We start from the raw sequence: 57671 nt of genomic DNA on the forward strand, positions 1-57671 counted from the left end.
TTTGGGGATAACGTAATCACCACGGCGATCCTCGACCGATTAGTGCATCATAGTGAACTCTTCTCTCTTTCGGGGGATAGTTATCGGATGACACATCGCAAAACCTTCCTGACTGATTAAAATCCCCCCGAAGCAATCTTTAGATATATCTACAAAGCTTCATTGCCTTAAACAAACATCCGTGGTTGTTCAGGCATCCCTGGGCCAAGGCGCCTAAATTATTGCGTTACCTTGACGAACGGGGTGCCCGAACAACCTCATCTCCCAACCAAAGAGATCGCATTTACCTCACAAAAAAACGGCCATGCGTAGTGGCCAAAAAAAGTCCAAAATTAATGTCCTTTTTTCGACCAAAACTATTGACCGATCACACAGTACGTGGAGGCAGCGAGTAACCGGCTCAATGAAGCGGCTTAATTATAGTTGTTCAATGTTTGACTAAGGCAAGAATCCCTGGACTAGAACAAGAACGTGTGTTCCAATAATGAGGGAAACGTGCTATTCTATTTCCAGGAGGTGTTGATGATGTTCCTAAAACCAAAAGACGCTCAGGTGGTTAATGATCTGCGGGAAATTACCGAGTATCAACTAGAGGAAATGAATGAAATCGTCAGTTCTGCCATACAAGAAAAGTCACAGTTAATGTTTCAACTGCGAAATGGGAAACAGATCTTGTGTGTGCCGCTAAAAGGCAGAATGGGGAAATTATCAGTATCTACCGAGCGTGGTGAGCGTGAAATTCTCTTCACCGATATCGTCGATGTACAGAAAATCTCGTGATTGCCACAGCCATGCCTGTCTCGCCATGTGTGCCGACGGAATCCCTTGGTAATATAATTCCATTCAGATAATACCAGCGAGCCACACGTGGCCACACAGCCCGCGACGTTGCCAACCCAGCCGTGCGGAAGCTGGGTGAGTGATTGGCGGGGCTGAGGTTGATGGCGTGTTTCATCCACGGATAATCTGACTTTAATAATGAGGCTATCGTCAGACTGTTTCCCGTATGTCCGTTTTAACAACTGGCCCATATGTCCAAACGGACAATGTAACTAGAACAACAACATAGCTATAGAGATTACTGTGGTTCCTAACGGTAACTGTACTAGACACTGTAGTTAACTGCTCTACCCACTGAACAGGTCCCCACAGCACCTTACAGCAATCATATCGTTTTTACCGTTAACATTAAATAGAGGGATGCTGGCGGCAATTCCTGTAAGTCACTTGTCACAACTGCGATCTTTTGGGTAACAAGAAACAGTCTGGACCGCATAGGCCCAGGCTGTTATTATTTTGACTATGTCTTTGAATAGGGGGGGCAGCGTTGTTCGTTAATTACACCTATAACGCCACGGTCACAAGAGTTATAGACGGCGACACGTTCGAAGCAGATGTTGACCTCGGCTTCAACGTCATTAATAAAGGAAAGGTTCCGCTTATATGGCCTAAATGCGCCAGAGATTTATGGCGAGGAAAAGGCTAGGGGAGAACAGGCTAAACAATGGTTAGCGTCTCAGATCGAGGGCAAGTTCGTTACCGTCAATTCCGTTCGGAAAGAGAAGTATGGGCGGTGGCTAGCAGTCGTCAACGCGGAGGGGAAGAACGTGAATGATGAGATGATTGTCGAAGGGCTAGCCGTTCCATTTATGAAATAAGACATCCGACGGAATGTAGACCAGTAAAAATAAACCTGCTACGATGGTTATATCGTTAGGAGGTGTCGAAGTGAATTATAATCAAGCGAAAAGTCGTTTAGCTCCATGCGGACTTGACTGTTCACGATGTGCTGATTATGAGTCTGGAGAAATAAAACAAGTTAGTTCTCGCCTAACCGAATTGCTTGGAAATTACAGACGCCTAGCCACTATTAAGGCAAACACATTCCCTGTCTTTCAGAACTATCAGGAGTTTGAGGACGTACTCTCGTATTTTAGCCAAGCATCATGCAGTGGATGTCGAGGAGAAAACGTAAAATGCCCGATTAATTGCCCGGCACAAACTTGTCATAAGGAAAAAGGCGTTGATTTTTGTTTTCAATGTGATGAATATCCTTGTGATAAACCCTTTCCAGACGCGATTAAGAACCGATGGAGAACATTAAATGACCGAATGAAAGAAATCGGCGTTGAAAGATTTTGTATCGAACAAGATAAAAAACCTAGGTATTAAAATGGCGATACCCGGTAAGCACGAGGGATGATTTTCATTTGACCATCAGTTGAACTGACTCACAAAATTCAAAGAGCTTCGCAATAAACGATGTTGTCGCGGTGACCGATTTGATAATCAAACCGGTTGGCATGAGTAAAATCCCGGTTGATCGTTTGAACAATCGTACAGTTGTCCGTTTGGACATGCGTATAGTTGTCCATTTGAACAACTGTATAGTTGTCCAAACATGCGATGTAACAAGAACCAACGAACAAGAACCAATAAACAAGAAGAAACAGGCAGAGCAGCCAGTAGTGGTTAAATTACCGTGGATAAAAACAAACAACGCCTGGGATGACCGTTTGACAAATAGTGAGAAGACGCTTTGCTGACGAAAGTTGGCAGGGCGTTTTTTATTTCCCCACTGTAGTAGTAGGAATTAAAGGGAGTGCGGAAAGGAGGTGATCACCTTGTCGAAAGTATACCGGCTGTCTGCCCAGCAGTTGAGAGCTGCTGAAATCTTTGCCACCAACGATATCCACAAGATGACCATGGCTCAGATCGCTGAAGAAGTTGGCGTAACCGATCGGTCCCTATACCGTTGGAAACAAGACCCCGACTTCATCGCTTACCAGAATGATGTGGCCGAACGGGTAATGAACGACTTCCTGGCAGAAACCTACGGCATCCTCCGTGGCATTGTCCGTACCAGCGGAAGCGACGGTAATAAGCTGAAGGCCATTGAACTTGTGCTGAAGAACCAGGGCCGATTGACCGACGTCCAGAAGATTGAGGCAAAGGTTGAGGATACACGTTCCAACGAAGCAATCGAGGCCGAGATTGATAATCTGAAGAAGATGTTGGCTGAGATGTAACCAACGACCTAAGTTCAACTTAGCCCGTTAAAACTCATCCTCTATCATTGCAATATAAGACGAAAATGGTGAAGAACAAGTCAACAAGCCCAGAAAAAAGTTCGTTTACCTCCCAAAAAACTCATCTTATATGTAAACCCGAATACTCGGAATCTCTTTAGTCTGGCCTGTAGCTCTTACAGATTAGGGATTAAAAGTTTATTTTCCATTCAAACTCCTTCTGTCCAAACGATAATTATGGAGAGAACCCTCCAATGAAAAAGTAGGACTTCTGAACTGAAGCGAAGGCTTGTCAAGAATAAGTATGTGATTTATAATACAATCAACTGCATAACCGTTCCAGGTGCCCTCAAAAGGGAGAATAGGGAACCGGGTGCAAATCCCGGACGGACCCACCACTGTAACGAGGAGCTTTGCACAATCGGCCACTGGGATACCGGGAAGGCGTGCACGGCGATGAATCGGAGTCAGGAGACCTGCCTGTAACGCTGGGTGAATCATGAATCACGGTAAAGTTCATGGTCAATTTGTTGTTGTAATCGCGCAACGGCAGAATGACTATGGGCTTTTTTGTTTACCTTGCGCTAGGGACTGTTCGGTAGCAGGAAAGAATTCTATCAAGAAGGGGGTGTACATATGGGTTACCATGGGCGTGATGTAGAGGTTGTCTTTTTATCGGTCGATCAGTGCCTGGTAGCAGCTTGTGATTCCTGCGGCGCTATCGGGGACAAGGAATTTGATGTAGTCTCAGTGCCGCAATACATCGTCGGGCGTTTTACAACCCGTGTCGCTTTGCTGGAGGTTCTCGCTGTCGGTGCGGCTCCAGCGGTGGTGACCGTGGCGATCTCCAATGAGCCGAGTCCCACCGGGGAAAAAATCCTCGCCGGGGTTCGAGATGAACTAAAGGAAATCGGAAAAGCCGAGCTGCCGGTGGTCATCAGTACGGAAAAAAACATTCCCACCAAACAGACTGGTGTCGGCGTCACGGTAGTGGGTGCCGTCGAACGACGAGGTCTTCGAATCGGCACGACTCAGCCCGGTGACCGGATGTACTGTTTGGGCCTACCAAAAGTAGGACCGGAAGTGCAGCGCGCCGACGACGAGAAAATTGCCCAGGCTGGGCACATCCTGAAGCTTTTTCAAATCGAAGGCGTCCATGATGTGCTCCCTGTCGGATCACGGGGGATTCGTGCGGAAGCGATTACGCTCGCCAATGCGGTGGGCTGCCGCTTTTCTGAGTGGCCGATCTCAAGTCTCGATCTGGAAAAATCGGCAGGACCCTCAACCTGTGTACTCTTTACAGCTAACCGGGAAATTCGTCTCGACGAATTCGCAGATACTCCCGTGCAGGTTATCGGAGAGGTCCTCTCATCGTCAAGCCATTTCAGTATGGCGCCCGATGAGTAAGGTTCTGGGGTTACCTCAAAGGAAGAATAAGAAGCAGAAACGAAGGGGGATTCACGAATGAGTCACATGGAAATGGAAACCGGAGATTTACAACCCTCCATATGGTCAGCGAAGCGGGTGGCGGTGATCGCGATCTTCATCGCCTTAAGCGCTGTCGGTTCTCTGATTAAGATCCCGAGCCCCGTTGGAACGATTGGTCTAGATTCTGCCCCGGGCTTCTTCGTCGCGATTGCCTTTGGCGCCATGGAAGGGATGGCGGTGATCGGTATCGGCCATCTGTTAACCGCTGCCGTCGTCGGCTTTCCGCTGAGCATTCCGATTCACCTGTTTATCGCGGTTCAAATGGCCCTCTGGGCACTGGCTTTTCACTGGATTGAGAAAAAGATGGGTATTGTGGCAGCAACTATCGCAGGAATTTTCTTAAACGGCGTCGTCTCTTCCCTTACGATGATCTTCATGGGCGGTTGGGGTGCAGTGTTAGGGGTCATGCCCTTTTTAGTCATCGGATCAGCCATCAACGTTGTTCTCTCGGCCATCGCGTTCAAAGCGGTAAAAGCATCAAACTTGTTGAGGTAAGCCGTGGCCAATGCTATTGAGATTCAAAATCTAACCTATCGTTATCCCCATGCCGAAAGACCGAGCCTCGTAAACCTAAACCTGACCGTCGAATCAGGAAAATTCATTGCCATCATGGGACCCACTGGTGCGGGAAAGTCAACCTTATGCCTTTGCCTCAACGGATTGATTCCCCAACTGATGCAGGGAGATCTAATCGGCAAAGTCCTTCTGGCCGGAAAGGACACACAAAAATTCCGGGTCCAGACGCTAGCCCGCCAGATCGGGCTGGTCCTGCAGGAGCCGGAGACACAAATCTTCGGGCAGACCGTGTTTGAAGACGGGGCCATTGGCCCCTGTAATTTCTCTTTGCCCGCGTCTGAAGTGCAAGAGAGGGTTCGAGAAGCGCTAACTCGTGTCGGATTGACCAGTTACGAGCCGCGCCATACGGAAGAACTATCTGGCGGGGAAAAACAGCGCCTTGCCATTGCCGGTCTGTTAGCCCAGCGCCCAGAGATTCTGGTCTTGGACGAGCCTGCAGCGGAGTTAGACCCAAAAGGCCGTCAAGAGATCTACGAGACGCTTGACGCCCTCCGGAAAGAGTATTCCATGACGATCGTCGTCGTTGAACCAAACGGTGAAGATATCCTGGAGCGGGCCGATGAAATCATCGTGCTCTGTGAGGGAGAGATTGCCTGGCAAGGGCAGCCAGACCGTTTGTTTCGTGACGTATCGCTGGTGAAGCGCTTGGGACTGCGTCCCATTCCCGTTAGCCTAATCGGTTGGCACTGTTACGAAAAGGGATGGATTGGCCGAGAGGAGATCCCATTGACCGTCTCTTCGGCAGTTTCTTTATTCCGCCGACCTGGTATTAAGGAATTGGTTCAGGGTGACTTCGATAATGTCTTCCATTTTAAAAAAGCAAACACTACGATAAATCCACAAAATAGGGAAGATGTCGCAGCGATCGAAATTCGACAGCTTTTTTACACCTATGAATCGGGTCAGAGAGCCCTGCAGGGCATCGATTTCACCGTCCAGCAAGGCGAGTTTATAACCTTCGTCGGTCAAAATGGTGCCGGCAAGACAACACTGGCGAAACACTTAAACGGTCTACTGAAACCAGCTAGCGGGGAAGTTCTCATCCACGGAAAAAGTACGAAAGACGTCCCTACGAGCCAATTGGCTCATAGGGTGGGGTATGTCTTTCAAAATCCAGACCATCAGATTTTCTCCCTAACCGTGGAAAAAGAGGTCGAGTACGGGCTCGGTAATCTGAATTTGACGGAAGTGGAAGTCAGAGAAAGAGTCTCCGAAGCGCTGCGGTTGACGGGGTTGGAATCGCGCCGCTCCGTTCATCCACTCACGTTGGGCAAGGGTGACCGTCAGATGCTGGCACTCGCCTCCATCCTGGCATTACGCCCTCAAATCCTGGTCATCGACGAACCCACCACCGGTCTCGATGAATCAGGAGTCGGACAAGTGATGGCCCTCATCAAGCGCCTTCACGAAGAAGGAACGACCGTAATCATGGTCAGTCATGACATGGAACTAGTCGCTCAATACGCTGAGCGAGTCATCGTTTTATATGAAGGAACCGTCTTGATGGACGGGCCTTCGCAGGACGTCTTTGCTGAGCGGGACATACTAGCCCAAGCTGCGGTGATTCCGCCCCAGCGGTTTCTTCTGGAAGAGGCCTTGTTTGGACAGGCCGGATCTATTACACAGACAGATCTAGTTCTACCAACGAGAGGGATGGAGCAGACAGGTTCAAGCAATCCGCAGACTAGGCAGTCATATTTGTCTCGCCTTGATGTCCGAACGAAAATAGCTGGCTTTTTCGGCGTAGTCATTACATCCTTTGTTTTCCAAGACTTACTGTCTATGCTGGCCTTATTTGCCATCGTTGCAGTGGTCGCCACTCTCGTCAAATCTACATGGGAAAAGTCCTGGGATACGTTAAAGCCCTTGTTGCCCCTACTCGGTCTAATCGTCATCATGACCGCCTTTACCTATCCCCAAGATCATCTTCCCGACGGGATTTACCGAACAGTCATCATAACTGGATTCATCGACGAACGATGGGGAATGACGGTTGGGGGACTGTTGATGGGTCTGACCTATATACTGCGTATAGTGATTATGGTGATCATCTCGGTCGTATTAATGGCGTCAACGCCGTTTGAAGATTTTCTGCAGTTTCTATGCAAATTACGAATGCCTTCAGAAGTATCCTTCATGCTTGTCACAGCGATTCGATTTATTCCCACACTGGACAAGAAGCGCCGGATGATTATGGAAGCACAATCGGCCCGTGGCGCCGCATGGAACGCTCGGGGGCTGTTCGGTCCTATCCGCGCCTTTGTTCCGTTATTTGTTCCGCTGATCGTAAACGCCATTACGATGGCTGACCGCTTGTCTATGGCTATGCTCAACCGGGGATACGGATATAGCCGGACTCCGACGGTGCTGCGGGAAATCGAAATGGCGCCGAGAGATTATCTATGGACGGCTTTGATTGTCTTTGCTACTGCACTATGTATCTATCTTCGCATATCGCCCATATAAAAAAAGGAGCGCCCGTTGACTTTTGTCAATTGACGCTCCTTTTTTATAGGGAAACATGGTGCAAAGATCGGTATTCGTTACGAATTTCAATCCGATTAGAAGCCCAATTCTTCTCCTACGACGATGACATGAAACTCTGTCAGCATCGGTTTTTTGCTGAGGACGGTGGTGATGTTGCAGATCCGGCGAGGTCCCTGGCAATTCATACATTCGCCTGTTTTCGTACAAGGGTTGGGGAGATTAATTCGTTTGTTATTGAGGGGAGCGGCAAACCGTTTAATCCGGGCTTCCGCTTCCGCCGTATCTTTGACGATTTTATTGACGCCGGTGACGACGATGACTTTTTTCGGTCCGAAGATCATGGCTGCGACCCGGTTACCGACGCCGTCTCGGTTGACCAGTTGTCCGTCTAAGGTCACCGCATTCGTACCGGTGAGGAACACATCGCTAACCATCTGACGTCGGCGGATGTCCATCGCCTCTTCCGGGGTAATGCCGGGACGGTTGTGGTTTAACAGTTCGTTTCCTCGTTCCGACAGTCGATCCAGGAGGCCTAGTTCTTGAATGGTTGCCGATCCACCTACGCCGACAGAGGCGTCTGATGGAATGAGGGAAAGGATTTTCTCTACCGTCTCTTGGCGGTTCTTGCAGTATGTAGCCTGAAAGTTGTTCTTCGTCAGTGCCTCGACGACCTTTACCCCGAGGGTTTCATGATGCCAAGCTAAGAAGTCGTTCATGTAGGTCTATCTCCTTTCACACCTTCAGAAATTCATCTTGTACCGAATCGTACCTGTCCACTTAAACTGTACCATTCGCTTATAACTTTGTAAAAAGGTATTCTATTCAAAAGAGACAGAATTTTATAAATAATATTCCACCTAAGAACAAAAATTTCAAGCATTGTGAGGATTGACACAAATAGATGGGAGGTCTAAAATCAGATTATCGTGATATATTAATTTATTGATAGATTGAATAGCGAATGGACTATAGTATCGTCACAGGGTCTTCATTGGTGAACCCTTTCGTCATCTTTTTGATGTTAACAACGACTACACCACTGACCGGAGGAACTCAAATGGAGAAAGATTTTCGACAGTACTCAGAATCAGCGGACCTTCTCAAAGCGATGGCTCATCCGGTTCGCCTCTGTATCCTTCGGGGACTCATGCAAAAAGGAGACTGCAACGTATCTCATATGCAACACTGCCTGGACCTGCCCCAATCGACCATTTCCATGCATTTGCAGAAGTTGCGAGCTGCCGGAGCCGTAGAAGGGGTGCGAAATGGACTGGAGATTAATTATCGAATCAAGAACGATACGATAAAAGGTTTATTACATTGTTTATTTCCCGAATAAACATTCAAGTCATACAAAAGCATATCTTCGGCAAACCGATTCGTTGAAAAATGAGCCTTACGAGAGAGTAACCTTGTTCATCTCCTCTGAAATCATAGCCTCCGAGAAATTCGCAACAACGTGCGGAAATGAACATGAAATGAAGGAGAGATAACCTCATGAGCAAAAAAGTGGTCATCGTCGGCGGTGTCGCCGGTGGAGCATCGACAGCAGCCCGTTTGCGGCGGCTCGACGAGCAAGCAGAGATTATCATCTTTGAACGAGACGGATACATCTCTTTTGCCAACTGCGGCTTGCCCTACTACGTCGGAGAAACCATCGTCGAGCGGGAAAACTTAATTTTGCAGACCCCCGAGATGATGCAAAACCGCTTTAACATTGACGCCCGCCTGCACAGTGAAGTGGTAGCCGTCGACGGTGTTCAGAAAAAAGTCACCGTCAAGAGCGCAGACCGGGGCAGCTACGAAGAGACCTACGATGTGCTCGTTTTAGCGCCGGGCGCCAAACCCTTTATCCCGCCGATTGCTGGTGTGCACAGCGATAAGATCTACACTCTCCGGAATATCCCCGATGCCGACCGGATTAAGGCAGCGGTAGATCAAAAAAGAGTCCACCGAGCTGTCGTCATCGGCGGCGGGTTTATCGGTGTCGAGATGGCCGAGAACTTGTGTGATCGCGGGATTGACGTTACCCTCGTTGAGGCAGCGCCTCACATTTTGATGCCCTTTGACGATGATATGGTCACCACGGCGGAAAAGGAATTGGAGGAACGTGGTGTACGGCTGATTCTTGGTGACGGTGTGCAAGGTTTTGCCGAACAAGGGGCTGCCGAAACCAGTGAAATTGAGGTCGCCTTAAGCAGCGGCACCCGATTGACTGCCGAAATGATCATTCTGGCTATCGGCGTCAAGCCCGATGTAGAATTTCTAAAGGATTCAGGCCTGAAGTTTGGACCTCGTGGTCACCTCATCGTCAATGAGCATATGCAGACGAACATAGAAAACATCTACGCTGTCGGAGATGCTATTCAAGTCATCGACTTTGTCAATGGCAGTGAAACAGCCATTCCCTTAGCTGGTCCTGCCAACAAGCAAGGTCGTATCGCCGCCGACAACATCTGCGGGATAGACAGCGTCTTCCGGGGATCCCAGGGCACCTCGATCATCAAGATATTCGGGTTGACTGGAGCAGTCACCGGAAACAACGAGCGAACTCTCCGCCGTCTGGGCATCGCTTATCGTGTCGTCCATGTACACCCCAATTCTCATGCGTCCTATTACCCGGGGGCATCGCCGATCGCGTTGAAAGTGATCTTTGATGAAAAGGGAAAAGTGCTCGGCGCGCAAGCCTTCGGCTATGATGGTGTGGACAAACGCATCGACGTCATCGCCACTGTCATCCGTATGGGCGGAACCGTTGATGACCTGAAGGAATTGGAACTGTCCTATGCGCCGCCCTATTCGTCGGCCAAGGACCCTGTCAACATGGCTGGTTTTTTGGCGGAAAACCTTTTGGCCAGCCGAACGGACCTCTTTGTCACCAGCGAAATCGATCAGATCGATCGGGAAAAAGCGGTCCTCCTTGACGTTCGTTCCGAACTCGAATATGAAACAGGTCACATCCCCGGCTCCGTCCTGCTCCCCCTAGAAGTGCTTCGACAGCGTCTCGATGAATTAGATCCTGTGAAAGAATACTGGGTCTATTGCAGAGTCGGCTTTCGAGGATACTTAGCCGAGCGGATATTAAAACAGCGAGGCTTTAAAGCAAAAAACCTCTCTGGAGGCTACAGCTCCTATGAAATCGCTCAATACAAGGCGGGAGGTTGTAACATGAACCAGCCAAAACAACCGAACAGTGGCTGTGGACCTACTTGTGGGACTGTGTGTGGGCAGACGGCGGCGGCGGGGAAGGTAGAAACGAACACGACCGAGACGAACTTTTCGGCTCCGGCGAATGTGAGTTTTGACCAACATGATCGCAAGCTGAATGCCTGCGGACTGTGCTGCCCCGGACCGCTCATGCAGGTTAAAAAGTGCGTGGACGAGATGACGCCGGGACAACGGCTGTATGTGGAAGCCTCCGACCCTGGCTTTTATAAAGACATTGAATCTTGGTGTCAGCGGACCGGTAACGGCTTGCTTAATCGTTCTAAAGATGCAGGGCTTATCAAAGCGTTGATTCAAAAAGGGTGTATGGATGCTGATATGGTGAATAACCCCGCCCAGTCAGGACAGATGGCGCCTGCCAAGGACAATAAAACGATCGTCGTCTTCAGCGGTGATCTGGATAAGGCCATAGCTTCCTTCATCATCGCTAACGGTGCCGCCTCGATGGGGAAAAAAGTGACCATGTTCTTCACCTTCTGGGGCCTAAACATCTTGAAAAAGGAAGACCCTCAACCGGTGGAAAAAGGATTCATGGATCGCATGTTCTCCATGATGATGCCGAGCCACAGCAAAGATTTGCCCTTATCGAAGATGAACATGATGGGCATGGGTCCGAAGATGATCCGCATGGTTATGCAGAATAAAAACGTCCAGTCCCTTGAAGAACTGCTCATGGCCGCCATGGACCAGGGGATCGAACTGGTCGCCTGTCAGATGTCGATGGACGTGATGGGTATCAAAGCGGAAGAACTCATCGATGGAGTCAAAATCGGCGGTGTCGGCTATTACCTCGGTGAGGCGGAAGATTCCAATGTGAACCTGTTTATCTAAAAGCAAGATCATCCAAGGAATGCCATTAAAACAGGTTGACCAAGAAGTTGGATACTATGATCAAAGCCATTTCCATCGATGGTTCGCGAAAATCATGGGAATTACGCCGGGGCAATATGCTTCGTATGTCACCTTCGCCCATTCACGCAGTCTCCTCAATACCACGCGGTGTTGGGGGCAGCGTGAATGGGCCTTTATTTTTTATTTCGCTACTTCGAAACCCGGTCAAAAAAGAGACTACCTTTTATCTGTTTAAGACATACTATTCGAGGAAATAAATGGACCCGTGCGCTTGGGGGGGATAGGGCGGATGAGAAACAGCTGGATAAACAAACTTCTTTCCATTTTTACATATGAAAAGGTCCGAAAAAAAACCTTTTCCCTCAGTCCATCTCGAACTGGAAAAGCCCTATCCTTGCGACGATCTACGTCGTTTTTGCGCAGTCCTTCCATGTCGTTGCCTACTACACAGTATGCCATTCAAAAATGGTTATCTGAGCGGTTTCAATCCGAAAAAAATCCCGATTTTGCCATTCGAGCTCTGCAAACGTCCTGGGGCCAGGTTACGATTGCATTTTACCGTAGTCTCACAAATTCTAATCAAATTCAAGAGTTCCTCATTGCCCCGTTGGTGGAATATCTTCCACCTATCGATCGATCATTATGTCCGAAAGACTTGAAAGATCGTCTCACGTATTGCCATATTGTCAGTGATGTGTTTACCCACGATAGTTTGATCCGCAGCATTACCTCAGGGTTGACCTTTGTTCATATCGACGGTTGTGACTGGGGATTAGCGCTTGATTTTCAAGGTCTCCGCGGTCGAAACGTCAGTGAGCCCCATACTGAGACGGTTGTTCAGGGGCCTTATGATGGTTTTGTCGAAGACATTAACGTAAACCTGCAATTGCTGCGTTTTCGCCTGGCCACGCCTGATTTTATCGCAGAGGGTATTCCGGCTGGAAAACGGGAAATGGGTCCGATCTATTTGTTATATATTGATGGGCTGACGAACCCAAAAGTAATCCGGGAGATGCGCCGTCGGCTTGAATCGATAGATATTGATATGCTGTATAACGTGGGGCAGATTGAATCATTTATCGAAGATCGGCCTTTCTCTTTTTTTTCCCAAACGATTACGACCGAAAGGCCTGATCGTACGATTGCGTTCCTTTTGGAGGGCTCAGTTGCCCTTATACTGAACGGCAGTCCGCTCGCCCTAATCGCACCGGTAACCCTATGGTCCCAGGTTCACTCACCGGAAGATATATATAACCGCTGGCCCATCAGTTCCTTCGCACGGATTTTACGGGTGATAGGTTCTTTAACGACCATTTTTTTGCCTGCCGTATACACAGCGATGGTCGTGTTCCATCCGGAAATGATACCCACCGATTTGATGTTGGCCATTGCGTCGTCCAGAGAGCATGTTCCTTTTCCAACGGCCTTTTCTCTGTTATTTCTCGAGGTTGCCTTTGACTTTATTCGTGAGGCGGCCCTTCGTGTACCCAAGATGATAGGTCCCACCATCGGAATTGTCGGCGCGATCATTATAGGACAAGCGGTGGTCGAAGCGGGTATTGTTTCTCCCGTGGCGATTATCGTCGCTGCAATTACTGGACTCGCCGGCTTTTCCATACCTCAATATACGCTCGTCAACAGTTTTCGGATTGTGCGGTTAATCTTACTTTTTTCAGCTCATTTTTTTGGATTCTATGGAGTCCTCCTCGGTTTGGTTGTTTTAGTCCATCACTTAAGCGGGCTAAAGTCTCTAGGCGTTCCCTTTCTATCTCCATTTAGTCCTTTTCGAAAACCGACGGGAGATACATTCATTCGCACTGCTGAATTCTCCATCGAAAAGCGACCCTTCTATGCTAGGCCCTTAGATCAATTTAAGCAGCGTCCTGTGAATCGTCCTTGGGATCCGAGGATTCCTCCCGAAGTATTGCTCTTGACCGAAGATTTGAGAACACGCCAAAAGAGGGTAAACCATCGTGAAACAGTTTAAACAAGAGGGCTATGTAGGCGGTATCGAGTCTTTTGTACTTGTGAGCATGTATATACTTGTCAAACTCTTTTTTCATATTCCCCGAGAACTTTCTGCCGAAGCTGGAACCGCTTCCTGGATGGTACCGATCATTGCCTGTATCACGGTTATACCTATCTTCTTATGTATTGAGCGGGTAGCTAACCGTTTCTCGCGGGCCTCTTTGTTAAGTATCTCGGGATTATTTTGGGGACGGTATGTACAATGGTTTCTTGGGTTGTTGTTGACCCTGTTGCTAATCGTTCATTCGGGCTATCAGATGCGTATTTTTGCGGAATTTATCATTATGACGTTACTTCCGAGTACATCCATTGCAACGATTATCATCTCTTCAACGGTGTTGTGTATTTTCCTTGCTTACAATGGGTTAGAAAATCTCTCTCGGACTGCCTGGTTGCTCTTTCCGCTTGCGATATTTGTCTTTTTAGTTTCGATTTTTCTAATCGGTTTCCAAGGACACCTGTATTACCTATCTCCATGGTTAGGGTACGGGGAACTCGCTACGATCGAAACGGGTATTCGTTTCATGGGACTTTATAAGGAAATGATGTTGCTCATGCTCATCGCTCCATTATTTCGTAAGCAAAAAGTCTTTCGCCGGGTTGGTTTCGGTTCTTTACTTTTTTCGGCGAGTTTATTTACGATCGTTCAAATTGTTTTACACCTGAATTTTCCCTTCCCCGGTGCCAAGGAAGTCGGCTTTCCTTTATATCAACTGGCGAGATTGATAAACCTTCAATTTATCCTTCAACGATTAGAACCATTTATGGTTTTCGCATGGTCCACCGTATCTACGGTGGGTATCGCTGTCGGGTTCTATGCGAGTGCTCTAGCCGCCACACAGGGAAGTCGAGCACCAGACTATCGTCCTTTTCTAGTTCCACTAGCACTTCTAGCTGTGATGGTAGCCTTTATTCCCGAAAGCAGTATTGAGGCCGTCAACACATATACGACCTTAATGATGCTATTCCCCATTGTTTTTTATGGTCTTCCTGTTATCACGTGGATGTGGATGACGTTCTTTTATCGTGAGCCGGAGGAAACGAAATGAGATTTTTTTCTTGGCTATTGCTCTGCCTATTCCTAATTTCTTGCGTGGCCGGCTGTTCATCAGGACGGGAACTGGAGCGGACGGCTTTTGTATTAACGATGGGCATCGATAAGGGGGAAAATGGATTCCTTAATGTAATTTTCCGGGTGGCTATTCCAAGAAGCATGGATATTCGAGCAGGGGGAGAAACAACAACTTTACAAGAAACGACGAAACCGGTGACGATCACTGCACGATCTATTTCAGAGGCAATCAGCCTGGCGAGTACAAATATTGAGCGGAAGCTCGATTTTCGTCACTTGCGGATTGTACTCATGGGCGAAGAGCTAGCTCGAGAGGGTCTGGTTTATCACCAAATCGATGCACTGGAGAGAAACCCAGAATTCCGGCGGACTACCTATGTGTTGTTGACGGAAGGCCCTGCACGAGAGATATTTTTGTCCACACGACCTGTGCTGGAAAGAAGTGTTTCCCGTTATGTCGACGGAATTATGTCTAACATGCGTGAACAAGGTTATTCTCGTGCGATTACGATTCATGATTTTGTTTCCGAAATGGAAACATATCATGTCGATCCGGTTCTCCCGATGCTCAAGAACAACCCCATGGTTCTTACCGAGAAGAAAGATTCTAAAATAGTTCCGATGCCTGAAAGTGAATATGTACAAAGACAGAAAGGAAAAACGGAACCAGGCGGAAAGACCACTGAAAGCCTGATCCGTTCTGGGGGGAATCCAACTGAGTTTATTGGAATAGGGATATTTCATCAAGGGAAATTAATCGAGAAATGGTCAGGATGGGATGCGAAAGCCTATAACCTTCTTAGAGATACCTATGATCGTGCGATTTGGACCTTCACTGATCCAAGCGGAAAATTTACCTATGCCATTGAACTTAATAAATCGAGGGAGCCTAAAGTAAATATAGATTGGGACAATGAAACTCCGCATATATCGATTACCCTCTCTTTAGAGGGCGATCTTCGCAGCTTACAGTCGCTTCAACCTTATGTGAATCCCGATGGAATGGCCACATTGGAGAATAATGCAGCATCAAGTATTGAAGAACTAATTAGACAGGTCATCGTAAAGGCGCAAGAGAAGAAAATAGATCCCTTTTTTCTTTCCCGTTACGTTCGAATGCGCATGGCTTATATTCAAGACTTACAAGTTCTCAAGTGGAGAGAAGATTTTTCCCGAGCCCAAGTAGACGTACATGTAAATGTAAAAATTCGTCGACCGGGATTGAGAATTCAACCGGCAGAAGAATACGAGTACACGGGGGGATAGTTCTAATGTCCCTTTTTGTATCCTGACTGGATATAAAAAGTCTGTCTCTTGGGGTTAATCACTCCGAGTTAAATTGCCTAGTATACGATAATGTTAGTACAAACTGAAAGTGTTTACACGAAATGGAAGTTAGCTCATAATTAATAAAGAACAACCTTGTTTTCTCACAAAAACTTCACGGAGTAAACCTAGTTTGTCGGAAAGGAAGGTGCAGTTTTAATGTCTATCTGTGAAAAAATCAACAAGTGTCCCTTTTTCCATGACAAGATGCCCAACATGCCGGCTTTGGCGGAACGGTTTAAGCAAAAGTACTGCCAAGATCATCCTCAATCTTGTGCTCGTTATTTGGTGGCACAAAAGTTAGGCGGGGACAAAGTTCCTGCCAACTTGTTTCCCAACCAGACAGAACGGGCCCATCAAATTCTTGGGGAATGATAGGCGATATACATAATCATTAAGCAAAGAGCAAAGCCCGGAACGATATGTTGGGCATATCTTCCGGGCTTTGCTCTTCTACGGTAGGAACATAATAGATTGAAGAACCGGAACGGGTACTAAAGAGGTTCATCTTACGCAACACTCGTGACCAATTGCTCTTTGGCTTTGACCAACAGGGTAATCGTTTCGTTCACTGGAGTCGGCACACCGTACATACGGCCTAGGGCGACGACAGCTCCATTCAGGGAATCGATTTCGGTATGGCGGCTATGTTGAATATCTTGCAGCATCGAGGCATGGTGGTATCGGGTGGAAGGGATCAGCTTGCTGTAGAAATCGGCTATATAAGCATCAGCATCGGCCCAGTGGGTCTTTTGCCCGATAGCCTCCAATACGGCAAAGATTTCGCGTACGACATGAATCATCAGTTCGTGGGAACCGTCCATGCCGGCGAGTTTACCATAGTTAACTTCCAAGATGGCGCCTAGCGAGTTGAGGGCCGAGTTGTAGATGATTTTGCCCCATATGTACTTCATCACATCTTCACTGGCCCGGGTCGGAATACCGGACTCTCGGAAAATAGCGGCCCATTTCTCAGCGACCGGCAGGGGAATGTGATTTTTGGGAGAACCGATGACCACATCGTCGGCGATGACGGTCACTTTGGAGACTCCCGGAGACTGTGTCTCAGCGCCGAAAATAATCCGCCCTAGGAGGATCTTGTCTTCTGGGATATAGGGAGCAGCCGCTTCGAAATTGCCGTAACCGTTTTGAGCCAGCCATAGGAGGCATTCGGGAGGGCGCAGGCGGGCAATGTCCCGGGCTGCCTCGGCTGTGGCGTATGACTTCACCGTAAGGATGATCATATCCCAATCGCGATCCTGAGCTTCATCTAGGGAAGAGATAAGCCTATCTGGTGCTTGAGCGTACTCACCCCAGATGCCGCATACCTGTAATCCCTTTTGAGAGATTTTCTCTAGCATAGCCGGCCGTGCCAAACCGGTCACCTTATGACCGGCTGCTTTCAACATTGCCCCATAGACGGTGCCGATGGCTCCGAGGCCGTAGATTAAAAAGTGCATCTGTGCCTGATCTCCTTTTTCAATACAGTCGTATATGTTTTATATCGGCATTTTTCTACAATTTTATCATCTTGTTCAACAGAAGTCACTTTGGACAATTGAGATAATTCGCGCTAAAATGAAAGAGGATTACTATAATCATTTTTTCAACAAAATTTTTACATAGTGAACAGTGAGAAAAAACAGAAAAAAGGCCTATGAGAGAGGAGTCTTCATAGTGAACTCAGTACAACCAGACATGAACCAAGCTACAGAGAAAGGCACCCAGGAAATCTCTCTGGAAGGGTTTCGATCCCTGATTGAACGTTTATTGGAACTAAGCAAGATTAGTCAGGAACAGGAGACAAATGGTTCTTTCGTCCATGACTTAACCGTGATGATGGAGACGGCATCCCTGGAACTGACGCTGTTGTATCTGAAAGAATATACGGAAGGCCGTCTCGACGAAAAATACCTTCTGAAAAAAGAGAAAGTGGCCCCTAACGAACCGAAACGATAAGGGACAAAAAATCTCGCCATAGTAAACAAAAAGCTTCCTTATCATTTTCCATGATAAGGAAGCTTATTAGTCGAATTCATATATTCCCATGGATACCCCTCAACCCCAAGTGTTACATATTTAGGCCCCGTATTGGGTAGAGACTTCGGTTGATTCTTTGCGAAGTTTATCGATCGAAGCGGAAAACATCTTCAAATGCTCTTTTTGATCGGCCGTTGTGTATTGACCGGACTCCAGATCGAGCGTAGCGATTAATTTCGCGTAGAAGAGTTTATCCTCCAAAGACATACCCTTTCCACGGAAATACCGGTTCACCCGGGTTAACGTTTGAGTTTCTTCGTTCGTTTCGTGGACTTCTTTGATTGGGTTCATAGTTGCGTTCACCTCTTTTTTACTATTTATATGCAATTAAAAGTGTATTGTGACAAGAATATAAAATAACTTACGCAATGTCAATAGGGAGAGGAAGTTTTTCAAATGAAATTAACAGGATAAGGCAGGATGACAGCCTGCGGAATCGAAGTAAATAAAAGAGATTTCTTTTGCATAAATGGAAAAAGTAATGGGGGTATCACTGAGTAGCGAGGAGGTTCGGTGAATGGCAGAACAAGAAAAGCAAAACACAGCGGCCGATCGGGGGCAACCGTCTCAAAGGCAGGGTGTTCAAGAGGCAGCCGGAATGATTGAGCAACTAGTAGACAGGGCCCAGCGAGCATTAGAGCAGTTCCTTGATCTGAATCAGGAGCAAGTGGACCACATCGTTCATGCCATGGCCATGGCCGGATTGGAACAGCGGATACCCCTGGCCAAAATGGCTATCGAAGAAACCCAGCGTGGCGTCTACGAAGACAAGATCATCAAAAACACCTTTGCGACCGAATCGGTCTACCATAGCATCAAGTATCACAAAACCGTCGGCATCATCGGCGAGAATGAGTTTGACGATTATGAAGAAGTGGCCGAGCCGGTCGGCGTCATCGCCGCTTTAACACCGGTGACTAATCCCACATCGACAACCTTGTTCAAGGCGCTCATTGCGATGAAGACGCGAAACCCTGTCATCTTTGCCTTCCATCCTTCGGCCCAGCACTGTAGCGCCGCTGCCGCCCAGTTGGTACGAGAGGCAGCCGTCCGTGCCGGAGCTCCGGAGCACTGCATCCAATGGATCGAAGATCCTTCGATTGAAGCGACAGACCGGCTAATGAAGCACCCTGGTGTCAATTTAATCCTAGCCACGGGCGGTGCCGGTATGGTACTGGCTGCCTACAGCTGCGGGAAGCCTGCCCTAGGTGTCGGACCGGGTAACGTACCTTGTTTCATCGAAAAGACGGCCAACTTGCGCCGCGCCGTAACCGATTTGATTCTGTCCAAGACGTTCGACAACGGCATGATCTGTGCTTCTGAGCAGGCTGTCATCGTAGACCGCACCATTGCCCGGGATTTTGAAGCTTACATGCGTGAGAACCGGTGCCACTTTCTCTCAGAGGATGAAGTGGCCCGTTTGGAAAGCATCGCCATCAATCCGGAAAAATGTGCGGTGAATGCGGACATCGTCGGCCAGCCGGCCCACCGCATCGCCCAAATGGCTGGCTTTTCCGTTCCTGTCGATACGAAGATTCTCTTAGCCCGGCTGGAAGGGGTCGGTCCTCAGTACCCCTTGTCCCGCGAAAAACTGAGTCCTGTCTTAGCCTACTACATCGTCGACGGAGCCGAAGAGGGGATCGACCGGGCGGAACAGATGGTTCGTTTCGGCGGTATGGGCCATTCTGCTGTCATTCATTCGGAAGATCCGGAAGTCATTCATGCCTTTTCCCGGCGCATCAAGGCGGGCCGGCTGATCGTCAATGCACCAGCCAGTCAAGGCGCGATCGGTGAGATCTACAACGCCAATATGCCTTCGTTGACCTTAGGGTGCGGTACCTTCGGCGGCAACTCTACCTCATCGAACGTATCGGTCGTGAACCTGATCAATAAAAAAAGGGTGGCGAAGCGGCGAGAAAAAATGCAGTGGTTTAAAATTCCGGAACGAATCTATTTCCAATTCGGCGCTATCGAATATCTGGAGAAAATGCCGGAGATTCACCGCGCCTTCATTGTGACAGATCCCGTCATGGTCAAACAAGGCTATGTGGACCGAGTGCTTTTTTACCTGCGCCGGCGTCAGAACTATGTGCACAGTGAGATTTTTGCCGATGTGGAACCGGATCCTTCTGTCGATACGGTCATGCGGGGCTGCCGTATGATGAACGATTTTCAGCCCGATGTGATCATCGCCCTCGGAGGCGGATCGGTCATGGATGCGGCTAAAGGTATGTGGCTCTTCTATGAGCATCCAGACACCGACTTTACCGCCTTGCGTCTTCGCTTCATGGATATCCGCAAGCGTGTCTATAAGTTTCCCAAACTCGGAGCCAAGGCCAGAATGGTCGCCGTGCCCACCACATCGGGAACTGGTTCGGAAGTCACCTCTTTTGCGGTCATCACCGATAAGGAGAGGAACATCAAATACCCGCTGGCTGATTACGAACTGACCCCCGATGTGGCTATCATCGACCCTGAATTTGTCATGACCGTGCCGCCGGCAGTGACGGCCGATACAGGAATAGATGTATTGACTCACGCTGTAGAGGCATACGTCTCTGTGCTCGCCTCGGATTACACAGACGCGCTGGCTATCAAGGCGATTCAGATGGTCTTTGAGTACCTGCCTAGGGCTTTCCGTAACGGACAAGACAAGGAAGCCCGCGAAAAGATGCACAACGCCTCCTGCATCGCCGGCATGGCCTTTACGAACGCTTTCCTCGGCGTCAATCACAGCTTGGCCCACCAGTTGGGCGGCCTCTTCCACATCCCCCATGGAAGGGCCAACGCCATCTTACTGCCGCACACCATCGCCTATAACGCCATGCGGCCGACGAAGTTCACCTCATTCCCCAACTATGAGTTCTACGTGGCGGACCAACGCTATGCCGAAATCGCCCGCATGTGTGGCCTGCCAGCTGGCACCGTCGAGGAAGGGGTACAATCGCTCATTAATGCTGTTCGCCGCCTGATGCAGGCATTGCAGATGCCTTTGACGATCGCCGACTGCGGCATCGATCGCCACCGTTTCATGAGCCTCGTACCGGAGATCGCCGAACGGGCTTTCGATGACCAGACGACGACGGCGAACCCACGCATGCCATTAGTTAATGAACTACAGCAGATACTGATCAATGCTTATGGGGAGTAGATTCAGATAGAACACAGGTTGGTTTGGGGTAAAAACTCGTTGACGAGTTAAAAAGGACCTCCGTCTGTTCCACATGGAAATGACGGAGGTCCTTCTTTAGCTGCGAGTTTTTAAAAGCCGCAAACTATTCAATGTGACCAGGATCGATGCGCCCATGTCGGCAAAGATAGCCAACCAGAGCGTGAGCCAACCGGGGAACACGGCGAGCAGGGCCAGTGCCTTCAGCCCGAGGGCGAAAGCGATGTTCTGGCGAATGATTCCCATTGCATCACGGCTTAAACGAATGGTAAAGGGAAGTTTACTGAGGTCATCGGCCATCAGCACGATGTCGGCCGTCTCCATGGCTGTGTCCGTGCCGGCACCGCCCATAGCGATCCCCACGGTGGAAAGCGCAAGGGCTGGTGCATCATTGATTCCGTCACCGACCATGGCCACTTTGCCGTATTTGTTCAACAGTTCCTCCATGGCTTTGACTTTATCCTGCGGCAAGAGATCGGCGTGGTAATCGTCGACACCGACTTGTGCAGCAATCGCGTTCGCTGTTAGCTCGTTATCTCCGGTCAACATGATCGTCTTCCCTAAACCAGCATCTTTTAAGGCGCGGATGGAAGAAGCACTTGTCTCTCGAAGTTCATCAGCGACGGCGATCACGCCGAGGAAAGACGTCTCCGTACCGACGATCATGGCTGTTTTACCGTCCCCTTGCAGACGGGTGACCGATTTGGTTACAGGTTCTGTCTGGATACCGAGTTCGGTGAAAAGGCGAACATTGCCGATGAAGACCATTTGACCTTTTATCGCCCCTTGTGCGCCGCGACCGGGGAGGGCACGGAATTGTTCTACCGGGTGAATCGCTAACCCTTGTTGTTTGGCGGCGGCGACGATCGCTTTCGCTAGCGGATGTTCGGAACGATCCTCCAGACTGGCCGCGATCTCCAGCAGTTCCAAGGGGGTCGTATTTCCGAAGGCGATGATATCGGTAACCGAAGGTACCCCTTGGGTCAGCGTACCTGTCTTATCAAAAGCGATGGCTGCCAGGGAGCCTGCTTCCTCCAGATGAAGACCGCCTTTGATCAATACGCCCTTTTTGGCAGCCGTGCTGATGGCGCTGACCATAGCTACTGGTGTGGAGACGACGAGAGCACAAGGGCAGGAGATAACCAGCAAGGCCAGTCCGCGATAAATCCAGGGACCCCAGTCAAAGCCCAGAAAGAGCGGCGGGAGAAGGGCGATACTTGCGGCGAGAACCATGACGATAGGCGTATATACGGCAGCAAAACGTTCAATGAAGGCTTGAGAAGGGGCTCGCTTTCCTTGGGCTTCTTCGACCATGTGGATGATTTTGGCGATCGTTGTGTCTTCGACCCGCGTCGTTACAGAGACTTCAAGGTAACCATAGGTGTTTAAGGTTCCGGCGAAAACGCTCTCGCCAGGGCCTTTTTCGAGAGGGACCGATTCACCTGTGATAGCGGCCTGATTGACGGCTGATTCACCGGTGAGAATTAGGCCGTCCATGGCGATCTTTTCGCCGGGACGAATGATCATTATATCACCGATGAGGATCTCTTCGACGGGGATTTCCACTTCGTCATCGCCGCGGCGAATGCGGGCTTTTTTCGGTGCGATATCCATCAACTGGCGGATGGAGTGTCGAGCCCGATCCATCGTCCAGAACTCCAGCATCTCAGAAACGGAGAAGAGAAAGGCGACGGAAGCAGCTTCTTCCCATTTGCCAATGGCAATGGCGCCGAGGACGGCTACGCTCATCAGCACACTGCTGTTGAATTTTCCACGGGGCAAGGCAAAAGCCGCTTTGCGGAAGTTGCCCCAGCCGCCGAGGAGAGTGGCTGTTAAATATAGTGAAATAAAAAGAGAAAAGGGCATGGTAAGTGTTTCAGAGATGTAAGCCATCACGAGCGCTACACCTGAGGCCGCCATCCGGACTCGCTCCCAAGGGACTGGTTTTTTCTGTAAAGTCTCCCCTGTGGATGATTCGATAGGGAGGCCCCCCTGTAAAGGTCCCTGTGCATCTGCTCCGATTAAAGCGGGGCCGCTGACAATGTGGATTTGATAGTTTTCCGCTCGCCCTAGTTGTTGAATCGCTTCTATGTCAATGGTTCCGTCCAGAGTCATTTTTCCGGTCATCGTATTTAGGGACGCCGATGTAATCCCAGGAAGGCTGGCGACCCGCCGTTCGAATTTTGAGGCACAGTCAAGGCAGCAGATGCCGTCGACGGAGAGTACAGTCTTCGAGGCTGCAGCCGGCTTTTCAATCGGGTGGACCCGATAATTTTCTTCCTTGCCCAATCGGCGAATGGCTGGCAAGTCCACATTGCCTACTACGGTCAGCTTCCCTGTCATCGGGTTAAGAGTTGACTTGATCACACCGGGAAGGGAAGCGACGCTTTTTTCGAACTTGGCGGCGCAATCGAGACAGCAGATCCCGTCAATTTGAAAGAGGGTTGTATCGGAACAGAACTCCAATCGTTCTGACATGGGTTTTCACTTCCCTTCGCTTTTTCACAATAACATATGAATACATGTTCATATATATCGTATGTCCAGCAGGGAGTGAAGTCAATAGAAAACTATACCAACAATTTACGGCCTTATGACCTTGATGGTTCACAACTCCGTTAGCTGGGATAAGTGATTGTTTTACGTCAAGATAGAGAGCAATTGAGAGAGAATCAAAGATGAGCGCACCAAGAGGCCTCCATAGGCTATACCAAGGCTTGGAAAGTCTGGGGGTCGGTTTGCCAGGTCCTATCCCTTGCACTATGATAAACTTTGTTGCCAAGAAACAGGGGCAGGACCTTCGCAGTGTCCTTTTCAACTTGATTTAGCGTAAGGGAGAGATGGAGAAGGATGCAGCGAAACTTTCCGGCATGGGGAAAACTTCAATTCACCGGTCGGATGGCCGGGTACTCGATGGAAAAGCTGCGTAAAGATTTGGTGGCCGGCATCACCGTCGGCATGGTAGCGATTCCGCTGGCTTTGGCTTTTGCCATCGCATCGGGAGCTACACCGGAGCAGGGGATTTATACGGCAGTTATCGCCGGGGCCTTGATCGCCCTTTTCGGCGGTTCCCATGTTCAAATCGGCGGACCTACCGGCGCATTTGTACCGCTTTTGTTTTCTATCATGATGACCTACGGCTACGATAATCTGCTGATCGCCGGGATGCTGGCCGGACTCTTTCTCATCTTTATGGGCTTAACCGGCATGGGGGCCTTGATCAAGTTCATTCCGCGCCCGGTCACGGTCGGTTTTACGGCGGGGATCGCCGTGATCATCTTTTTCGGACAAGTGGATACCTTTCTCGGCCTCCAAGGCGTCGTAAAACATAAAGACTTTATCGACAACGTCATTGAACTATCAAAGCACGTAGATACTGTCCAGTGGTCTAGCATTACCGTGGCGCTAGTCTGCCTAGTCTGTTTGCTCTTCTCGCACAAAATCGTGCCTGCTGTGCCTGGACCTCTGGTTGGTATCGTCGTATCGACGATTTTTGCTCATGTTGTCTTCGGCGGAAACGTGGAGACGATCGGTTCCAAGTTCGGCCAACTCTCTGGCGGCCTGCCTGCCTTTCATTGGCCCCATGTCACCCTGGATCAAATACAGAACATGGTCGGTCCTGCCTTGACGATCGCTGCGTTAGGCAGCATTGAATCGCTGCTTTCCTGTGTTGTCGCCGACGGTATGACCGGCAAACGTCACGACAGTAACCGCGAACTGATCGGACAGGGGATTGCCAACCTGGTGACGCCCCTCTTCGGGGGAATTCCGGCTACCGGAGCCATCGCCCGGACGGCGACGAATATCCGCAGCGGCGGTGCTACGCCTGTGGCTGCCCTCGTTCATTCCTTGACGGTCTTTCTTCTGATCTTAGTTTTCGCTCCCTTCGTCGCTCAGGTTCCACTCGTCAGCATGTCGCCGATCTTGATGCGTGTGGCCTGGAACATGAGTGACCGGAAGGAGTTCCTTCACCTTTTGCGTACCACTCGTAGTGACATGGCCGTCTTAATCGTCACCTTTGCCTTGACCGTAATTTTTGATCTCACTATTGCGGTCGGAATCGGGATGATCATCGCGGCAGCCTTGTTTATCAATGGAATGAGCGAGAGCCTGGCCATCCGCAAGGTTCTCCCGGAGGGACCTGACGAAAAATTGGCTCCTGAAGCGGTGACGCCAATCCATGACTGTCCACAGATCGCGATCTACACGATCGATGGGGCACTTTTCTTCGGTGCCGCTGCGATCTTTGAAAAGACTTTAACCGAGTCCATTCAATCGAAACCCAAGGTGCTCATCTTGCGCATGGGTCATGTACCCATGATGGATGCCACAGGAGAGATGGTGTTAGAGGATATCGTACACAACTTCCGTAAACGGGGAGGACGGATCCTGATCTCCGGGATCATGCCTCAACCGGAAGAATTGCTGCGAAAATCGGGCCTTTACGACAGTATCGGTGAAGAGCATTTCTTCAAGCGAACCGGTGCGGCCATCACCTCTGCGTTAAACCATATCGATCGCCATCGATGTGTTGGCTGTCCGCACAATGCCTTTTACGAATGCAGCCAGCTTTCGCAAGCGGAAAGTGGCATTAAGAAAGGTACTATTCAGACGGAGCAGCCTGTAAATTCCACTTTAGTACAAGAAAAAGCATGAGCTCCTTGCAAGACTGTGCAGGAACGGTTTTGAATAGAAAAAAGGCTGCCGAAATGCCGGCAGTCTTTTTCCCATTTAAAAAACAGGAATATGAAACTTGAAATAGAAATTTTGAATAGTAGTGTCCAATTTACGTGATGACGAATACAGAAAAAGCAGTTGCTTTAATACATGCTTAATTGAGGTGAACATACATGAATACGAGACTGTTGACGCGGACAGCGGTGTTGATCGCATTAGCCCTTGTGTTGCAACAAATCAAAGTTCAATGGATCGCAGGGCCGGCTGTCAATGCCCTTTTGATCATCGCTACAGGCTACAATGGGCTGTTGGGCGGAATTCTTCTCGGCTCCTTGACGCCGGTCTTAGCTTTTCTCATAGGGATTATGCCCCTCGCCATCGTTTTACCGGTTATCGCTGTGGGAAATATCCTGTTTTGTACCGTCTTTTATACGTTGAGGAAAAAAAGCGACTGGCTCGGTCTCGCTGCGGGTGCTCTATTAAAGTTTTCTTTTATGGCGTTGGCAGTCAATTACGTCATCCAGGTACGGCCTGCAGTGGCGAATGCTCTTTCCTTACCTCAACTGTTTACCGCGATCACCGGTGGATTCGTGGGAATAGTCCTGTTACGATACTTGAAACGAGAGGCCTTGTAAGGGGCCTTTTTCACTTGCAATTAATATCATTTTAATAGATTTTTCTAGAGTAAAAGGAAAATGCTCTCTTTTGTCAAAGAAGATGTTAAGAGTGACTCACTGGGATCGGGCGGCAATATCGGAGGTATCATGATGGACGAAGTAGGAACCGGATCAGGGGAAGGGCTCAAAGAGAAAGTAAGCGGAACTAGCATCTATTCCATTATCGTTCTTTTTGGCATTCTTTTGTCTTGTTTGATATGGGCGGTCATCATCGTTAAAGTGGGCGCCGATAAAGAAACGGAAATTCAGCGAACAATTCGGGAAAATGCCAATTTGGCGAGAGCCTTTGAAGAGCATGTGGTCAGCACGATTAAAAATGTAGACCAAACTTTGATGCTCCTGAAAACACAGTACGAAGAGGCCCCCAACTCAGAAAGTATCAAACGCATTGTTCGGCAAGGAATCATCACCAACCCGATCATTCACTGGTACGGCGTCGTTGACGAAAAGGGATCGATCGTTTACAGCAGTGTAAAGACGATTCCTGTAAATCTCACAGAACGACAACTGTTTCTTTCTCACCAAAGAAACACTAATACGGGAATATATATCAGCAGACCTGCCATGGAGAGTGGAGCAGGCCGGTGGTCTGTACAAATGACTCGGCGGATCAATAAACCCGATGGTTCTTTTGGCGGTGTTGTCTTCGTATCGGTGGATCCCAATTATTTCTCGCAGTTTTACCGGCAAGTGGACTTACATAAGAACGGATTGGTTGCCCTTGTAGGGACTGACGGAGTGATCCGCGCCCGTGAGTCGGGAGGTAACACCGAGGTAGGTCAAAACATCGGTTCCAGCGACCTTTTTCGAACGATTTTTGAAAATAAAAACGGAAATATCATCATCGACAGCCCTGTCGACCAAGTTAAGCGTATCTACGCCTACCGGACAATGAAGGAATATCCTTTTGCCGTTGTCGTCGCTGTGTCCGAGCAGGAAGCCCTTGACAACTATGAGACCCACCGGGCGAATTATTACTTTTGGGCCTTGATGGCGAGCATTATTATTACCGTTTTTTGTATTGCCCTCACGACCATGCTGGCCCGCCATCAAGAAATGACAGAAGAATTGCGTGAGAGCCAGTATAAGGCCGATGTAGCCGAGGTCGCCAATCGGGCAAAAAGCGAATTTCTGGCTGTCATGAGCCATGAGATCCGGACTCCTATGAACGGGATCATCGGGATGACCGATCTGCTGTTGGATACCCCCCTTGATGGAGAACAGAGACATTATGCGGGCATTATCCGTGACTCAGCCCGTCTTTTGCTGCACATCATCAACGATATTCTCGATATTTCTAAAATAGAGGCAGGCAAAATGGAGATTGAGAAGACACCGGTTGTTCTTGAAGAACTCGCTCGGGAGTCGACAAGTGTGGTGGCTGGAAAGGCGGAGTCGAAAGGGCTGCGTCTTGATGTGAAAATCAGCTCGACCATGGCTCCGGTCATCCTCGGTGATTCAGTGCGCTTGCGCCAAGTCCTGCTTAACCTTCTCGGAAACGCGGTGAAATTTACAGAAAGGGGAAGCATTTCTCTCGCCATCGCCCTCGAAGTTAATCCTGACGGGAAGAAGATGGTCCATTTCTCTGTCACCGACACGGGAATTGGGATTGCGCCTGAAGCTTGTGAACGCATCTTCGCCCCCTTCACCCAGGCGGACAGTTCGACGACACGTATGTACGGGGGGACAGGACTCGGTTTGACCATATGTGAGCGGCTCGTTAAGCTCATGGATGGGACTATCGGTGTGAACAGTGAACCTGGCAAGGGATCGACATTTTGGTTTACTATCCCCTATGAACCGTACTGGGAACTCATCGGAATAGAAGAGCTCAAGGGCAATCCAATCGCACCAGAGACAGCCGTAAGTCAGGAGTCGATCCGGTTTGTCGAAGGGGAAATCTTGTTGGTCGAAGACAACCCGATCAACCAGGAATTGCTCCTTCTCCAACTGCGCAAGCTCGGTGCTCAACGGGTGCAACTAGCGATCAACGGCCAAGAGGCCGCCTATATGGCTGCGGAACACCCCTTTGACCTCATCCTAATGGATTGTCAAATGCCGATCATGGACGGCTTTGAAGCGGCAAAACAGATTCGGGAGCGGGAGGCCAAGGAAGGCCCTTACACACCTATCGTGGCGATGACAGCTAACGTGTTGCAGGAAGACCGTGAAAAATGTCTCGCCGCAGGAATGGATGACTTTATTACCAAGCCCATCGATGTTGATCTTTTGAAAAAAGTCTTGGAACGCTGGCTTCCGCAGAAAGGCTAGATTACAGCACAGGATATAAGACCACCGATTCAAGGTGTTGGTTTATTGAACCAGCGCCTTTTATTTTTCTCTTGTTGAATCTGTTGTTGAAGCAGGAGATAATATTCTGATGGAGAATGATCGAACTGGAGCATGGAGGGGATGCTCTGAACTAATGAAACAAGAGAAAAACGCCGCACCGTGTCTGTAATGGTTACGTTCCCACGAGGGAATATAACTAATGAAAAGCACAATCTGGTTTCCGATGGAGGCGTAAGATGGACTTCTTGCAAGAGGTCATGAAGGGCAAAAGAGTCGGCGGGGCTATTCGACGCTTGGAAGATTTAGAAGAAGTTCTTCGGCACCCGAATATCCAGACGATTTTCCTGCTCGGCAGTGACATTAATCATGTTCCTACAGTGGTTAAGCGGGTAAAGGCTGTCGATAAAATACTGCTTGTCCATATTGACCTCATTGAAGGGGTAGGTAAAGACAAGGCAGGAATCCACCTCTTAAAACGCATGGGCATTCATGGTGTCGTCACGACCAAGTCGAATTTGGCCAAGTTTGCTATCGAAGAAGGCTTGTGGGTCGTACAGCGTATCTTCATCGTCGATTCGGAGTCGTTAAAAACGGCCATCCGCGTGGCTGGCGACGTCAGACCGAATGCCGTCGAGATCATGCCGGCGACAGTACCTCAATTTGTCATCGACGACTTAAAAAAATCGCTCGGACTTCCCGTATTGGCCGGGGGCCTCCTAAAAACGGAAGAATCCCTGAAAGAGGCCTTGGGCAAAGGGATAGACGCCGTGTCCACAAGCCTACGACATCTTTGGTCCAGTAAATTATAATTTTTTTAACATTCGAGCAGGAATTCGTGGTATGATGACGAATGTTATAACTAAGAACTTGATATTGGGTTAGGAGTAATGGAGATAACCCCTAAGAGGACACGACGCCCGTCGTGCCCTGTTAGGGGATTTTGATTTTTCCACCTCCTTTCTCGATTTCAGTTGTGTATAGCAGCCGCGGGATCACCCGTTTGCGAATCCTTGCAAATTGTTGCAATCTTATTGCAGATTATTGCAGATTTTTCGCAAATTTATTGTGGTTCGATAGTGGTTGTTATAATATGCACATTGAAAGGAGGATAGATAGATTTTTCTAAGTGCTTCGAGGTTACCGCCAAACGGTATACTCAGCAAGGGGAATGAAGTTCGAATTCAAGTAACGGAGCGTTTTGAAAAGAGAGAGAGAAACGAAAAGTCTGCCAAACGGATCCGTTGGTTCCAAGCTAAAAAGAACAAAAGGAAGCTATACAAGGAGGAATAATCAATGTCGCCATTTATGGGTGAACTCATCGGTACAGCGATCCTCATTCTTCTCGGTGACGGTGTTGTTGCCAACGTGGTACTCAACAAATCAAAAGCTCAAAATGCTGGCTGGATTGTCATCACCCTAGCATGGGCCTTTGCCGTTATGATGGGCGCCACAGCTGTAGGCCAATACAGCGGCGCACACTTAAACCCTGCCTTAACGATCGGTCTGGCTGCGATTGGTAAATTCCCTTGGGAACAAGTGCCTTCCTATATCGCTGCCCAAATGATCGGTGGTTTCATTGGCGCTGTTCTTGTTTATCTCTTCTTCCTACCCCACTGGAAAGAAACTGAGGATAAAGGCGCTAAACTGGCTGTTTTCTGTACCGGTCCTGCTATCTACAGTGTCCCCAACAACCTCTTCAGTGAAATCGTCGCTACTGCAATGCTTGTTCTCGGCATCTTGGCCATTGGCGCAAACCCATGGGCGGCAGGTCTTGGACCCCTTCCGGTTGCTGTCCTGATTGCTGTTCTTGGTATGTCCTTAGGCGGAACTACCGGATACGCGTTGAACCCTGCTCGTGACCTGGCTCCCCGGATTGCCCATGCCGTTCTCCCTATCGCTGGTAAAGGCGGCTCCGATTGGGGCTACTCCTGGATTCCTGTCGTCGGTCCGATCATCGGTGCAGTAGCCGGTGCTGTCTTCTACGCCACCTTCTTTGTAAAATAATCGTTCTGTAATCATCTTTCTGAACAGGCTTTTTCTTAAGTTATTTCGCTCCGGCATGTATACTGAATTCAATGAAATGAAAGCAGAAAAGAAGGAGTGTCTGGTTCAATGAGCAAAAAATTTATAATGGCTTTAGACCAAGGTACTACTAGCTGCCGTGCAATCCTCTTTGACAAAGACAGCAACATCGTCGGTGTCGCCCAAAAAGAATTCACCCAGATCTATCCGAAAGCCGGTTGGGTGGAACATGACGCCGAAGAAATTTGGAGCACCCAGTTTGGTGTTATCGCCGAACTGATCGCCAAAACGCAAATCAACCCCGAAGATATCGCTTCCATCGGTATCACCAAACAACGGGAAACGACTGTTGTTTGGGACAAGAATACCGGTAAGCCTGTATATAACGCGATTGTCTGGCAATGCCGCCGTACCACCGCTATCTGTGACGAACTGAAAGCTCGCGGCCTGGAAGAAACTTTCCGGACGAAAACCGGTCTGGTCGTAGACGCTTACTTCTCCGGCACTAAAGTGAAGTGGATCATGGACAACGTGGAAGGCGTCCGTGAGCGTGCCGAAAAAGGCGACCTGTTGTTCGGTACCATGGATACTTGGCTCATCTGGAAGCTGACCGCCGGCAAGGTTCATGTCACCGACTACTCCAATGCTTCCCGTACCCTCATGTACAACATCCGTGAACTGAAATGGGACGCCGAACTGTTGGAAGCCTTGAATGTTCCTGCTTCCATGCTTCCCGAAGTTCGTCCTTCCAGTGAGGTCTATGGTTGCACAGCTCCTGACAATTTCCTCGGTCATTCCATTCCTATCGCTGGTGTCGCTGGTGACCAGCAGGCTGCCCTCTTCGGTCAAGCTTGCTACGAGCCCGGCATGGCGAAAAACACCTATGGTACCGGCTGCTTCATGCTCATGAACACCGGCGACAAACTGTTTGACTCCAAAAACGGTCTCTTGACCACCATCGCCTGGGGTCTCGACGGTAAAGTCGAATATGCTCTGGAAGGCAGCATTTTCATCGCCGGCGCCGCTATCCAATGGCTCCGCGACGGTCTGAAAATCCTTGAAGCTGCTCCTGATTCGGAATACTTCGCTGGAAAAGTGAAAGACACCGACGGCGTGTATATGGTTCCTGCCTTCGCTGGTCTCGGCGCTCCCTACTGGGATATGCGCGCTCGCGGTGCTATCGTCGGTCTGACCCGCGGTACCACCAAGGCTCACATCATCCGGGCTACCCTGGAGTCTCTGGCTTATCAGACCAAAGACGTCCTGGGCGCTATGGAAGCTGACTCCGAGATCAAACTGCAAGCGCTCAAAGTGGATGGCGGCGCTGTTGCCAACAACCTGCTCATGCAGTTCCAAGCGGACATCCTCGGCGTTCCCGTCGATCGCCCGCAAGTCATCGAAACGACGGCTCTTGGTGCGGCCTATCTGGCCGGTCTGGCTGTTGGCTTCTGGACATCCAAAGAAGAGCTGGCCAAGCGTTGGAAGCTGGACAATCGTTTCGAAAACGAAATGGCCGAAGAAAAACGGGCCAAACTCTATGGTGGCTGGAAACGTGCTGTGACCCGCAGCATGGACTGGGAACTGGAAGACTAATCGCCTTTTCTCTACGAGGTTCTTCATGAAAGTTCTACCACACAGTGTCCGGGATACAGTCCCGGCACTGTGTGGCCTACACTGTATCCTCTAGCAGATAGATTGTACCCCTAAGCTAAAATTTTCTTGCAAAATAAACACTAAAGTAGTCATTTTAGATCTTGTGCAAATTAGTGCAAATGAATACAATAAAAACAAATCAACAAACATGACGATTCGGACGCTCGTCAGAGCCATTGATATATAAGATCCACTGATGGACAACTTGATATTCGGCTTGTGAGATGGAGAAGCCGCGCGATCCCAGGGCCCGCCCTGGATTGTGCGGCTTTGTTCATATAAAAAAACAGCACCTTTAACAGCAACGGAGGTTGAAATATGGCAACCGAGAAAGTACAAGTCGTCGTCGTAGGTGGCGGCGCCACCGGTACAGGAATCCTTCGGGACTTAGCCATGCGGGGGATATCGGCTCTCCTGGTGGAGCAGGGCGACTTAGCCCACGGCACCAGTTCCCGCTTCCACGGGCTGCTGCACAGTGGCGGTCGGTACGCCGTCAAAGATCAGGAAGCAGCCAAAGAGTGTCTCGAAGAGAACATGATCCTTCGCCGCATCGCCTCGGACTGCGTCGAACCGACAGGCGGCCTTTTCGCAGCACTGCCTGAAGACGATCCGGCCTATGCCGAGAAGTGGGTAAAAGCCTGTGCTGAATCGGGTATCAAGACAGAAGAGCTGAACATCAAAGAACTGTTGAAAAAGTACCCTGTCTTATCGCCACGCATCACAAAAGCCTATAGCACTCCTGACGCCGCTGTAGACGGCTTCCGCCTCCTCTGGAGCAACGTCAACTCGGCACGCCGTTACGGAGCCAAGATGGTCACCTATCATAAGCTCTCTGCCGTGTACCGGGCGAACGGCGCCATCACCGGAGTCGAATTGACGAACACCCTCAATGGAGAAATCACCTCCGTGGAATGCCAAATGGTCATCAATGCTGCCGGCGCTTGGGCCGGAGAAGTAGCTGCCATGGCCGGACTGGAAATCCACATGATTAAAGATAAAGGAACCTTGCTTGCCTTCAACCACCGCCTGACAAACCAGGTGGTCAACCGCTTACGGCCGCCGGGGGACGCTGATATTTTCGTCCCCCACGGCACAATCACCCTCCTGGGTACCACTTCTATCGCTGTAGAAGATCCCAATTCCACAAAACCGAGCGAGATTGAAGTCGAAAACATGCTGAATATCGGCCGTGAGACGATGCCGAATATCGATAACTACCGCATTATCCGTGCCTTCGCCGGTGTACGTCCTCTCTACCAGGCGAACAAAGGCGCAGGTGGTCGTGCAGTGACCCGGAACTTTGCTCTCATCGACCATGAACAAAAAGATGGTCTCAAAGGTCTCGTCAGCATCGTCGGCGGTAAATTCACCACTTACCGGTTGATGGCGGAAAAGACCGTCGACTTAGCCGCCAAAAAGCTTGGCAACAACACTCCCTGCCGGACGGCTGAAGAGCCTTTGACCCAACCGGTCACCTCAGAAATGCTGGAACGGGGCAAAAAAGTCTTCGGCGTTCCTGGATACAAAAAAGCAGCGGAGCGGCTTGGCGATGCTTACGGAAAAGTCGTGGAAAAAGCCGAGCAAGACCCATCCATGCGCCGAATGTTCTGTGAATGCGAACTGGTTAGTGCATCCGAAATCGATTATGTCGCCAAAGACGGCGACAGCAAGACCTTGAGCGATATCCGTCGCAAGACTCGGATGGGCATGGGAACTTGTCAAGGCATCTTCTGCAGCTATCGCACATTAGGGGCATTAGGCAATAATCCCCAGTTTACCGTAGGCCACCGTGAATTCATCACCGAATTCCTGCAAAACCGCTGGCGGGGCATTCGGCCCGTTCTCTGGGGTCAACAACTACGGGAAACACAACTATCGACAGGCATTTTCTGCTCACTCTTCGGAATGGAGCGTATGAATGATGAATAAAAAAACGGACGTTCTCGTCATCGGCGCCGGCCTTTCCGGAATGATGGCCGCCGCTAGGGCCGCTCAGTCTGGGAAGAAGGTCACCTTGCTCACCAAGGGCATGGGAACATTGAGTCTTACCTCGGGCTGCATCGACCTCTGGGGTTACGAAGTGGACAACCCGAAGCAGCCTTGCGGCAGCCCCTTTGCCCAGATTCAGAAGGTGGTCGAGCAAAACCCCAGTCACCCTTATGCCAAAGTCTACGACGTCTTGAAAGAGAGCTTGACTTTCTTCCAGGGGATTTGCGATAAGGACGGACTGACCTATCGAGACAATGGGGGAGAGAACTGGCTCTTACCCACCGCTGTTGGCACCCTGCGGCCGACCTACCTGGCTCCAACTTCGATGGCCGTAAAAGACTTAAATAAAGTAAAACAAATCGTCGTTGCCGGTTTTGACGAACTGAAGGATTTTTATCCGGAAGTGCTGGTGACGAACTTGAAAAAAAGCAAGCTTCTGCGTCCCGACTGTGAACTCACTGTGGCCCACCTAAAAAGCGGCTGGAAAAAACTCTATGCCACTTCCTTGGCCCACCGCTTAGAACAGCCGGAAGGGCAGCGAGAAGTGATCCGGCAGCTAAAACCCTTGATCAAACCGGGAGCCATCGTCCTCTTCCCGCCGGCTCTGGGTGAGCGTCGCGACATTGACGTGGCTGGCCTAATCTCGAAAGGTTTGGGTTGTCCCGTCTACGAAGTGACCAACCTTCCCCCAGCCCTGCCTGGACAGCGCCTGCAAGATTTGTTCCTGAAATACCTGAAAAATCAAGGCGTTACCGTGATTCTTAGCAGCACCGTCACCGGTGCCCAAGTGGCGGGAAACCGCTGCAGCCATGTTACCGCAGAAGGTGCCGGCAAGACCTTCACCATATCAGCCCAGACCTACATCTTGGCGACGGGTTCCTTCGTCGGCGGCGGATTCGATTCGAAACCGGGCCAAATCGAAGAAACGATCTTCGGCCTGCCGATCAATACTGGTGATGGCAAGTGGGCTTCCGGTGAATTCCTCTCCCTCAAAGGTCACCCTTTCAACCGTTTCGGTATCGATGTGAACGATCGTCTGCAGCCCGTCGATGGACAAAGCAAAGTGATCCTCGAGAATGTCCTCGTCACTGGTGCCAATCTGGCGGGCAGCGAATTTTCGATCGAAAAATGCGGCAACGGCGTAGCCCTGGCATCGGGCTTTAAGGCCGGGAAACTGGCTGGGGAGGTGTCACGATGACCCAGAAGCATGACAAACATCTTATCTTAGACAACTGTATCAAATGCTCGATCTGCGTGGCCAACTGCCCCGTCGTCAAGGTGACTGATAAATATGCCGGCCCCAAACAAAACGGACCGGACTTAGAACGCTTCCGTCTCGACGAACCACGGGCCGTCCATCCTTCTATCGAGTACTGCAGCAACTGTAAAACTTGTGACGTCGTTTGTCCCTCCGGTGTAAACGTCTCAGCCATGAACTGCAAGGCCAAAGGAGAATATGTGGCCCTCCACGGGGCACCCATTCGGGACCAGGTCTTAGGCCGAGTGGAACTGATCTGTAAAGCCGCTCAAATCGCCCCTGCGTTAGTCAACTGGGCTGCCAATGTAAAACCCTTCCGGGCCATTGGTGAAGCCACGTTTGGCGTGGCTGCTGACATGCCTTTTCCCCGTTTTGCCAGCCGCACCTTCCTCCAGCAATATAAGCCGAAAAAAATCAACAACCCCAAAGGAAAAGTCCTTTACTACCCTGGCTGCTATGTAAACTACTACACTCCTCAAGTCGGTCTTGCTTTAGCGGAAGTCTTTGCTCATAACGGCATCGAAATGGTGGTCGACTCCTTCAACTGCTGCGGCCTGCCGACCGTTTCCAACGGCCTCACCGAGGTCGCCAAAGGGTACGCTCGAAACAACGTGGCGAAACTGAACAGCTACATCGAAAAGGGTTACAAAATCATCACGACCTGCCCGAGTTGCAACTTGACCCTGCGGCAGGAATACCATGAACTTTTCGATATGGACACCGTACGTATCAACAACGAAACCTATGATGCTTTTGAATACCTGCTCATGCTCCACGAAGCAGGAAAACTTGACACACGCCTCAAGGCGCTGCCGCAACGCTTTGGCTACCATCAGCCTTGTCACCTCCGGTCTGTCGGTTTTGGCATTCCATCCCTCGAAATCCTGCGCCTCATTCCTCAACTAGAAGTTCATAACCTTGAAGCGGGCTGCTGCGGCCTCTCCGGCAGTTATGGATTCAAGAAAGAAAAGTACCCCATCAGCCAGGAAATCGGCCAGAACGTGGTCCAAGCGATCCAAGAGGCTGGTGTCACCCAGAACATCACCGAATGCGGCATGTGCCAACTGCAAATCAACCACCTCAGCGGACTGCCGATTCACCATCCCATTCAACTGCTGGCCGAAGCGTACGGCCTCCCCAGTTACCTGCCCAAGTAAGGGGCCAGTGATCCAGAAAGGGGTAAGGAATGCGTAGAACGAAAATCGTCTGCACCATCGGGCCGGCCAGCGAAAATATCGAAACCTTAAAAGATATGATGCGTGCTGGCATGAACGTGGCCCGCCTCAACTTTTCCCACGGTTCTCATGAAGAGCACGGCCAGCGGATGGAAAACATCCGCCAGGCTGCTGCCGAACTTGGAATGAACGTGGCCATTCTCCTTGACACGAAAGGTCCCGAGATCCGCCTTCGTGAATTTGCCGCACCGCCCATCATGCTCGAAGCCGGGCAAGCCTTCACGCTGACCACCGAAGCGGTATTAGGCGATGCTGAAAAAGTCTCCATCACCTATGAAGACCTGCCACAGGACGTCACAACAGGAGACAAGATTCTCATCGATGACGGCCTCATTGAACTGCAAGTGGAATCGGTCGAAGGACCGGAGATTCGCTGCCGCGTGCTCAACGGCGGCAAAGTATCGAATAAAAAAGGCGTCAACGTCCCAGGGATCAAAATCAACCTCCCGTCGGTCACCGAAAAGGATATCGCCGATATCCAGTTCGGTATCGCCCAGAAGGTCGATTTTATCGCCGCCTCTTTCGTCCGCAAAGCGGCTGATGTACTCGCCATTCGCAAGATCCTCGAAGAAGCCGGTGCGACCATCGACATCATCTCCAAGATCGAAAGCAGAGAAGCCATCGATAATCTCGATGAGATCGTCCATGCCTCCGACGGGATCATGGTTGCTCGGGGCGACCTGGGTGTAGAAATCCCTGCGGAGGAAGTCCCCATCATTCAAAAATCCCTGATCGCCCAGTGTAACCGCTTAGGCAAGCCCGTCATCACAGCGACACAAATGCTCGACTCCATGATCAACAATCCTCGTCCCACCCGGGCTGAAGCGAGCGACGTGGCCAACGCCATCTTCGACGGTACCGATGCCATCATGCTCTCTGGTGAAACGGCCAACGGAAAATATCCCCTCATCACCGTCAAAACGATGGACCGTATCGCCCGCCGTGCCGAAGAAGCGCTGACCTGGGGACAACCCCATCAGGGCGAACGGAACAATGTGACTGATGCTATCGGACAATCTGTCTGTGTGGCAGCGGACCAACTCGATGCGGCCGCCATCGTTACAGCGACGGCTAGCGGCTACACCGCACGGATGATCGCCCGTTACAGGCCCAAGTCTCCCATCGTTGCGGCCACACCCGATCCGGCTGTCATGCGCCGTTTGGCTCTCGTCTGGGGCGTCGTTCCCTTACTCACAGAAAAAGTCATCGATACGGACCAGATGATCTCCTCGGCGGTAGATGCCGCAGTCGACCATGGCGTCGTCAAGGGTGGCGACTTAGTCGTCATCACCGCTGGAGTACCGGTCGGCGTCCAAGGCTCGACCAACTTGATGAAAATCCATACCGTCGGGACGGCCGCCGCCCAGGGTTCAGGGATCATCGCCAAATCGGTAGCCGGCCGGGTGCGGGTCTGTGTCACCGCCAAAGAGGCTGCTGAACTGAAACCGGGTGAAATCCTGGTGGCCATCGGTACAGACTCTGATTATGTGCCCTACCTAAAGCATGCCGCCGCTATCGTCTGCGAAGAAGGCGGGCTCACCTCTCATGGCGCAATCATGGCGTTAGAGTATAAAGTACCTGTCGTCGTCGGTGTGGACAATGCCACATCGATCTTTAAGACGGGAGAAGTAGTGACTGTCGATGGACAGCGGGGCTTGATCTACCGGGGAATGGCAAGAGTTCTGTAACTCGCAGAAAAGCGTTGTGATCCTTAGCAAAAACTAACCCATTTACAATGCGATGTCTTCCCTAGACCTCACGGCTTTCATTGGCTTATAGAACTTGATATTTTGCCGGGAGTTGTAGAAAAGGCCGCCAATCAGGTTTAAGAACCTGTTGGTGGCCTATTTTTAAAAGGCTATCAGAATATTTTAGGAGGAATACAAAAATGACTACAAAAATTGCCATCAACGGGTTTGGTCGAATCGGACGTAACGTACTGCGGGCCATGCTGAAAAAGAACATGTTCCATGCCGGCTCTCCCCTCGAAATCGTCGCCATCAACGACCTCACCGATCCCAAAACGCTGGCTCATTTGCTCAAATATGACTCCATCCATGGCGAACTGCCCTGTGAAGTCGAAGTATCCGAAAAGTCCATCTATGTCGACGGCAAAGAGATCAAGGTATGTGCCGAAAGAGACCCCGGTCAACTCCCTTGGAAAGAACTCGGTGTCGATATCGTCGTTGAATCGACTGGCCGTTTCGTCTCCGGTCCTGACGCGAGCAAGCATATCCAAGCCGGTGCGAAAAAAGTCATCATCTCTGCGCCGGGTAAAGACATCGATGCCACCTTCGTCATGGGCGTAAACGACCATACATACGATCCTGCCAACCATCACGTCGTCTCCAACGCCTCCTGCACGACTAACTGCTTAGCTCCCTTTGCCAAAGTGCTTCATGAGAAGTTCGGTATCGTCGAAGGCTTGATGACCACCGTTCACGCCTATACGAACGATCAGCAGATCTTAGATCTTCCCCATAAAGACCTCCGCCGGGCTCGCGCTGCCGCCATGTCGATTATCCCGACTTCCACAGGCGCTGCCAAAGCGGTCGCTCTCGTACTGCCTGAACTGAAAGGCAAACTGAACGGTTTCGCCATGCGTGTACCGACGCCCAACGTCTCTGTCGTCGACCTGGTCGTCAACCTGGCTAAGCCGGCTACCGTGGAAGAGATCAACAGCGCCCTGCAAGAAGCAGCCGAAGGACCGCTGAAAGGTATCTTAGCTTTCTGCAAACTGCCTCTCGTATCGAACGACTTCAAAGGCAACCCGAACTCCTCCATCATCGACGGCCTGTCGACGATGACCTTGGGAGACAAAATGGTCAAAGTCGTATCCTGGTATGACAACGAGTGGGGCTACTCCAACCGTGTCGTTGACCTGGCTGCCATGATGGCCGAAAAGGGGCTCTAAATCATGCAGAAACAGTCCATTCGCGATATTGATGTTCAAGGCAAGCGCCTCTTTGTGCGAGAGGACTTCAATGTTCCTTTGAAAAACGGCGTCATCACCGATGACACCCGCATCCGGATGACATTACCGACGATCCAATACCTCGTCGAAAGGGGAGCCAAGGTGATCTTGGCTTCCCACTTGGGCCGGCCGAAGGGACAGGTCGCCGAAGAGTACCGCTTGACGCCTGTTGCTCAGCGTCTCTCGGAACTGCTCGGCAAAGAAGTCATCAAGGTCAATGATTCGATCGGACCCGAAGTGAAAGCTGCTGTGGATCGCATGGTCGATGGCGATGTGCTTCTTTTAGAGAACGTTCGTTTTTATAACGAAGAAACCAAAAACGATCCGGCCTATGCGAAGCAGTTGGCCGAACTGGCCGACGTCTTTGTCAACGACGCTTTTGGCACATCCCACCGGGCCCATGCCTCTACGGCAGGCGTCGCCGATTACCTTCCTGCAGTCGCCGGTTTCCTCATGGAAAAGGAACTGATGATGATGGGCAAGGCTCTTGACAAGGCGGAACGTCCCTTTGCCGCGGTCATCGGCGGGGCTAAAGTTTCCGATAAGATCGGTGTCATTGAAAACCTGCTGACCAAAGTGGATGTCCTGATCATCGGCGGAGGAATGGCCAACACGTTCCTGCGGGCGCAGGGATACGAGATCGGTAAGTCCCTGGTGGAACCGGATAAAGTGGAACTGGCCACCGAACTGATCTTCCGGGCGAAAGCCAAAGGTGTACAACTGCTGCTGCCGACCGACGTCGTAGTCGCCCAGGAATTCAAAGCTGGTGCTAACCAGAAGACCGTAGCCATTGAATCTATCGAAGAGGATTGGATGGTTTTAGACGTCGGTTCGAAGACAGCTGCCGCTTATGCAGCGGTTGTCGAAAAAGCAGCCACCGTTATCTGGAATGGTCCCATGGGAGTCTTTGAAATCGACGACTTCGCCAAAGGAACGGAAGCGGTGGCCCGGGCCATGGCCGTATGCCAAGGTACGACCATCATCGGCGGTGGCGACTCCGTAGCTGCTGTCAACAAAGTCGGGGTAGCCGATCAGATGAGCCATATCTCCACCGGCGGCGGTGCGTCTCTCGAATTCTTAGAGGGAAAAGTGTTGCCCGGTGTGGCTGCATTGAAGGATTCTATCTGACCATTTCCGTTCTAGGTGATGGCTCACTTAGACGAGACATGGTGACAAATCAGGGTGTAATGACTAGGCGCGCTTCGTCATTACACCCTCGATTATGCCTGTAAGGGGCACTAGGCGACCGAAATGGTCTCATTTCAATTGTGCTTATAAAATGAATCGATTTATCGTAAGGAGCGTTCAGGCATGCGCAAAACGATCATCGCCGGCAACTGGAAGATGCACAAAACCATCGCCGAAGCGGTTACTTTGGCCGAAGCGATTAAGAGCCAAAACCCGAATCCGTCTCTAGAAATCGTCATCTGCCCGCCCTTTACGGCTTTAACTGAAGTCGCAAAGGCAGTGCAAGGCAGCCCTGTCGCTGTGGCTGCGCAAAACATGCATTGGGAAGTGCAAGGGGCTTTCACCGGTGAAGTCTCTCCGGCCATGGTTAAAGATGCCGGATGTAAATACGTCGTGCTGGGCCACTCGGAACGGCGCCAGTATTTCGGAGAAACAGATGAAACGGTAAATAAAAAAGTGAAAGCCGCCATCACTCATGAACTCATCCCTATCGTTTGTGTTGGCGAGACGCTGGAACAACGGGAAGCGGGACAAACGGAAGATGTCGTCGCCACGCAAACAAAAGGCGGCTTGGCTGGCCTCTCGGCTCAAGAAGTGGCTGACCTGGTGATCGCTTATGAACCGGTTTGGGCGATCGGTACGGGACGGACGGCTTCTGACGATGACGCTCAACAGGTCAACGCGTACATTCGCAGTGTCGTGGCTGAAGTTTTCGGTACGGAAGCAGCTGAAGCTGTGCGCATCCAGTACGGCGGCAGCGTCAAGCCGTCGAACGCAAAAAATCTGCTCGCCAAGGGGGATATCGACGGCGCCTTGGTCGGCGGAGCCAGCTTGAAAATCGAAGACTTCCAAGGAATCATCGATGGAGCTAAAGCCTAAATATTCAATCGAAGTTTCCACGGTTTATTTACCGACAGCCTGTCTACCATTTGTTTTTCAAAAGTAAACGATAGATGTTGTCTCCCGTGTAAGTAAGGAGGGTTCCGGTCATGTCCGATAAAAAACGCCCGGTAGCCCTCATCATCCTCGATGGCTGGGGTCAGCGGGATGAAAAGACCGGCAACGCCATAACTATGGCTAGAACGCCTAACATGGATCATTGGATGAAGGAGTACCCTTCGACGACACTCGCCTGCTCCGGTGAAGCCGTGGGCTTGCCGGAAGGACAGATGGGTAACTCCGAAGTGGGCCACTTGAATATGGGCGCAGGCCGTGTCGTCTACCAGGAATTGACCCGAATCACTAAGTCGATCAAAAAGGGCGACTTTTTCGAGAATCCGGCTCTGCTTGCAGCGGTGCGGAAGGTCAAGGCGCAGGGGAAAAGCCTCCACGTCATGGGCTTGCTCTCCGACGGCGGGGTACATAGCCACATAAATCACCTGATCGCCGTCCTTGAACTGGCCCGAAGGCAGGGCCTAAAACAGGTCTATGTACATGCATTTTTAGATGGACGAGACGTGCCGCCGTCCAGTGCCGGCGAATATCTGAGCAAAGTGCTTGCTCAAATGGACGCATTGGACCTGGGAATCATCGCGACCATTTCCGGCCGCTATTACGCCATGGATCGGGACAATCGCTGGGAACGGGTTGAAAAAGCATACCGGGCGATGGTGCGGGGAGAAGGCCGGAAGGCGGTTTCTCCGTCAGAAGCGATTGAACTGGCCTATCAAGCCGGTGAAACGGATGAGTTTGTCCAGCCGACGGTGATCATCGATGACCAGGGCTGTCCCATCTCCGTTGTGAACGATGGCGACGCTGTCGTTTTTATCAACTTCCGGCCCGACCGTGCTCGGCAGATCACTCGCGCTTTTGTCGATAAAGACTTTGCAGGATTTGACCGGGGAGAGGGAAATCCGATCGTCGATTTTGTCTGTATGACCGAATACGACAAGACCATTGAAGTCCCGGTGGCCTTTCTGCCGAGCACGATGGCCAATACCCTCGGCGAATGGCTCTCCAAGCAAGGCTTGCAGCAGTTGCGAGTGGCTGAAACGGAGAAATACGCTCATGTAACTTTCTTTTTCAATGGCGGGGTAGAGGCGCAGTACCCCGGTGAGGAGCGAGTGCTCATCGCTTCGCCGAAGGTAGCCACCTACGATCTGCTTCCCGAGATGTCTGCACCGGCAGTCACGAAAGCCCTGCTGGAGCGCTTGGCGATCGGCGACAAGGACTTGTACATCCTGAACTTTGCCAACGCCGATATGGTCGGTCATACCGGTATCATCGAGGCAGCCCGGCAAGCGGTAGAGACGGTCGATGCCAGCTTGGACCGGATCGTCGAAGCCATCCGGCAACAATCGGGGACGGTCGTCATCACGGCCGATCACGGCAACGCCGAAAAGATGGTCGATGAGCAGGGCGGCCCTTTTACCGCCCATACGACTTCGCCAGTCCCTTTTATTCTGATCGATGATCAACAGAAATCAGCAACACTTCGCCATGACGGGAGCTTACAGGATATCGCTCCCACGTTGTTGGCACTATTGGGGCTTCCTAAACCGGTCGAGATGACGGGGACAAGTTTGATTCAGGTCGATTAATGACCTAAAGGAAAAGCTAGGCAGGAACAGTTTATAAAGATATATGTTTAGCAAGGAAAATAGATAGAAAAAATCAGGAAAAAAGATTCGGAGGATGTTACAATGAGCGTCATCAATGATATCAAAGCCCGGGAAATTCTTGATTCCCGTGGCAACCCTACCCTGGAAGTCGAAGTCTGGCTCGTCGACGGCACCATGGGCCGGGCTGCCGTACCTTCCGGTGCATCGACCGGTGCTTATGAAGCCGTCGAACTGCGAGACGGCGACAAAAGCCGCTACCTGGGCAAAGGGGTCCGTCAAGCTGTCGAAAACGTGCGGAACCTGATCAAGCCTGCTCTATGTCAGCACGATGCTACCAACCAGAATGGAATCGACAGTATCCTTTTAGAACTCGACGGCACACCGAATAAGGCCAAGCTCGGCGCTAACGCCATCCTCGGCGTATCGCTGGCCGTCGCTAAAGCTGCTGCCAACTATTTCGGCCTTCCTCTATACCAGTACATCGGCGGTGTTAACGCGAAAGAACTGCCTGTGCCGATGATGAACATCCTCAACGGCGGTGCCCATGCTGACAATAACGTAGACATCCAAGAATTCATGGTCCTGCCCGTAGGCGCGAGTTCTTTTGCCGAAGGTCTGCGGATGGGCGCGGAAATCTTCCATAACTTAAAATCAGTGCTCAAAGCCAAGGGATTGAACACGGCTGTCGGCGACGAAGGCGGTTTCGCCCCTAACTTAAAGAGCAACGAAGAAGCCTTACAGGTGATCCTGGAAGCTATCGAAAAAGCGGGCTATCGTCCCGGTGAAGATGTATTCCTCGGTCTCGACGTGGCGGCGACCGAACTTTATCAAGGCGGCAAATATGTCCTTTCCGGTGAAGGCGTCACCTACAGCGACGACGAGATGATCGCCTTCTACAGCCGCCTTTGCGAAAAATACCCCATCATCACCATCGAAGACGGCTTGTCCGAAGATGACTGGGAAGGCTGGGCCAAACTGACGAAAGCCCTCGGCAAAAAAGTCCAACTGGTCGGCGATGACCTCTTTGTGACGAACACGAAACGCCTCGCTCAAGGGATCGCCGGTAGTGTGGCCAACTCGATCCTGATCAAAGTCAACCAGATCGGCACACTGACAGAAACGCTGGAAGCGATCGAAATGGCCAAGCGGGCCGGCTACACCGCTGTTGTCTCTCACCGTTCCGGTGAAACAGATGACACGACCATCGCCGACTTGGCCGTTGCCACAAATGCCGGACAGATCAAAACCGGCGCTCCTTCCCGGACCGACCGGGTCGCCAAGTACAACCAACTCCTCCGGATTGAAGAAGAACTAGACGATCAGGCTCGTTACCAGGGCAAAAATGTTTTCTACAATCTCGATCATGCGGACAGCCGGGCAAAACGCATTTTGTATTAATCATCGGGCTCTCTGAGAAGGGGATGTTTGAGTAATTGTAGAAATAAATCCCTTAATAAGCGGGAAAGAAATTGCAATCTCAAACAGTAGGTGACAAGATGCAAAAGGACATGAAGCGAGAACGTACGACCCTAGCCAATGAAGAGTACGATATTCTTCCCTTATCAGAAAAGCTTGGCATTGATGCCCACCAGGTGAACTGGACAGTTGGAGAAACTTCCGAGGTGGCCAAGAGCCTCGTTAAGACGATTGAAAAAAACAGCGACGAATTGATGGATGGTTCTGCCCGTTTGGAAGAACTCACCGGTGTAGCTCGACTGCTCGAAGAGAGAGCTCAGCAAGTGGCAACTCTGTGCGGCGCACGATTGCCCCAGGTTCAAGCGGGAGAGAAACAAGTCAGCGAGGCTGAATCGCTTTTGCTGCAAATCGCTGACGATGTCATGGAGTATGCCAATGCTGCGGTGAAACTGCGAGAACTCTCTGAATCGATCACTCGTTTTGTCAAAGAATCGCGAGATATCGCCCGGAAGACAAACCTTCTCGCCTTAAACGCATCCATCGAAGCGGCCCGTGCCGGCGCTGCTGGAAGAGGTTTTGCTGTCGTCGCCGAAGAGATCCGCAAACTGGCGGAAAAGAGCGCCCAATCTGCCCAGGGAATCCAGGTGACGGCGGAACTGATCAAAAAAGACATTCACGCAGTGGCATCGGGAGCGGAGTTTAGTTCCAAACAACTGAACAGCATTGTCAAAGATGTACGGGCCGGGAAAGAAGTGCTATCTTCAACGGTACATACCTTTGAGGAGATCACCGAATTCAATCGTGAACTGTCAGAAGCTACTTCCCAGCATGCCGAGACGACGGAACAGATGGCGATCATCTTCACCTCGTTGAGCGAAGGGATGCATGATATTACTGAGCGAGTGCGAGACCAGGAGAAGCACCAGCAGTACCTGAGAAACTTGTCCAGGCAGATGTATGGGCATGTTCACACCTTACAGAAGCAGGCTGTCCGGTTCAAGCAGGATAACGAGCTGATCTTCGGCATCAACCCAGCCTTAAGTCCGGATACGATCAGGCAGATGTATCTTCCTGTCATCAACGCCCTCTGCGAGAATTTAGGCTATCAAGGGCGGATACTGATCGCCTCTGATTATAACGCTTTGGCCGATTCGCTCCATGGGAATATCGTCGATGTGGGTTGGTTCTCTCCCTTGGCCTATGTGAACGCATCAGTGAGCGGGAAAACGATACCCCTTGCCACTCCGATCGTCAACGGTCATGCCACCTATAAGGGATATATCGTCACAAATCGAGGCAGCAGCATCGGCAAGCTTACAGATTTGCGAGGAAAGCGATTGGCTTACGTCGATCCTAAATCGGCATCAGGCTATGCGTATCCGCGGCGGTTATTGAGCAAAGCCGGACTGGATCCTGATCGAGACTTAGGTGAGACGATTTTCTTAGGCACTCACAGCCGTGTCATCGATGCCGTTCTATCGGGAGAGGTCGCTGCCGGCGCCACCTATTCCGAAGCTATCGATGACGCTAAACATCGCGGCTTGAACGTAGAGAAACTCCTCTACCTGGCTGAGACAGAGCCGATTCCGAAAGACTGCATCGCTGCCCGCCCCCAACTGGATGGAGAGATCGTCACGAAGTTAAAGCAAGGCTTGTTGGAGTTAGCTCAGACTCGCGAGGGGAAAGCAGCCCTAGGGAAAAACGCCATTCAAGGTTTCATAGAATCGCGAGATGAAAACTACAACATCGTACGGGAAGTCCTGCTCGGGGATAGAAGCAGATAGAATGCATTAATGATGTGGTAAAGATAAAATCGACATAGAAACATAAATAATGATAAGATAATGTCTAGTCGCCCTGCGTTCTTTCTGTTACGGGAAAAGAAGCAGGGCGATTTTTTCTTTATCAGGTCGCCTAAAAATGGAGCATTGTCCTTGCGGACTACCCGTGATAAAGTGAGGAGTAGTTAAATTATTATTGAGCTATAGCATTATCGACTGTTGAATTCCGCAATAAACCTGATAATCACGGGGGAGCGACAGCGGAAATACTTGAGGTGGTAAGATGGAATTTATCGCGATCGACTTTGAAACAGCCAACTATAATCGGGACAGCGCCTGTGCCCTGGGGATAGTCGTCGTTTCACAGCACAGGGTCATCGAAAAACGGGTCTGGTTGATTCGCCCGCCTCGCTTGTACATACATCCTCGCTTTACCGAGATTCATGGTATTCGTGTCGAACAGGTGAGAGACAAGCCTACCTTTGGTCAGCTTTGGCCGGAGATCAGTGCCTATCTCGATGGACGCCCCGTTGTAGCCCACAACGCCACTTTCGATATCGGCGTATTAAAGGCGGTCATGAATACATATCAAATCACTTGCAACGGCTTCCCCTACTTATGTACCTTGGCGATGGCTCGAAAAACATGGCCGAAACTGCAAAGCCATAAGTTGAACGTGGTGGCCGAACACTTAGGAATTTCGCTGCAGCACCATGACGCCTTGGAAGATGCCGCCGCTGCTGCCGGCATCGTTTCTGCCATCTGTCAAGAACGGCAAATCCAAAGTATGGGACAGCTTGTAGAGTCGCTCGGTGTGGGAATGCATAACTTTATCATGTAAGCTTACGGATGAGGCTGACCCCCAGTTCTAACAACGGGGTCAGCCTTTACGTTTTGTACATCGCCAAGAGAGCCGGGAAAATAAGCACGGCAAGAGCGAGCAGATAAGTAAAAACGGCCGCCGGCTTATGACCGTCATGCCACAATTGTCTACCGTAATTAAAGGTATAGGTGGAAATCCCCAAAAGAATGATCGCTGCGAGTACTGTCGTCATGATTTCTTCATCTCGATTCTTCGGACCGTGGTTGAATGCGCAATCCCGGGCGACGAATTTTAAAATCTACATGAACGGTAACACTCGCGCCGGAAAAACGGTTTTTCCAATCAAGACTATCGAATTCCTGCATCGTAAGTGATCGCATTTGAATCGAACGGGCGAGATAAAAAGGGTCAATCTTCTCTTTTTGAGCACGCTCGATGAGTTGACTCGTTTCCGCCGTGATTGAATCGACCACTTGAGATTCTAGCAATGTGATCCTATCTGTAGATACATAAGGTTCTAACGCTAAAACGGATAAAAGCTGCCCTTCTAGAAACAAATGGATATCGATAAAGGGTTTATCCCCTTCCCAGGTAACGTCGATTTTCGGCTGTTGGGCCCTTCGAATAATCACACTGAACGGACCCTTTCCGTTCGGGGTATCGAAGACCCAAATTCCTCCCCGATAGCTGTCTCTAAGCAAACCGTAGATGCGAGCGTCCCAAGCAGACCACTTATCGATCAACCTACCCTCTTGCATGACCGCAATGCCGAGAAACTCGGAAGGATTGCCGCCGGAACGAGGTAGAGAGCGAAGTGTTTTTCCTCCAGGTTCGACGTTTCCCTCGATCTCTTGATGATACTTATCGGTTGGCAGTGGTCTTACGGAGCCGTCTTTTTTCTCAGAACTGACGATGGGATTGACCCCAACCAAAGGGAGAACTGCATTTAACTGGTGGTTATCGACCTCATTTAGAAAATCGTGTAAGGTAGGCATTCGGGTATAGCCGTAGCGAACCACTCCTCGAGCCACATCGTCCACATAGCGAGATACGCTTTTTTCGAGTACCGGTTCAGCCGTTAGAAAGATATTGCGAGCCGGCCCCTCTTTGGCAACCCAGATGTAGACGCTACGGCGAAACTGCGGAAATCGTTCCAAAACATCAAGATAGGGAAGGACGCCTTCTTTAGCGATTTCTTCACCGAAGATTAACACGCGAAGGTGACGAAAATCGACTCTTCTCTCCACCGTCGCTTCGGCTAGGCTGACCGCTTCGGGAATGGTACGTGCCGTAATGGTGATCGGTTTTGTCGTTTGCGTGATCGACTCCCCACCGGTTTTTCCGGTAGGCCCACCAATATTTCCGGGGACGGCAATCCGCATGACGACGTCGATTTTATTGTCAATACTTCGATCGACACCCATCGTCAAAACAAAAGCTAAGTTTTCCAGCTCGTTGCGGTCCCAGCAGCCTGTCTGTAAAGCGAGTGTGGCAAAAACGATACATACACAGATCCATTTAAGCCAGGATCTCATGGACGGTTCTCCTGAGGACGATAGAATAGCTTGCTCCATAGCAACAAAATCACTGGTAGTCCGTAAAAAGGGATTTGCAACAACCAGGGTATGAAGGAATACGTGTTTACCGCATCGAGACTTCTAGGGGGAATAAAGGATACGCAAATGGAAAGTACAGCCAGTGGAATTAGATACGGTCGAAAATCGGTAGCTCGAATCCCTTGGGTCAGCGTAAGGGCTGCTCCGTACAATCCGACGGCGAGACCAACCGATGAAACACTAGCCCAGACAAAGACAAACATAGGATCGAGCCGTTGGAGAAACGTTTCAAACCGAATGAGGCGAGTCACCTGAAAGAGAGGGAATCCCATCTGTTGGGCAGATTGGATCTGAAAACACATTTCATAGACAACCTGTGCAAATACAAAAAGAACGGCGGAAAGAACGAGTGTAGCTAAACCGCTGCGTCGAAAGTCTTTTTGTTCCCGAAACAACGGTGCGATAAAACCTAATAGAATGATTTCTTCATATAAGCTTGTGTATAGCAGTCCCGCACTCAAAGTATCCCAAAATCCATATCCCAACCAAGGACTTAAATTATAGACGGTACCCATAGTTCCCCCGAAAGTTAAGGCGAGCGTAAGTACCGTCAATCCAATCGGGGCGATAATCATAATCGTGCGGGATAAGCTCTCAAAACCACCGATGGCAAGATAGATGTTTAGTACAACCATCGAGATGACAACTATCGATATGGGTGTTTGTGGTAAGAGCGTAGTGAGCACAAATTCGGCGAAGATACGCAGTTCATACCCACTGATTAAGATAAATAAACTGGAGAAAAGAATCCCTAATAAGAACTGAATCGTAGGACCCCAAAATAAACCAGCAATACTTAAGAGGGAAGCACGGGAAAAAGTAGCGGTAAGGTGATTAAGAATGAAAAAAATAACGATTGCGCCAATCACTCCGATCAATGGAACCATCCAGGCTGCAGTACCGGCCATTTGACAGAGTTCCCTTGGATTAGCTAAAAACATCTTTACATGAACGAAGCTACCGATACAAATGGACGCTTCGATCCAACCGACATAACCCTGGCGTTTTGTGCTATTTTTTTGATTCATTGAGAAAAACCAACTCCAACGGCACCGATGCATCCCATGGGCGAGTCACTTTTTTTGCTCTAAACGTGTCTAGGGGGCGAGTATAGTCGGGACGCTTTTCTTCCTTGTAGGGAGGGCGACGGAAAAAGGGAGTCAAAAAGCGCTTTTCTAAGGGCGCAACCGGTGTCAAAAAGGGTATGCCTAGTGATCGAAGGCCGATGGCATGTCGAATGAGGGCAACTAGTCCAAGCAACACCCCGTAAAAACCAAAAGTGCTTCCCAATAGCAGATTGATTAACCGGACTAGGCGCAGACTGAACGTCAGCGAATATTGAGGCATCGAATAACCAGCCAATACGGTGACAGCCATGATGATGATCATCACGGGGGAGACAATTCCCGCCTCGACCACAGCCTGTCCGATGATGATAGCTCCCACGATACCGATGGTCGCCCCAATCACCTTTGGAACACGCAATGTAGCCTCCCGGATAAACTCAAAAGCCAACTCTAAAAAGAAAACGGCCACAAAGCTCGGAAACGGAACCCGTTCCCTCGCCGACGCAATAGAAAGCATCAGTTCTGTCGGGATCATCTCCGGGTGAAAGGAAACCATAGCCACATAGAGTCCAGGCAAAAACAGGGAGATGAACAAGCCGATTAAGCGCACAAACCGGGCCAGAGTACCAATAGGCCAACGGAAGTAAATGTCCTCCGGTGAATGCAACTGGGACCAGAAATTCACTGGAGCAATCAGCACGAGGGGACTACCTTCCAACATGACCGCTACTGAGCCTTCCAACAGAAAAGCGACTGTACGGTCAGGGCGCTCTGTCAGCAACATCTGTGAAAATAGGGAGGCAGGTCGATCTTGAATATACTGCTCGATCATGCCGATGTTGTAAATCATATCGATATCGATCGATTTCAAGCGGCGCCGCATTTCCCAGACCAGTTTCGGATTGGTAAGTCCATCGATATAGAGAAGGTAGAGAGGGCCTCGGTTGCGGCGGCCTGCCGGAAGCGACTCGGCCATGAACCCGGGGATAGCCAAGCGCATTCGCAACAAACTGAGATTTTTTTGAGCGACTTCGACAAAAGCGTCATAGGGACCCGGTACGACTGTTTCTATTCGAGGCGTGTCGATGCCGCGACTCTGCTGCTGTCGCAAATCAACGACAATGGCCCAGTCGAAGCCGTCAATATGAAGGAAAGTCATTCCCCTGACGATGTTTTTTACGACATCTTCGATGGATGATACGGTTTCGATCACATGACAGTACGTAAGGGCGTCAGACAGACTCTCAGGAGTGACGTCTTCTATCGAACCGGAGTATTCAAGAAGAGGGCCGATGACGGACTCCTGCATGAGTTCGGAATTGGTTATACTTTCGAAAAAAGCAATCGAAACTTTTCCCCAGGGAACCGAAAGCAAACGAAGGATAAAATCAGGATTTCGCTTTGCACGAAATTTTCGAGTGAGTATCCGATGGAGGTCCTGAGCATCGGAAGGGATCGGAGTGACGCTTTGGGGCTTCTGATAGTTGTTTATATTTAAATGGCGGCGGATAGGCGGACGATTTGGGCTTAAGGAAAACTGTTTCTGAATCGTCGGTTCGTTGACCGTTAGAAGGTCTTTGATATAGGTTTTTACTTTATTGGCACCCTTAGAGTTGTTTGTCAACGCAAGGCGCTCCTTTTACCGATTCAGGATTCAGAAAAACTGCTAAAGATTGAGAATGGCCCGTTGTAATTTGTGTTCATGATTAACTTCCCCAGAGTGGTGTAATTCATGCGTAATTCCTACCAATTCAACCTGCTCTTGCCTGTATAGAGTGTTTACCAGAAAAACAAGGCCTTCGATTCAGTCATCTAGATTAATGCTGGCAGTCAGGACAGAAAAAGGCGTTGCGACCTCCGACCTTGACCGTCTCAACGGCACGGCCGCAAGTAGGACAAGGTTGACCGGTCCGTTCATAAACCTGCAGTTGATTCGTATAGCCTCCTGTCAATTCATCGCCGGTCATGAAGGGATACTCGGAGACACCGCCTTGCTGAACGGCTGTTTGGAGCGTTGATAGGAGGCACTTGTATAAACGGTCAATTTCTGATTCATGGAGCGTAGACGTTTTTCGTACCGGCAAGATCCGGCTGCAAAAGAGAATCTCATTAGAATAGACGTTGCCGATGCCGGCGATGAACTTCTGATCCATCAAGAGCGGTTTGATCATTCCCCGCCGTCCTTTCAACATCTGCTCGAACTTGGCCAGTGAGAACTGTGCATCGAGTGGTTCCGGTCCCAGTTCGGCATAGTCGGGATGAGACATCACCATTTCATCCGAAAAAAGATGGATGAAGCCCAAATGCATCCGGTAGAAGGAGAGCCGCTCTCCGGAATCGAAGAGGATGATCACGTTGGCCCCATCGGGGATAGCTTCGGCCGGTAAGAAGAAGCGCAGATATCCGTCGATCATGAAATGAAACAACATGGACCGATCGGTCGGCAGTCGAAGCCGGATAACTTTACCTCTCCGCTGGGCGCTTATAAAAGACTGGTTTTTCAATGCTTCTGTGAACTCGTCTATGGAAACATTGAGGGTTTTTGGCCGGTTGACGACGACGTCCTGAATCATCTTGCCGACAACGTGCTTTTCCAGATGCAGACGGACCGTTTCAATTTCGGGCAGTTCCGGCATACCGATTACTCCTCTTGAGCGTGATTAGTTATGGTCATAAAGGAAACGGTTATCAACACCATTTTTCTTTAGCGATATAATCGGGTCCTGCGATTGAGGATTTCAAACCATTGAGAGTACTTCGTAAAATTGTTTTTACATACATGATGTCCAATGTTCGCTCATGAATGTAGATTGCGGCAATAGGAACCTCCGTTGACAGGAATCGGAAAAAAGGAGAAAATCGAAGGAGAGCCGTTATTTACCTATATGGAAGGGGTTATACGGGAAAGGACGATATGGAGCGGAGGAAGGAATATGGAAAGAGAACAGGCCTGTGGGCTGCTCATCAACGGTGCTTGGGTACATACAGAAGACAATTTCGAAGTTCGAGATAAATATTCCGGAGAAGTGCTCGCCCGGGTCAGTCAAGCCGGCGAAGAAGAAGTCCGCGCAGCCGTTACGGCGGCCAAAGCTGCTTTAGCTCATCCGATGACGCCCCAACAGCGCTATGAGATCTTGATGAAACTGAAGGATCTGCTCTTCGAGAACCGCCGGGAACTGGGTGAACTGATCGCTGCGGAAGCGGGCAAGCCGCTGAAGGACGCCCTGGCTGAAGTGGGGCGGGCGGCAGAGACGATCCGCCTCTCGGCGGAAGAAGCACTTCGCATCACTGGAGAGACCGTTCCGGTGGAGGGCTTTCCTGGTTCAGAAAACCGTTTAGCATTCACTATCCGTGTGCCCGTCGGCGTCGTTTGCGCTATCAGCCCCTTCAACTACCCTTTGAACCTGGTCTGTCATAAAGTGGGACCAGCCTTGGCCGCCGGAAATGCTGTCGTATTGAAACCGGCGTCGACAACGCCGCTATCGGCGATACGCCTTTGTGAGCTTACTCAGCAAGCAGGACTCCCGGACGGCTGGCTTAATGTGGTCGTTGGCCCCGGCTGGACTGTTGGGGAAGCGTTGCTGGCGAACGACGACATCAACTATTACACGTTTACCGGATCCTACGCTGTCGGCAAGCGGCTTAAGGAACGAGCGGGCATGCGCAAAGTCACCTTGGAACTAGGCTCGAACTCGGGCACCATCGTGCACAAAGACGCTGACCTGGAACTGGCAGCGCGGCAGTGCGCCCGCATGGCTTTTGCCAATGCGGGCCAAATCTGCATCTCTGTCCAGCGCGTCCTCGTCCATGAGCAGATTTTTGATGCTTTCACCCGGGAATTGACAGCCCATACGCAAAGGCTGGTGGTCGGCGATCCGAGAGAGATGACGACAGATGTGGGGCCTGTCATCTGTGAACAAGAAGCGGAGCGGATCATCCAATGGGTTCAGGAGGCGGTGGAGCAAGGCGCTAAATTGCTTACCGGCGGAAATCGTCAGGGGGCCCTCGTTCAGCCGACGGTACTGGCTGATGTAGGAGCGACCATGCGCGTCTGGTGCCAGGAGATCTTCGGGCCTGTCGTTACCTTGATGCCCTATCAGACGATTCAGGAAGCCATCGACAAGATCAATGATTCCGAGTACGGCCTGCAAGCAGGTATCTTTACGAACGCCATGGATGTGGCCTTAGAATGCGCCAAAAAGATAAAAGTCGGTGGTATCATCATCAACGACACTTCGACCTACCGGGCCGATAACATGCCCTATGGCGGGGTAAAAAACAGTGGCACTGGCAAGGAAGGCCCGGCTTATGCTGTCCGGGAGATGACGGAAAGCCGGATCGTCGTCTTTAACCACAGGCCGCCGCAAGGAGAATAAGTTGGTAACAAAATGGTAATTCTTCTTACTACAACACAAAATTAATTTATCCCAATACAAAAGAAGGAAAATAAAAGCCGATGCATAATTAATTTGCATCGGCTTTTATTAGGTATAAAATGAAAATCCAGTCATTTTTTCAAAACCATCTGTCCATCTGCTGCGTCATTATAGGAAAAGTAATATTAGGAGGGTACTTGTGAAAAAAAGCTGCCGGAAATGGACTGCTGCCGGACTGACAGCGCTGATGCTGTTCAGTGCAGCCCCCGCGGTTTGGGCCGGAATGTCTCCGGAACAAAATCAAAACGAAACGGCCCAGGCGAAAATCACCTTGGAACAGGCCGTGAAAAAGGCAAAAGAAGCCTTTCCAATCCCAGCAGAACTGAGCCGTTTTACATCCCGCTTTTCTACGCAAGAAAATCAACGAAGTTGGGAATTGCAATGGGACCTGGAAGACGGGGGTCCCCACTTTAGCAGCATGCAAATTTCTATCGATGCCGACACGGGAGATATCCGCTCCATGTTTCGTTGGAAAGATGACCCCCGGAACAGCAACCTGATTCGAACACCGAAGATCAGCCGGGAACAGGCATTAGAGAAAGCTAAGGAACTCGTCCAACGGCTGCACCCCGGACTCCTGGCGGAATTGGAACTTCAACCCGAGTCGGCGAATATGACCAATTCTGCCGATGCCTTGCGAAACGGTCAGTACTCTTTCGAGTGGATTCGTAAAGCCAACGGGGTCCCTGTTCGTTGGAACGGAGCTGGCGTAGCTGTATCAGCGGAAGATGGAAGTATCACCAATTATCACTTTACATGGCTCAGAGATACGATCCCCAGCGGAACTGCTCAGTGTACTCCGGAAGCGGCGGAAGCGGCTTTTAAGAAAGCCCAGATGCTCCAACTGCAATATTTCATCACACCTGGTTATGCGCGAAAAGGCGACCAAACACCGCAGGTCAAATTGGTCTATCAATTGCATCACCCTTCCGAAGGGAAGATCGATGCGAAAACAGGACAACCTTATACACCGCAGGGAGATACATCTAGTAACGGTATGATTCCATTTCTATCCGGTACGGGAGGAGGACCTGGAAACAACGCATTAACGCCGGAAGAACAGGCGGCAAAAATCCAATCGGAAGGTATGATCAGCCGGGAAAAAGCACTAGCCCTAGTTGAAAAATGGGTACCTACGACCAAAAAGGGTGAAATACAAAGTGTTTTACACCAAAACCCCTTAGGAAGCAAGAATAACTTTATTTGGGATTTCAGTTGGTCGGAAAATAACACATTTTGTAATGCCAGCGTAGACGCTAAAACGGGGGAACTCGTTGAAATATCGAGGAGAAACCATTTTGATGGAAGTGAGCCCGGAAAGTTAGATCGTGACGGTGCCCGTAAGATAGCCGACGATTTTCTGCGGAAAATACAGCCCGATAAACTGAAGTTGACCCAGTACGATCCATTAGCTGTTCTATCAGAGTTCCGACCCGATGGAAAACTGTCAAACCACCAGACCTTTTTCTATAATCGAATGGTCAACCAAATTCCTTTTCCCCAAAACGGTTTCCAGGTTGAGGTGGATACGGTAACCAAAGAAATCACCGGATATCGATGCAGTTGGGATCAAATGGACTTTCCTTCTCCCGACGGCGTCATCTCGGCAGATGAGGCTGTGGACGCTTTTTTGGAGTATATGCCCCTCAAATTGGTCTATGATGTGCCCTTTCGTCAAGTGGAAAAGACTCCGGTCCTCTTGACGTACGCTCCCGACATCAAGCCGGGGATGGGCTTCGTACAGATGATAGATGGTCGCAGCAAAAAACCCCTCAGCTATGACGGAGAACCTGTCTCTGCTGTTGGGGACAAAGTATTTACGGACGTGACGGGGCATCGAGCGGAAAAAGAAATCCAGATGATCGGACGGCTCGATATGCTCCGGGAGTATAAAGATTCTTTTCATCCCGATGAACCGCTGAAAGCAGTAGCCCTCGTAAAGGCACTCTACCAGTTGAGGCATGAGGGATGGCAGCCGGACGAGGGCGCACTTGTGCGACAGGCTGTCAGCGAAGGCTGGCTGGACAAAAATCTCAAGGCCGATTCTACTCTCACTCGCATGGAAATGGCTAAAACGGTTGTCCGTTTCTTAGGACTCGACGTGGCGGCCCGGTACGGGGGAATCTATAAAGTACCCTATACTGACGCAGACTCCCTGTCGCCGGAACAGGTCGGTTATGCCGTATTGGCCGGTGCTATGGGTGTCATTTCATCGCAAGAGGGCGCTTTCCGAGCCAATGATATCGTCAGTCGCGCCGATGGCGCAGTTGCGCTCGTTCATCTGATGGATATAAAGAGGTAATTCCAATAATCAGACCTTGCCCGAATAAGAAAGACCCTGCCGCGTTTATGAACGGCAGGGTCTTAGTTCATGTATTTGTCATCCGTACAGAATTGCTTGTTTTGAAGATTTGCCATTCGGTGATGTTGTCACTGATAATTTAATTTATCCGTCGAGGGATCGTAAACGGCTACCGAGACATGACGAAGACCTTCTCGCAACAATCCCGATTTGGCATGGTTAATCAAGGAACCGTTGAGGAATTTGCTATAGCAGTCTTGGGGAACGACAAGAACCGTTCGATATTGGGAGGAGAAAGTCGTCAATTGTTGTGTCGTATGTACATCGCCTAAAGTGGAGCAGGTTTCAATTTCGTACACTGTCGTTACATCATCTTTGGTGGCCATGATGTCGGGCACACAGTGCTCGATCT

The 57671-nt window shown here is 50.2% G+C and carries 46 protein-coding genes and 1 riboswitch (1 of these 47 running past the window's edge); of the genes, 36 read left to right on the top strand and 10 right to left on the bottom strand.

The features are described 5' to 3' along the window. From H1S01_RS21595 to H1S01_RS22355, 8 genes are all read left to right on the top strand, one after another. Positions 1-120: ATP-binding protein (locus tag H1S01_RS21595; RefSeq protein WP_243237347.1), on the top strand; the 120-nt coding region annotated here is incomplete at its 5' end. A 405-nt stretch (positions 121-525) separates the two neighbouring features. Beyond that, a complete protein-coding gene (locus H1S01_RS14375) occupies positions 526-780 on the top strand; it encodes a YolD-like family protein (protein ID WP_188041120.1) in 255 nt (84 codons plus the stop codon). 614 nt (positions 781-1394) lie between these two features. Next, positions 1395-1658: a thermonuclease family protein gene (locus H1S01_RS22565; protein WP_423751929.1), complete on the top strand. Its 264-nt coding sequence runs from the start codon at positions 1395-1397 to the stop codon at positions 1656-1658. A gap of 70 nt (positions 1659-1728) precedes the next feature. Further along, complete coding sequence (locus H1S01_RS14385; protein ID WP_188041122.1) at positions 1729-2172, top strand: DUF3795 domain-containing protein; 444 nt, start codon at positions 1729-1731, stop codon at positions 2170-2172. Between the two features lie 452 nt (positions 2173-2624). Next, complete coding sequence (locus tag H1S01_RS14390) at positions 2625-3029, top strand: phBC6A51 family helix-turn-helix protein (protein ID WP_207732351.1); 405 nt, start codon at positions 2625-2627, stop codon at positions 3027-3029. A gap of 324 nt (positions 3030-3353) precedes the next feature. After that, positions 3354-3527: riboswitch (cobalamin riboswitch) on the top strand. Positions 3528-3665: 138 nt separating this feature from the next. Beyond that, entirely contained in the window at positions 3666-4436 is a 771-nt protein-coding gene (locus tag H1S01_RS14395) for an alpha-ribazole kinase (RefSeq protein ID WP_188041123.1), read from the top strand. Between the two features lie 57 nt (positions 4437-4493). Beyond that, positions 4494-5012 (top strand): ECF transporter S component, encoded by a 519-nt coding sequence (locus H1S01_RS14400; protein WP_188041124.1) that lies wholly within the window; start codon positions 4494-4496, stop codon positions 5010-5012. A 3-nt stretch (positions 5013-5015) separates the two neighbouring features. After that, positions 5016-7559 (top strand): energy-coupling factor transporter ATPase, encoded by a 2544-nt coding sequence (locus H1S01_RS22355; protein WP_188041125.1) that lies wholly within the window; start codon positions 5016-5018, stop codon positions 7557-7559. Between the two features lie 95 nt (positions 7560-7654). Here the strand turns inward: H1S01_RS22355 and H1S01_RS14410 are convergent, their stop codons facing one another. Further along, positions 7655-8296 (bottom strand): lactate utilization protein, encoded by a 642-nt coding sequence (locus H1S01_RS14410; protein ID WP_188041126.1) that lies wholly within the window; start codon positions 8294-8296, stop codon positions 7655-7657. Positions 8297-8637: 341 nt separating this feature from the next. Between H1S01_RS14410 and H1S01_RS14415 the strand changes: the two genes are divergently transcribed. The 7 genes from H1S01_RS14415 to H1S01_RS14445 all read left to right on the top strand — a co-directional run bounded on the left by H1S01_RS14415 (position 8638) and on the right by H1S01_RS14445 (position 16458). Continuing rightward, complete coding sequence (locus tag H1S01_RS14415) at positions 8638-8919, top strand: ArsR/SmtB family transcription factor (protein ID WP_188041127.1); 282 nt, start codon at positions 8638-8640, stop codon at positions 8917-8919. Positions 8920-9077: 158 nt separating this feature from the next. Further along, on the top strand, positions 9078-11636 hold the full coding sequence (locus tag H1S01_RS14420) for a DsrE/DsrF/DrsH-like family protein (RefSeq protein WP_188041128.1): 2559 nt from the start codon (positions 9078-9080) through the stop codon (positions 11634-11636). Positions 11637-11655: 19 nt separating this feature from the next. Further along, complete coding sequence (locus H1S01_RS22570; protein ID WP_188041129.1) at positions 11656-11892, top strand: helix-turn-helix domain-containing protein; 237 nt, start codon at positions 11656-11658, stop codon at positions 11890-11892. A 54-nt stretch (positions 11893-11946) separates the two neighbouring features. Then, entirely contained in the window at positions 11947-13644 is a 1698-nt protein-coding gene (locus H1S01_RS14430) for a spore germination protein (protein WP_188041130.1), read from the top strand. Beyond that, positions 13631-14734, top strand: coding sequence for a GerAB/ArcD/ProY family transporter (locus H1S01_RS14435; RefSeq protein ID WP_188041131.1), 1104 nt, complete (start codon positions 13631-13633; stop codon positions 14732-14734). The genes H1S01_RS14430 and H1S01_RS14435 overlap by 14 nt, the downstream gene beginning before the upstream one ends. Beyond that, the gene (locus tag H1S01_RS14440; protein ID WP_188041132.1) at positions 14731-16023 is read left to right on the top strand and encodes a Ger(x)C family spore germination protein; all 1293 of its coding nucleotides are present in this window, start codon (positions 14731-14733) and stop codon (positions 16021-16023) included. The genes H1S01_RS14435 and H1S01_RS14440 overlap by 4 nt, the downstream gene beginning before the upstream one ends. Positions 16024-16242: 219 nt before the next feature. After that, positions 16243-16458 carry a hypothetical protein gene (locus tag H1S01_RS14445; RefSeq protein ID WP_188041133.1) on the top strand — a complete coding sequence of 72 codons (216 nt, stop codon included), beginning with the start codon at positions 16243-16245 and terminating at the stop codon, positions 16456-16458. A gap of 134 nt (positions 16459-16592) precedes the next feature. Here H1S01_RS14445 and H1S01_RS14450 read toward each other — a convergent pair whose 3' ends face one another. Continuing rightward, positions 16593-17543 (bottom strand): ketopantoate reductase family protein, encoded by a 951-nt coding sequence (locus H1S01_RS14450; RefSeq protein WP_188041134.1) that lies wholly within the window; start codon positions 17541-17543, stop codon positions 16593-16595. A gap of 217 nt (positions 17544-17760) precedes the next feature. Here H1S01_RS14450 and H1S01_RS14455 point away from each other — a divergent pair, with 217 nt between their 5' ends. Continuing rightward, a complete protein-coding gene (locus H1S01_RS14455) occupies positions 17761-18042 on the top strand; it encodes a hypothetical protein (RefSeq protein ID WP_188041135.1) in 282 nt (93 codons plus the stop codon). 120 nt (positions 18043-18162) lie between these two features. Here the strand turns inward: H1S01_RS14455 and H1S01_RS14460 are convergent, their stop codons facing one another. Next, positions 18163-18414 carry a hypothetical protein gene (locus tag H1S01_RS14460; protein ID WP_188041136.1) on the bottom strand — a complete coding sequence of 84 codons (252 nt, stop codon included), beginning with the start codon at positions 18412-18414 and terminating at the stop codon, positions 18163-18165. Between the two features lie 226 nt (positions 18415-18640). Here H1S01_RS14460 and adhE point away from each other — a divergent pair, with 226 nt between their 5' ends. Next, positions 18641-21274, top strand: coding sequence for a bifunctional acetaldehyde-CoA/alcohol dehydrogenase (gene adhE / locus H1S01_RS14465; RefSeq protein ID WP_188041137.1), 2634 nt, complete (start codon positions 18641-18643; stop codon positions 21272-21274). A gap of 96 nt (positions 21275-21370) precedes the next feature. Here the strand turns inward: adhE and H1S01_RS14470 are convergent, their stop codons facing one another. Continuing rightward, a complete protein-coding gene (locus tag H1S01_RS14470) occupies positions 21371-23770 on the bottom strand; it encodes a heavy metal translocating P-type ATPase (RefSeq protein ID WP_188041138.1) in 2400 nt (799 codons plus the stop codon). A 372-nt stretch (positions 23771-24142) separates the two neighbouring features. On the opposite strand from H1S01_RS14470, the gene H1S01_RS14475 reads away from it, so the two are divergent. From H1S01_RS14475 to H1S01_RS14555, 17 genes are all read left to right on the top strand, one after another. Further along, positions 24143-25948 (top strand): SulP family inorganic anion transporter, encoded by a 1806-nt coding sequence (locus tag H1S01_RS14475; protein WP_188041139.1) that lies wholly within the window; start codon positions 24143-24145, stop codon positions 25946-25948. 194 nt (positions 25949-26142) lie between these two features. Then, the gene (locus tag H1S01_RS14480) at positions 26143-26604 is read left to right on the top strand and encodes an ECF transporter S component (protein ID WP_188041140.1); all 462 of its coding nucleotides are present in this window, start codon (positions 26143-26145) and stop codon (positions 26602-26604) included. 132 nt (positions 26605-26736) lie between these two features. Beyond that, the gene (locus tag H1S01_RS14485) at positions 26737-28917 is read left to right on the top strand and encodes a hybrid sensor histidine kinase/response regulator (RefSeq protein ID WP_188041141.1); all 2181 of its coding nucleotides are present in this window, start codon (positions 26737-26739) and stop codon (positions 28915-28917) included. 257 nt (positions 28918-29174) lie between these two features. Continuing rightward, positions 29175-29747 carry a glycerol-3-phosphate responsive antiterminator gene (locus tag H1S01_RS14490; protein WP_188041142.1) on the top strand — a complete coding sequence of 191 codons (573 nt, stop codon included), beginning with the start codon at positions 29175-29177 and terminating at the stop codon, positions 29745-29747. Positions 29748-30231: 484 nt separating this feature from the next. Beyond that, complete coding sequence (locus H1S01_RS14495; protein ID WP_188041143.1) at positions 30232-30942, top strand: MIP/aquaporin family protein; 711 nt, start codon at positions 30232-30234, stop codon at positions 30940-30942. Positions 30943-31050: 108 nt separating this feature from the next. Beyond that, complete coding sequence (glpK, locus tag H1S01_RS14500; protein WP_188041144.1) at positions 31051-32553, top strand: glycerol kinase GlpK; 1503 nt, start codon at positions 31051-31053, stop codon at positions 32551-32553. A gap of 378 nt (positions 32554-32931) precedes the next feature. Further along, the gene (gene glpA, locus H1S01_RS14505; protein ID WP_188041145.1) at positions 32932-34542 is read left to right on the top strand and encodes an anaerobic glycerol-3-phosphate dehydrogenase subunit GlpA; all 1611 of its coding nucleotides are present in this window, start codon (positions 32932-32934) and stop codon (positions 34540-34542) included. After that, positions 34535-35800 (top strand): anaerobic glycerol-3-phosphate dehydrogenase subunit GlpB, encoded by a 1266-nt coding sequence (gene glpB, locus H1S01_RS14510; RefSeq protein WP_188041146.1) that lies wholly within the window; start codon positions 34535-34537, stop codon positions 35798-35800. Before glpA ends, glpB begins: the two co-directional genes overlap by 8 nt. After that, positions 35797-37017, top strand: coding sequence for an anaerobic glycerol-3-phosphate dehydrogenase subunit C (locus H1S01_RS14515; RefSeq protein WP_188041147.1), 1221 nt, complete (start codon positions 35797-35799; stop codon positions 37015-37017). Before glpB ends, H1S01_RS14515 begins: the two co-directional genes overlap by 4 nt. A gap of 29 nt (positions 37018-37046) precedes the next feature. Beyond that, complete coding sequence (pyk, locus tag H1S01_RS14520; RefSeq protein ID WP_188041148.1) at positions 37047-38783, top strand: pyruvate kinase; 1737 nt, start codon at positions 37047-37049, stop codon at positions 38781-38783. Positions 38784-38983: 200 nt separating this feature from the next. After that, positions 38984-40009, top strand: a complete 1026-nt coding sequence (gene gap, locus H1S01_RS14525; RefSeq protein WP_188041149.1) for a type I glyceraldehyde-3-phosphate dehydrogenase — start codon at positions 38984-38986, stop codon at positions 40007-40009. A 3-nt stretch (positions 40010-40012) separates the two neighbouring features. Continuing rightward, positions 40013-41197, top strand: coding sequence for a phosphoglycerate kinase (locus tag H1S01_RS14530; RefSeq protein WP_188041150.1), 1185 nt, complete (start codon positions 40013-40015; stop codon positions 41195-41197). Positions 41198-41380: 183 nt separating this feature from the next. Beyond that, positions 41381-42136 carry a triose-phosphate isomerase gene (tpiA, locus tag H1S01_RS14535; protein ID WP_188041151.1) on the top strand — a complete coding sequence of 252 codons (756 nt, stop codon included), beginning with the start codon at positions 41381-41383 and terminating at the stop codon, positions 42134-42136. A 110-nt stretch (positions 42137-42246) separates the two neighbouring features. After that, positions 42247-43797, top strand: a complete 1551-nt coding sequence (gene gpmI, locus H1S01_RS14540) for a 2,3-bisphosphoglycerate-independent phosphoglycerate mutase (RefSeq protein ID WP_188041152.1) — start codon at positions 42247-42249, stop codon at positions 43795-43797. A gap of 102 nt (positions 43798-43899) precedes the next feature. Further along, the gene (eno, locus tag H1S01_RS14545; RefSeq protein ID WP_188041153.1) at positions 43900-45216 is read left to right on the top strand and encodes a phosphopyruvate hydratase; all 1317 of its coding nucleotides are present in this window, start codon (positions 43900-43902) and stop codon (positions 45214-45216) included. A gap of 110 nt (positions 45217-45326) precedes the next feature. Then, complete coding sequence (phnD, locus tag H1S01_RS14550) at positions 45327-47018, top strand: phosphate/phosphite/phosphonate ABC transporter substrate-binding protein (RefSeq protein WP_188041154.1); 1692 nt, start codon at positions 45327-45329, stop codon at positions 47016-47018. Positions 47019-47298: 280 nt separating this feature from the next. Next, complete coding sequence (locus H1S01_RS14555; RefSeq protein WP_188041155.1) at positions 47299-47856, top strand: 3'-5' exonuclease; 558 nt, start codon at positions 47299-47301, stop codon at positions 47854-47856. Positions 47857-47902: 46 nt separating this feature from the next. Here the strand turns inward: H1S01_RS14555 and H1S01_RS14560 are convergent, their stop codons facing one another. The 5 genes from H1S01_RS14560 to mutM all read right to left on the bottom strand — a co-directional run bounded on the left by H1S01_RS14560 (position 47903) and on the right by mutM (position 53157). After that, positions 47903-48070, bottom strand: coding sequence for a hypothetical protein (locus H1S01_RS14560; protein WP_188041156.1), 168 nt, complete (start codon positions 48068-48070; stop codon positions 47903-47905). Positions 48071-48077: 7 nt separating this feature from the next. Then, entirely contained in the window at positions 48078-49373 is a 1296-nt protein-coding gene (locus tag H1S01_RS14565; RefSeq protein ID WP_188041157.1) for a Ger(x)C family spore germination protein, read from the bottom strand. Further along, complete coding sequence (locus tag H1S01_RS14570; protein WP_188041158.1) at positions 49370-50482, bottom strand: GerAB/ArcD/ProY family transporter; 1113 nt, start codon at positions 50480-50482, stop codon at positions 49370-49372. Before H1S01_RS14570 ends, H1S01_RS14565 begins: the two co-directional genes overlap by 4 nt. After that, positions 50466-52145, bottom strand: a complete 1680-nt coding sequence (locus H1S01_RS14575; RefSeq protein ID WP_188041159.1) for a spore germination protein — start codon at positions 52143-52145, stop codon at positions 50466-50468. The genes H1S01_RS14570 and H1S01_RS14575 overlap by 17 nt, the downstream gene beginning before the upstream one ends. Positions 52146-52338: 193 nt before the next feature. Then, on the bottom strand, positions 52339-53157 hold the full coding sequence (gene mutM / locus H1S01_RS14580) for a bifunctional DNA-formamidopyrimidine glycosylase/DNA-(apurinic or apyrimidinic site) lyase (protein WP_188041160.1): 819 nt from the start codon (positions 53155-53157) through the stop codon (positions 52339-52341). Positions 53158-53454: 297 nt separating this feature from the next. On the opposite strand from mutM, the gene H1S01_RS14585 reads away from it, so the two are divergent. Together H1S01_RS14585 and H1S01_RS14590 are read left to right on the top strand one after the other, a co-directional pair. Then, positions 53455-54897, top strand: coding sequence for an aldehyde dehydrogenase family protein (locus H1S01_RS14585; protein WP_188041161.1), 1443 nt, complete (start codon positions 53455-53457; stop codon positions 54895-54897). A 199-nt stretch (positions 54898-55096) separates the two neighbouring features. Then, on the top strand, positions 55097-57259 hold the full coding sequence (locus H1S01_RS14590; RefSeq protein ID WP_188041162.1) for a YcdB/YcdC domain-containing protein: 2163 nt from the start codon (positions 55097-55099) through the stop codon (positions 57257-57259). A 128-nt stretch (positions 57260-57387) separates the two neighbouring features. Here H1S01_RS14590 and H1S01_RS14595 read toward each other — a convergent pair whose 3' ends face one another. Continuing rightward, on the bottom strand, positions 57388-57671 hold the 3' portion of the coding sequence (locus H1S01_RS14595) for a hypothetical protein (protein WP_188041163.1). The gene runs 145 nt beyond the window's last position; the window shows 284 of its 429 coding nt (coding positions 146-429); its start codon lies beyond the right edge, outside the window — the gene reads right to left on this strand; it ends in the stop codon at positions 57388-57390.

Source organism: Heliobacterium chlorum (genome assembly GCF_014502795.1).
Lineage (GTDB): Bacteria > Bacillota > Desulfitobacteriia > Heliobacteriales > Heliobacteriaceae > Heliobacterium > Heliobacterium chlorum.

Bases quoted from the DNA above. Each gene is read 5' to 3' on its own strand.
- H1S01_RS14470 (WP_188041138.1), bottom strand. From the start codon at position 23,770: ATGTCAGAACGATTGGAGTTCTGTTCCGATACAACCCTCTTTCAAATT.
- H1S01_RS14410 (WP_188041126.1), bottom strand. From the start codon at position 8,296: ATGAACGACTTCTTAGCTTGGCATCATGAAACCCTCGGGGTAAAGGTC.
- H1S01_RS14450 (WP_188041134.1), bottom strand. From the start codon at position 17,543: ATGCACTTTTTAATCTACGGCCTCGGAGCCATCGGCACCGTCTATGGG.
- H1S01_RS14565 (WP_188041157.1), bottom strand. From the start codon at position 49,373: ATGAGATCCTGGCTTAAATGGATCTGTGTATGTATCGTTTTTGCCACA.
- H1S01_RS14400 (WP_188041124.1), top strand. From the start codon at position 4,494: ATGAGTCACATGGAAATGGAAACCGGAGATTTACAACCCTCCATATGG.
- H1S01_RS14475 (WP_188041139.1), top strand. From the start codon at position 24,143: ATGCAGCGAAACTTTCCGGCATGGGGAAAACTTCAATTCACCGGTCGG.
- pyk (WP_188041148.1), top strand. From the start codon at position 37,047: ATGCGTAGAACGAAAATCGTCTGCACCATCGGGCCGGCCAGCGAAAAT.
- H1S01_RS14555 (WP_188041155.1), top strand. From the start codon at position 47,299: ATGGAATTTATCGCGATCGACTTTGAAACAGCCAACTATAATCGGGAC.
- phnD (WP_188041154.1), top strand. From the start codon at position 45,327: ATGAAGCGAGAACGTACGACCCTAGCCAATGAAGAGTACGATATTCTT.
- H1S01_RS22570 (WP_188041129.1), top strand. From the start codon at position 11,656: ATGCCATTAAAACAGGTTGACCAAGAAGTTGGATACTATGATCAAAGC.
- H1S01_RS14420 (WP_188041128.1), top strand. From the start codon at position 9,078: ATGAGCAAAAAAGTGGTCATCGTCGGCGGTGTCGCCGGTGGAGCATCG.
- H1S01_RS14570 (WP_188041158.1), bottom strand. From the start codon at position 50,482: ATGAATCAAAAAAATAGCACAAAACGCCAGGGTTATGTCGGTTGGATC.
- gap (WP_188041149.1), top strand. From the start codon at position 38,984: ATGACTACAAAAATTGCCATCAACGGGTTTGGTCGAATCGGACGTAAC.
- H1S01_RS14530 (WP_188041150.1), top strand. From the start codon at position 40,013: ATGCAGAAACAGTCCATTCGCGATATTGATGTTCAAGGCAAGCGCCTC.
- H1S01_RS14495 (WP_188041143.1), top strand. From the start codon at position 30,232: ATGTCGCCATTTATGGGTGAACTCATCGGTACAGCGATCCTCATTCTT.
- H1S01_RS14460 (WP_188041136.1), bottom strand. From the start codon at position 18,414: ATGAACCCAATCAAAGAAGTCCACGAAACGAACGAAGAAACTCAAACG.
- H1S01_RS14585 (WP_188041161.1), top strand. From the start codon at position 53,455: ATGGAAAGAGAACAGGCCTGTGGGCTGCTCATCAACGGTGCTTGGGTA.
- H1S01_RS14415 (WP_188041127.1), top strand. From the start codon at position 8,638: ATGGAGAAAGATTTTCGACAGTACTCAGAATCAGCGGACCTTCTCAAA.
- H1S01_RS14560 (WP_188041156.1), bottom strand. From the start codon at position 48,070: ATGACGACAGTACTCGCAGCGATCATTCTTTTGGGGATTTCCACCTAT.
- H1S01_RS14430 (WP_188041130.1), top strand. From the start codon at position 11,947: ATGAGAAACAGCTGGATAAACAAACTTCTTTCCATTTTTACATATGAA.
- H1S01_RS14480 (WP_188041140.1), top strand. From the start codon at position 26,143: ATGAATACGAGACTGTTGACGCGGACAGCGGTGTTGATCGCATTAGCC.
- glpK (WP_188041144.1), top strand. From the start codon at position 31,051: ATGAGCAAAAAATTTATAATGGCTTTAGACCAAGGTACTACTAGCTGC.
- glpA (WP_188041145.1), top strand. From the start codon at position 32,932: ATGGCAACCGAGAAAGTACAAGTCGTCGTCGTAGGTGGCGGCGCCACC.
- glpB (WP_188041146.1), top strand. From the start codon at position 34,535: ATGAATAAAAAAACGGACGTTCTCGTCATCGGCGCCGGCCTTTCCGGA.
- H1S01_RS14395 (WP_188041123.1), top strand. From the start codon at position 3,666: ATGGGTTACCATGGGCGTGATGTAGAGGTTGTCTTTTTATCGGTCGAT.
- H1S01_RS14440 (WP_188041132.1), top strand. From the start codon at position 14,731: ATGAGATTTTTTTCTTGGCTATTGCTCTGCCTATTCCTAATTTCTTGC.
- H1S01_RS22565 (WP_423751929.1), top strand. From the start codon at position 1,395: ATGTTGACCTCGGCTTCAACGTCATTAATAAAGGAAAGGTTCCGCTTA.
- tpiA (WP_188041151.1), top strand. From the start codon at position 41,381: ATGCGCAAAACGATCATCGCCGGCAACTGGAAGATGCACAAAACCATC.
- eno (WP_188041153.1), top strand. From the start codon at position 43,900: ATGAGCGTCATCAATGATATCAAAGCCCGGGAAATTCTTGATTCCCGT.
- H1S01_RS14445 (WP_188041133.1), top strand. From the start codon at position 16,243: ATGTCTATCTGTGAAAAAATCAACAAGTGTCCCTTTTTCCATGACAAG.
- H1S01_RS14485 (WP_188041141.1), top strand. From the start codon at position 26,737: ATGGACGAAGTAGGAACCGGATCAGGGGAAGGGCTCAAAGAGAAAGTA.
- gpmI (WP_188041152.1), top strand. From the start codon at position 42,247: ATGTCCGATAAAAAACGCCCGGTAGCCCTCATCATCCTCGATGGCTGG.
- mutM (WP_188041160.1), bottom strand. From the start codon at position 53,157: ATGCCGGAACTGCCCGAAATTGAAACGGTCCGTCTGCATCTGGAAAAG.
- H1S01_RS14375 (WP_188041120.1), top strand. From the start codon at position 526: ATGTTCCTAAAACCAAAAGACGCTCAGGTGGTTAATGATCTGCGGGAA.
- H1S01_RS14515 (WP_188041147.1), top strand. From the start codon at position 35,797: ATGACCCAGAAGCATGACAAACATCTTATCTTAGACAACTGTATCAAA.
- adhE (WP_188041137.1), top strand. From the start codon at position 18,641: ATGGCAGAACAAGAAAAGCAAAACACAGCGGCCGATCGGGGGCAACCG.
- H1S01_RS14490 (WP_188041142.1), top strand. From the start codon at position 29,175: ATGGACTTCTTGCAAGAGGTCATGAAGGGCAAAAGAGTCGGCGGGGCT.